General features: G+C 69.6%; 48 protein-coding genes, 2 pseudogenes and 1 riboswitch. Of the genes and pseudogenes, 25 read left to right on the top strand and 25 right to left on the bottom strand.

Annotated elements, in window-relative coordinates:
• Positions 1-186: 186 nt before the first annotated feature.
• From FCI23_RS36045 to FCI23_RS36070, 6 genes are all read right to left on the bottom strand, one after another.
• On the bottom strand, positions 187-1,215 hold the full coding sequence (locus FCI23_RS36045; RefSeq protein WP_136728397.1) for a BMP family lipoprotein: 1,029 nt from the start codon (positions 1,213-1,215) through the stop codon (positions 187-189).
• A 202-nt stretch (positions 1,216-1,417) separates the two neighbouring features.
• Complete coding sequence (locus FCI23_RS36050) at positions 1,418-2,632, bottom strand: amidohydrolase (RefSeq protein WP_246144392.1); 1,215 nt, start codon at positions 2,630-2,632, stop codon at positions 1,418-1,420.
• A gap of 474 nt (positions 2,633-3,106) precedes the next feature.
• Complete coding sequence (locus FCI23_RS36055; RefSeq protein ID WP_136728399.1) at positions 3,107-4,204, bottom strand: hypothetical protein; 1,098 nt, start codon at positions 4,202-4,204, stop codon at positions 3,107-3,109.
• Between the two features lie 3 nt (positions 4,205-4,207).
• Complete coding sequence (locus FCI23_RS36060) at positions 4,208-5,152, bottom strand: N-acetylneuraminate synthase family protein (RefSeq protein ID WP_136728400.1); 945 nt, start codon at positions 5,150-5,152, stop codon at positions 4,208-4,210.
• Positions 5,149-6,393: an acylneuraminate cytidylyltransferase gene (locus FCI23_RS36065; RefSeq protein ID WP_246144393.1), complete on the bottom strand. Its 1,245-nt coding sequence runs from the start codon at positions 6,391-6,393 to the stop codon at positions 5,149-5,151. Before FCI23_RS36065 ends, FCI23_RS36060 begins: the two co-directional genes overlap by 4 nt.
• A gap of 41 nt (positions 6,394-6,434) precedes the next feature.
• Complete coding sequence (locus tag FCI23_RS36070) at positions 6,435-7,769, bottom strand: DUF6716 putative glycosyltransferase (RefSeq protein ID WP_136728401.1); 1,335 nt, start codon at positions 7,767-7,769, stop codon at positions 6,435-6,437.
• Positions 7,770-7,956: 187 nt separating this feature from the next.
• On the opposite strand from FCI23_RS36070, the gene FCI23_RS36075 reads away from it, so the two are divergent.
• From FCI23_RS36075 to FCI23_RS36090, 4 genes and pseudogenes are all read left to right on the top strand, one after another.
• Positions 7,957-8,940, top strand: a complete 984-nt coding sequence (locus FCI23_RS36075) for a glycosyltransferase family 2 protein (RefSeq protein WP_136728402.1) — start codon at positions 7,957-7,959, stop codon at positions 8,938-8,940.
• Positions 8,940-10,298 (top strand): alpha-2,8-polysialyltransferase family protein, encoded by a 1,359-nt coding sequence (locus FCI23_RS36080; RefSeq protein WP_136728403.1) that lies wholly within the window; start codon positions 8,940-8,942, stop codon positions 10,296-10,298. Before FCI23_RS36075 ends, FCI23_RS36080 begins: the two co-directional genes overlap by 1 nt.
• The gene (locus FCI23_RS36085; protein ID WP_136728404.1) at positions 10,295-11,515 is read left to right on the top strand and encodes an acyltransferase family protein; all 1,221 of its coding nucleotides are present in this window, start codon (positions 10,295-10,297) and stop codon (positions 11,513-11,515) included. The genes FCI23_RS36080 and FCI23_RS36085 overlap by 4 nt, the downstream gene beginning before the upstream one ends.
• A gap of 558 nt (positions 11,516-12,073) precedes the next feature.
• A pseudogene (locus FCI23_RS36090) lies at positions 12,074-12,187 on the top strand (NAD-dependent dehydratase); the annotation flags it as partial.
• Positions 12,188-12,223: 36 nt separating this feature from the next.
• Here the strand turns inward: FCI23_RS36090 and FCI23_RS36095 are convergent.
• Positions 12,224-13,231 (bottom strand): class I SAM-dependent methyltransferase, encoded by a 1,008-nt coding sequence (locus FCI23_RS36095; RefSeq protein WP_136728405.1) that lies wholly within the window; start codon positions 13,229-13,231, stop codon positions 12,224-12,226.
• Positions 13,232-13,581: 350 nt separating this feature from the next.
• Between FCI23_RS36095 and FCI23_RS36100 the strand changes: the two are divergent.
• A pseudogene (locus FCI23_RS36100) lies at positions 13,582-13,783 on the top strand (FAD-dependent monooxygenase); the annotation flags it as partial.
• A 118-nt stretch (positions 13,784-13,901) separates the two neighbouring features.
• On the opposite strand, the gene FCI23_RS36105 reads toward FCI23_RS36100, so the two are convergent.
• Positions 13,902-15,482, bottom strand: a complete 1,581-nt coding sequence (locus FCI23_RS36105; RefSeq protein ID WP_136728406.1) for an acyl-CoA mutase large subunit family protein — start codon at positions 15,480-15,482, stop codon at positions 13,902-13,904.
• A 326-nt stretch (positions 15,483-15,808) separates the two neighbouring features.
• Between FCI23_RS36105 and FCI23_RS36110 the strand changes: the two genes are divergently transcribed.
• Entirely contained in the window at positions 15,809-16,633 is an 825-nt protein-coding gene (locus FCI23_RS36110; RefSeq protein WP_169317086.1) for a L,D-transpeptidase family protein, read from the top strand.
• Between the two features lie 164 nt (positions 16,634-16,797).
• On the opposite strand, the gene FCI23_RS36115 is transcribed toward FCI23_RS36110, so the two are convergent.
• The 4 genes from FCI23_RS36115 to FCI23_RS36130 form a co-directional block, all read right to left on the bottom strand.
• Positions 16,798-18,957, bottom strand: a complete 2,160-nt coding sequence (locus FCI23_RS36115) for a HEAT repeat domain-containing protein (protein ID WP_136728407.1) — start codon at positions 18,955-18,957, stop codon at positions 16,798-16,800.
• A 301-nt stretch (positions 18,958-19,258) separates the two neighbouring features.
• Entirely contained in the window at positions 19,259-20,212 is a 954-nt protein-coding gene (locus FCI23_RS36120) for a hypothetical protein (protein ID WP_136728408.1), read from the bottom strand.
• Positions 20,209-20,799 carry an RNA polymerase sigma factor gene (locus FCI23_RS36125; protein WP_246144394.1) on the bottom strand — a complete coding sequence of 197 codons (591 nt, stop codon included), beginning with the start codon at positions 20,797-20,799 and terminating at the stop codon, positions 20,209-20,211. The genes FCI23_RS36120 and FCI23_RS36125 overlap by 4 nt, the downstream gene beginning before the upstream one ends.
• 211 nt (positions 20,800-21,010) lie before the next feature.
• The gene (locus tag FCI23_RS36130) at positions 21,011-22,537 is read right to left on the bottom strand and encodes a family 20 glycosylhydrolase (protein WP_136728409.1); all 1,527 of its coding nucleotides are present in this window, start codon (positions 22,535-22,537) and stop codon (positions 21,011-21,013) included.
• Between the two features lie 161 nt (positions 22,538-22,698).
• On the opposite strand from FCI23_RS36130, the gene FCI23_RS36135 reads away from it, so the two are divergent.
• The 6 genes from FCI23_RS36135 to FCI23_RS36160 all read left to right on the top strand — a co-directional run bounded on the left by FCI23_RS36135 (position 22,699) and on the right by FCI23_RS36160 (position 29,260).
• Complete coding sequence (locus FCI23_RS36135; protein WP_136728410.1) at positions 22,699-23,376, top strand: 2-oxo-4-hydroxy-4-carboxy-5-ureidoimidazoline decarboxylase; 678 nt, start codon at positions 22,699-22,701, stop codon at positions 23,374-23,376.
• A gap of 1,249 nt (positions 23,377-24,625) precedes the next feature.
• Positions 24,626-25,006, top strand: coding sequence for a succinate dehydrogenase, cytochrome b556 subunit (gene sdhC, locus FCI23_RS36140; RefSeq protein WP_136728411.1), 381 nt, complete (start codon positions 24,626-24,628; stop codon positions 25,004-25,006).
• A gap of 3 nt (positions 25,007-25,009) precedes the next feature.
• Entirely contained in the window at positions 25,010-25,501 is a 492-nt protein-coding gene (locus FCI23_RS36145) for a succinate dehydrogenase hydrophobic membrane anchor subunit (protein ID WP_136728412.1), read from the top strand.
• Positions 25,502-25,521: 20 nt separating this feature from the next.
• On the top strand, positions 25,522-27,276 hold the full coding sequence (gene sdhA / locus FCI23_RS36150; protein WP_136728413.1) for a succinate dehydrogenase flavoprotein subunit: 1,755 nt from the start codon (positions 25,522-25,524) through the stop codon (positions 27,274-27,276).
• Entirely contained in the window at positions 27,276-28,049 is a 774-nt protein-coding gene (locus tag FCI23_RS36155; protein ID WP_136728414.1) for a succinate dehydrogenase iron-sulfur subunit, read from the top strand. The genes sdhA and FCI23_RS36155 overlap by 1 nt, the downstream gene beginning before the upstream one ends.
• A 62-nt stretch (positions 28,050-28,111) precedes the next feature.
• Positions 28,112-29,260, top strand: a complete 1,149-nt coding sequence (locus FCI23_RS36160) for a D-alanyl-D-alanine carboxypeptidase family protein (RefSeq protein ID WP_136728415.1) — start codon at positions 28,112-28,114, stop codon at positions 29,258-29,260.
• 314 nt (positions 29,261-29,574) lie between these two features.
• Here FCI23_RS36160 and FCI23_RS36165 read toward each other — a convergent pair whose 3' ends face one another.
• On the bottom strand, positions 29,575-30,012 hold the full coding sequence (locus tag FCI23_RS36165; RefSeq protein ID WP_136728416.1) for a DUF4234 domain-containing protein: 438 nt from the start codon (positions 30,010-30,012) through the stop codon (positions 29,575-29,577).
• Positions 30,013-30,373: 361 nt separating this feature from the next.
• Positions 30,374-31,072: a response regulator transcription factor gene (locus FCI23_RS36170; protein WP_136728417.1), complete on the bottom strand. Its 699-nt coding sequence runs from the start codon at positions 31,070-31,072 to the stop codon at positions 30,374-30,376.
• Positions 31,073-31,173: 101 nt separating this feature from the next.
• Between FCI23_RS36170 and FCI23_RS36175 the strand changes: the two genes are divergently transcribed.
• From FCI23_RS36175 to FCI23_RS36185, 3 genes are read left to right on the top strand one after another with little or no spacing between them, the layout of a single operon-like run.
• Entirely contained in the window at positions 31,174-31,584 is a 411-nt protein-coding gene (locus tag FCI23_RS36175) for a hypothetical protein (RefSeq protein ID WP_136728418.1), read from the top strand.
• A 4-nt stretch (positions 31,585-31,588) separates the two neighbouring features.
• Positions 31,589-32,125, top strand: coding sequence for a thiol-disulfide oxidoreductase DCC family protein (locus tag FCI23_RS36180; protein ID WP_136728419.1), 537 nt, complete (start codon positions 31,589-31,591; stop codon positions 32,123-32,125).
• The gene (locus FCI23_RS36185) at positions 32,103-32,885 is read left to right on the top strand and encodes a TetR/AcrR family transcriptional regulator (RefSeq protein ID WP_136728420.1); all 783 of its coding nucleotides are present in this window, start codon (positions 32,103-32,105) and stop codon (positions 32,883-32,885) included. Before FCI23_RS36180 ends, FCI23_RS36185 begins: the two co-directional genes overlap by 23 nt.
• On the opposite strand, the gene FCI23_RS36190 is transcribed toward FCI23_RS36185, so the two are convergent.
• Positions 32,862-35,093 (bottom strand): MMPL family transporter, encoded by a 2,232-nt coding sequence (locus FCI23_RS36190; protein ID WP_136728421.1) that lies wholly within the window; start codon positions 35,091-35,093, stop codon positions 32,862-32,864. The genes FCI23_RS36185 and FCI23_RS36190 overlap by 24 nt on opposite strands.
• Positions 35,094-35,245: 152 nt before the next feature.
• Here FCI23_RS36190 and FCI23_RS36195 point away from each other — a divergent pair, with 152 nt between their 5' ends.
• Positions 35,246-36,943, top strand: coding sequence for a sensor histidine kinase (locus FCI23_RS36195; RefSeq protein ID WP_136728422.1), 1,698 nt, complete (start codon positions 35,246-35,248; stop codon positions 36,941-36,943).
• Here FCI23_RS36195 and FCI23_RS36200 read toward each other — a convergent pair.
• The 3 genes from FCI23_RS36200 to FCI23_RS36210 form a co-directional block, all read right to left on the bottom strand.
• Entirely contained in the window at positions 36,841-37,200 is a 360-nt protein-coding gene (locus FCI23_RS36200) for a hypothetical protein (RefSeq protein ID WP_136728423.1), read from the bottom strand. The genes FCI23_RS36195 and FCI23_RS36200 overlap by 103 nt on opposite strands.
• Before the next feature lie 20 nt (positions 37,201-37,220).
• Positions 37,221-37,625, bottom strand: coding sequence for an ATP-binding protein (locus FCI23_RS36205; RefSeq protein ID WP_136728424.1), 405 nt, complete (start codon positions 37,623-37,625; stop codon positions 37,221-37,223).
• A 198-nt stretch (positions 37,626-37,823) separates the two neighbouring features.
• The gene (locus FCI23_RS36210; RefSeq protein ID WP_136728425.1) at positions 37,824-38,129 is read right to left on the bottom strand and encodes an SCO4848 family membrane protein; all 306 of its coding nucleotides are present in this window, start codon (positions 38,127-38,129) and stop codon (positions 37,824-37,826) included.
• A gap of 111 nt (positions 38,130-38,240) precedes the next feature.
• Here FCI23_RS36210 and FCI23_RS36215 point away from each other — a divergent pair, with 111 nt between their 5' ends.
• Positions 38,241-39,491, top strand: coding sequence for a D-alanyl-D-alanine carboxypeptidase family protein (locus tag FCI23_RS36215; RefSeq protein ID WP_407646074.1), 1,251 nt, complete (start codon positions 38,241-38,243; stop codon positions 39,489-39,491).
• Between the two features lie 214 nt (positions 39,492-39,705).
• Positions 39,706-40,902: a Gfo/Idh/MocA family protein gene (locus FCI23_RS36220; protein WP_136728426.1), complete on the top strand. Its 1,197-nt coding sequence runs from the start codon at positions 39,706-39,708 to the stop codon at positions 40,900-40,902.
• A gap of 43 nt (positions 40,903-40,945) precedes the next feature.
• Here the strand turns inward: FCI23_RS36220 and FCI23_RS36225 are convergent, their stop codons facing one another.
• The 4 genes from FCI23_RS36225 to FCI23_RS36240 all read right to left on the bottom strand — a co-directional run bounded on the left by FCI23_RS36225 (position 40,946) and on the right by FCI23_RS36240 (position 45,434).
• Positions 40,946-41,806 carry a YihY/virulence factor BrkB family protein gene (locus FCI23_RS36225; protein WP_136728427.1) on the bottom strand — a complete coding sequence of 287 codons (861 nt, stop codon included), beginning with the start codon at positions 41,804-41,806 and terminating at the stop codon, positions 40,946-40,948.
• Between the two features lie 61 nt (positions 41,807-41,867).
• Complete coding sequence (locus FCI23_RS36230) at positions 41,868-42,518, bottom strand: 2'-5' RNA ligase family protein (protein WP_246144398.1); 651 nt, start codon at positions 42,516-42,518, stop codon at positions 41,868-41,870.
• A 144-nt stretch (positions 42,519-42,662) separates the two neighbouring features.
• Complete coding sequence (gene trpS, locus FCI23_RS36235) at positions 42,663-43,676, bottom strand: tryptophan--tRNA ligase (protein WP_136728429.1); 1,014 nt, start codon at positions 43,674-43,676, stop codon at positions 42,663-42,665.
• A 306-nt stretch (positions 43,677-43,982) separates the two neighbouring features.
• Positions 43,983-45,434, bottom strand: coding sequence for a glycine hydroxymethyltransferase (locus FCI23_RS36240; protein WP_136728430.1), 1,452 nt, complete (start codon positions 45,432-45,434; stop codon positions 43,983-43,985).
• 20 nt (positions 45,435-45,454) lie between these two features.
• Positions 45,455-45,540, bottom strand: a riboswitch (ZMP/ZTP riboswitch).
• Positions 45,541-45,662: 122 nt separating this feature from the next.
• Between FCI23_RS36240 and rocD the strand changes: the two genes are divergently transcribed.
• Both rocD and FCI23_RS36250 read left to right on the top strand, forming a co-directional pair.
• Positions 45,663-46,868, top strand: a complete 1,206-nt coding sequence (rocD, locus tag FCI23_RS36245) for an ornithine--oxo-acid transaminase (protein ID WP_136728441.1) — start codon at positions 45,663-45,665, stop codon at positions 46,866-46,868.
• Positions 46,869-46,891: 23 nt separating this feature from the next.
• Positions 46,892-47,737, top strand: coding sequence for a DMT family protein (locus FCI23_RS36250; RefSeq protein WP_246144399.1), 846 nt, complete (start codon positions 46,892-46,894; stop codon positions 47,735-47,737).
• Between the two features lie 608 nt (positions 47,738-48,345).
• Here FCI23_RS36250 and FCI23_RS63245 read toward each other — a convergent pair.
• Positions 48,346-49,155, bottom strand: coding sequence for a nuclear transport factor 2 family protein (locus tag FCI23_RS63245; protein WP_211265593.1), 810 nt, complete (start codon positions 49,153-49,155; stop codon positions 48,346-48,348).
• Positions 49,156-49,256: 101 nt separating this feature from the next.
• Between FCI23_RS63245 and FCI23_RS36265 the strand changes: the two genes are divergently transcribed.
• The 4 genes from FCI23_RS36265 to FCI23_RS36280 all read left to right on the top strand — a co-directional run bounded on the left by FCI23_RS36265 (position 49,257) and on the right by FCI23_RS36280 (position 54,230).
• Positions 49,257-49,874, top strand: coding sequence for a TetR/AcrR family transcriptional regulator (locus FCI23_RS36265; protein WP_246144401.1), 618 nt, complete (start codon positions 49,257-49,259; stop codon positions 49,872-49,874).
• Positions 49,875-51,414: 1,540 nt separating this feature from the next.
• Positions 51,415-52,215 carry a helix-turn-helix domain-containing protein gene (locus FCI23_RS36270; RefSeq protein ID WP_136728431.1) on the top strand — a complete coding sequence of 267 codons (801 nt, stop codon included), beginning with the start codon at positions 51,415-51,417 and terminating at the stop codon, positions 52,213-52,215.
• Positions 52,216-52,465: 250 nt separating this feature from the next.
• Positions 52,466-53,848 carry an MFS transporter gene (locus FCI23_RS36275; protein WP_211265594.1) on the top strand — a complete coding sequence of 461 codons (1,383 nt, stop codon included), beginning with the start codon at positions 52,466-52,468 and terminating at the stop codon, positions 53,846-53,848.
• Between the two features lie 19 nt (positions 53,849-53,867).
• A complete protein-coding gene (locus FCI23_RS36280) occupies positions 53,868-54,230 on the top strand; it encodes a nuclear transport factor 2 family protein (protein WP_136728433.1) in 363 nt (120 codons plus the stop codon).
• Between the two features lie 533 nt (positions 54,231-54,763).
• Here the strand turns inward: FCI23_RS36280 and FCI23_RS36285 are convergent.
• Complete coding sequence (locus tag FCI23_RS36285) at positions 54,764-55,159, bottom strand: cupin domain-containing protein (RefSeq protein ID WP_136728434.1); 396 nt, start codon at positions 55,157-55,159, stop codon at positions 54,764-54,766.
• A gap of 51 nt (positions 55,160-55,210) precedes the next feature.
• On the opposite strand from FCI23_RS36285, the gene FCI23_RS36290 reads away from it, so the two are divergent.
• Complete coding sequence (locus FCI23_RS36290) at positions 55,211-56,203, top strand: GlxA family transcriptional regulator (protein ID WP_136728435.1); 993 nt, start codon at positions 55,211-55,213, stop codon at positions 56,201-56,203.
• A gap of 686 nt (positions 56,204-56,889) precedes the next feature.
• On the opposite strand, the gene FCI23_RS36300 is transcribed toward FCI23_RS36290, so the two are convergent.
• On the bottom strand, positions 56,890-57,075 hold the full coding sequence (locus tag FCI23_RS36300; RefSeq protein WP_136728436.1) for a DUF397 domain-containing protein: 186 nt from the start codon (positions 57,073-57,075) through the stop codon (positions 56,890-56,892).
• Positions 57,076-57,211 lie beyond the last annotated feature (136 nt).

Genomic DNA, 57,211 nt, shown 5'->3' on the forward strand with positions numbered 1-57,211 from the left:
GTTGTCGTCGGTCGACGACGCTCCGCGTCGCCTCCTCCCCCAGCTACCGCTGGGAGGTGCCCCCACCTCCGCCTTGCCAGACTCGGCCCTCGACCCGCTCCTTAACCCGCCCCACCTATTCGCGCGGCCTCTAAGCCGAAGCCTTCCCCGCCGAGCCCCGCGACCTGTGCCGTTATGTCTCCGGTGTCAGAGAGTGCTCTTCACCGTGATGGTGCCATTCGCGATCTTCGTGGTCGCGGCGTCGATCTGCGACTTGATGTCGTCGATGAAGCCGCCCGAGGTGGAGAGGCCCACGCCGTCCTTCTTGAGCGAGTACACCTGGGTGCCGGTCAGCGGCTTCTTGTCCTTGACGCTCTTGATCAGGTCGTAGACGCCGACGTTGACGTGCTTGAGCACCGAGGTCAGGATCGAGGCCTTGTACTTGGCCAGACCCGGGTCCGCGTACTGGTCGGAGTCGACGCCGATCGCCCAGGCGCCCTTCTTGGCACTGATGGCCTCGATCGAGCCGTTGCCGGAGGAGCCGGCCGCGGTGTAGATCACGTCGATGCCGCTGTCGAGCATGCCCTGGGCCTTGCCCTTGGCCGACGCGGGGTCGTTGAAGCCCTTGTCACTGCTCGCGTACAGGTACTGCGAGGTCACCTTCACCTTGGGGTTGGTGTCGGTCACACCCTGCTGGAAGCCCGCCTGGAACTTCTGGATCAGGGGGATGTTCACACCGCCGATGAAGCCGACCTTGTTGGTCTTGGTCTTCAGCGCCGCCGCGACACCGGCCAGGTAGGAGCCCTGCTCCTCGGTGAAGACGATGCTGTCGACGTTCTTGGCCGTGACGACCGAGTCGACTATGCCGAAGGACGTCTTCGGGTACTTCTTCGCGATCGCGGTGACCGCGTTGCCGTAGTTGAAGCCAACGCCGATGACCGGGTTGTAACCCGCCTCCGCGAGCTGGGTGAGCCGCTGCTCGCGGTCGGACTCGGTCTCGTTGTTGTTGGCCGTGAGTTCCTTGGCCTTGACCCCGAGGTCCTTCTCCGCCTTGACCAGACCCGCCGCGGCAGAGTCGTTGAATGAGTGGTCACCACGGCCGCCGACGTCGTACGCGAGACCGACACCTTTGTCACCCTTGGTGTCGCTCGTCGAGCTGCTGCCACACGCGCTGACAGACAGCGAGAGAGCCGCGGAAGCGATGCCCGCGGCGACGATCTTGGTTACCCGGCGCAAGAGGGTACCCCTTCAGTTGAAGCGCCCCGTCCGGCGCTGGCTTAAGCCCGGAGCTTAACGCGCGTAGATGTCAGGTGAAGAGGAGGTGACCACCTGTTATCGGATCGACGCATTTCGACCAGGTAACCCGGCAGGTGACCGGGCGCAGACCGCCCGGTCACCTGCCGCGAGAGCACCCGATCGCTGCACCCGCGCCCATCCGTCAGGCCAGCAACGCGGCCGAGGTGAAGAGCTCCACCCCGACCTTGATGGCCCCTTCGTCGACATCGAAGTCACCCTGGTGGAGGTCCCGGCTGGCCGTGTCGCCGACCGGCCGCACCCCGAGCCGGGCCAAGGCGCCCGGAACCTTCTCCAGATACCAGGAGAAGTCCTCGCCGCCGAGGCTCTGCTCGGTGTCCTCCACCGTGTGCGCACCGTAGCGGGCGGTCATCGCGTCCCGCAGCAGTTCCGTCGAGACCGACTCATTGACCACCGGCGGCACCCCGCGGTGATACGTCAGCTCCCACTTCGCCCGGTACATCCCGGCGACCTGGTCGATCACCTCATGCACCAGATCCGGGGCGTCATGCCAGGCGGAGAGCTCCAGGCAGCGGACCGTGCCCTCCAGCTCCGCGTGCTGCGGGATCACATTCGCCGCCGATCCCGACTGGATCCGGCCCCATACGATCGACAGCCCCGACCTCGGGTCCGTCCTGCGCGCCAGCACCGCCGGCAGCTCCGTGGCCATCTTCGCGACGGCCATCACCAGGTCCGTCGTCAGATGCGGGCGCGCCGTGTGACCCCCCGCCCCGTCCAGCGACAGCTCCAGCCGGTCGGCCGCGGAAGTGATCGGCCCCTGCCGCAGCCCGATCCGGCCCACCTCGACCTTCGGGTCGCAGTGCACCGCCAGAATCCGTCCCACCCCGTCCAGCGCGCCCGCCTTGATCGCGTCCAGCGCACCGCCGGGCATCACCTCTTCCGCCGGCTGGAAGATCAGCCGTACGGGGCACGGCAGCTGCCCCTGCTGCTCCAGCTCCGCCAGTACGAGGCCGGCGCCCAGCACGGTGGTCGTATGCACGTCATGGCCGCACGCGTGCGCCATCCCGGGGACCGTCGAGCGGTAGTCGACACGCTTCATGTCCTGGATCGGCAGCGCGTCCAGATCCGCCCGCAGCGCCAAACGTGGGCGGGAGGGGTCGGTGGCTCCGATGTCACAGATGATCCCGGTGCCGCCCGGCAGCACATGCGGGCACAGCCCCGCCTGCTCCAAACGGGCCTTGACGGCAGCGGTGGTACGGAATTCCTGGCGGCCCGGCTCCGGGTGCATATGCAGGTCCCGGCGGAGCGCCACGAGCTCGGCGCGTAGCCGCTCGGGCAGCAGGCCAGGAGCCTCGGCGGGGTCGGAAGGATCGAAGGGATCGGATGGTGAGTCGGTCACCTCCGTAAGCGTAGACCTCATCTGTGCTCCTGATTCGGGGATCGTGTAAATTCCTGCCCCACCGTCGGCGTAGGAAACTCCCGCCATGGGTATCAAACGGGGTTTGGCCTCAGCAATTCCATACTGGCTCACCCCATCCCGCCCCGCGAGGCGGCTTCACTCGGTCGCCGCACGCCTGCGGCGCTTCCCTCTGACCCTCCCCCAGCTACCGCTGGGAGGTGCCCCCACCTTCCCGAAACCGGAGCGCTGCCCCGGACCCCGGTCCTTCCGGTGCGCGCCGGTGGCCGCGCCCGTCCGGCGTTTGAGGACTGGGGGTCCCTCCCACGCCCGCCAGGGCGTAGAGAACGGGTCTCGGGCGGAGAGGAAAGCGCCGCAGGCGACGTCTGCCACGTCCTGGGGCCCTGGCGGGGTGGGCCGGGACCGGGTCATGCAGGTGTGGGTCGATCGTACGCCCCCGCGGGAACGCGCCGCGGCTCAGCCCGTCACCGAGGCGACCCCGTGCCGATCACGGGCAGTACCGGTTATGCCGGAGAGGAAACCCTGGGCGCGGGGGGAGGCGTTGGCGGTGAGCCAGGCGGGGTCGATGTCGCAGACCGTGATCTTGATGCCGGTGCCTTCGAGGGCGAGGGGCAGGGTGTGGACGACGGTGGAGGGGAAGCTGACGATCGTATGGCCGGTGGGGCCACGACGGGCGACGAGCTCCAAAGGCAGGTCGGGGCGGACGATCTCCAGGCCGGTGGCGGCGGAGAGGAGGCGGAGCTTGTCGGGGCTTTCGCGGCGGTGCGCGAAGTAGCGGAGGGCGCCGTGAGCGTGGGTGAGAGCAGTGACGGCGGTCAGATAGCTGTCGGGGTCCACCACGCCGGTCTCGACGAGGGAGGTGCCGACGATGTCGGTGCCGGCGGAGACGCTGGGCGGGCCGAAACGGGCCCGGGTCCAGGTGAAGCGGTTGGCGCGCAGGGCCATGCCGGGGGGCGGGGTGGCCGGCATCGAGCTGAAGAGCTCGATCTCGCGACCGTGCCCCGGGGTGAGGCCGCGGCGGGCGGCGGAGGCGAAGACGCCGAAGGCGGCGTCGGCGGCCGAGCGGTGCCCGGAGCGGTGCCAGCGGACCAGGCGGTCGCCGCGGGTGAGGAGTTCGGTGAACTCCATGGTCGCTGTGCCGTCGTCGACGACGGTGATCTCCCGGGCCCGCGAGAGCGGCAGCAGCACCTGCACCAGGCGCGAGAAGGGGTCACCGAGGACGATCCGCCGGGCGCGGCGCAGCTCGGGGGTGAGCTTCGCGGCGATCCTGGGGAGCGCGGAGCGCGAGGCCCGGGGCTCGCACCAGCGGACTGTGTGGCCCTCGTCCATGGCGAGTTCGGTCATCCGCCGCAGCTGGCCGCGGCTCATGACGTCCTTCGGGGCCAGTACGACGATGACGAGCGTCCGCGCTGCCGTCCCGCCGGCCTCACCGCGTCCGGGTTCCGGGGTTCCGGGGCGCGGTGAGGGCACGGCAGGGGGATGGATGTGCGCCCACTCCAGCACGTTGAGCAGCTGAACAGGGCTCTCGACAAGTGCCAGAGTGGTATCGCTCATGCGTCAGGCCGTCACGGTCTCGCGGTCTGCGGCGGCGGCCTCTGCCTCGGCGATGACGCCGGGGACGCGGCGGAGCTTCTTCATGGGGCCCAGTTCGCCGTCGTAGACCTTCTTGACGCCGTCACCGAGGGCCTGCTCGATGATGCGGATGTCGCGCACCAGGCGGTCCAGGCCCTGGGGCTCGACGGAGGCGGCCTGGTCGGAGCCCCAGTTGGCGCGGTCGAGGGTGATGTGGCGCTCGACGAAGACGGCGCCGAGGGCGACGGCGGCCAGCGTGGTCTGGAGGCCGATCTCGTGGCCGGAGTAGCCGACGGGCACGTTCGGGAACTCGTTCTGCAGGGTGTTGACCATGCGGAGGTTGAGCTCTTCGTGCTTCGCGGGGTACGTGGACGTGGCGTGGCAGAGGATGATGTTCTCGCTGCCGAGCACCTCCACCGCGTGCCGGATCTGCTTCGGGGTGGACATGCCGGTGGAGAGGATGACGGTCTTGCCGGTGTCACGCAGGGCGCGCAGCAGCTCGTCGTCGGTCAGTGAGGCCGAGGCGACCTTGTGGACCTTGATGTTGTCGAACTTCTCCAGGAAGGCGACGGACGGGACGTCCCACGGGGAGGCGAACCAGTCGATGCCCTTCTTGGTGCAGTACTCGTCGATGGCGCGGTAGCCGTCCTCGCCGAACTCCACCCGGTGGCGGTAGTCGATGTAGGTCATCCGGCCCCAGGGGGTGTCGCGCTCTATGTCCCACTGGTCGCGCGGGGTGCAGATCTCCGGCGTGCGCTTCTGGAACTTGACCGCGTCGCAGCCTGCCTCGACGGCGGCGTCGATGAGGGCGAAGGCATCCTCGAGGCTGCCGTTGTGGTTGATGCCGATCTCGCCGGTGACGTAGACAGGCTGTCCGGTGCCGACGAGGCGGTCGCCGATCGGGCGGATGCGGGCGTTGTTGTTGGTCACTGGGAGAGGTCCCTTCGGGAAAGTGCGGGGCCGAGAATCCACGAGGCGATCTCGCGGATCGCTCCGTGCCCGCCGGGCGTTGCGGTGATGGAGCGGGCCGAGGCCCGCACTACGTCGTGCGCGTTGGCGACGGCTGTGGGCCAGCCGACGAGCTCGAAGCAGGGCAGGTCGTTGACGTCGTTGCCGACGTAGAGGACCCGCTCGGGCGTGATGCCCTGTTCCTCGCACCATTGCTTGAGCGCGAGGTCTTTTCGGTCGATGCCGTGGAGTACGGGGACGCGCAGTTTGCGGGCCCGTGCGGCGACGACCGGGTTGGTCTCCGTGGAGAGGATGAGGACGGGCAGGCCGGCGCTGCGCAGGGCGGCGATGCCGAGCCCGTCGCCGCGGTGGACCGCGACGGTTTCCTTGCCTTCGGAGTCGACCAGCACCGTGTCGTCGGTCTGGGTGCCGTCGAAATCGAGTACGACCGCGTCGATGTCGTCGAGGGTCGGGAGGGCGCCGGCCCGGTCGGCGTCGTAGATCGGGGCGAGGGCGCGGGCGCGGATCATGTCACCGGGCTCGTCGATTTCCAGGACGCGCGCGGGGTCGGTCTTCACCAGCACGGTGCGGCCGAAGAAGCGGTGCCGCCGGTCGCGGAAGCCGTCGGCGCGCATGGCGTAGGCGGTGCCGGTCTCCATGAACTCCTGGGGGCGGTCCTGGCGGCGCGGGCGGCCGGCCTTGTCGTGGTTGACACCGAAGGCGCCGGACGCGCTGCGCGCGGCAAGTGGGCCTGGTGCGTCAGGCGCCGCGTCCGTGTCCTCCCGCCATACGAAGCCGTGGAAGGGCGCGACGGTGTGGGCGGTGTCCGCGCCGCCGGATATGACGGCCTCGGCGACCCCGTCGATCTCCTCGCTGGTGATGAAGGGGCTGGTGCACTGCACAAGCAGGACGATGTCCACGGGCGCGCCGCCGTGTGCGGCCTCGTGGGCGTCCATCGCGTGCAGGACGGCAGCTTCGCTGGTCGCGGTGTCGCCCGCGATGTCGGCGGGGCGCAGTACGACCTCGGCGCCGGCGGAGCGGGCGACCTCGGCGATCGAGGGGTCGTCGGTCGATACGACGACGTGGGTGACGTGCCCCGCCGCCACGCATTCGCGGACGGCGCGGGCGACCAGCGGGATACCCCCGACCGGTGCCAGGTTCTTTCCGGGCACGCCCTTGGAGCCCCCGCGGGCGGGGATGACGGCCAGAACGGTCTCGCTCACGAGTTCGGGTGCTCCTGTCGATTCAACAGTGTCGGCGCCGGTCACAGCTGGCCCCAGCGGCGGATCACGGGCGCGACGCGCTGTACGCCCTGGCGGTAGGCGGTTCGGGCGGCGTTGCGGGCGAGGTCGCGGGTGGCGCGGCGCATGCGGCTCGGCTCTGCGGCGGCGTCCGGGGTGCCGCCGATCGGCTCGCCCTTGGGGTCGAGGCCGTGCCGGGCCAGGACCCCGGGGAGGTAGCCGGAGGCGGTGACGGGTGTGTAGTACGGGGCCAGCGGCGGCAGTCCGCCGTCGGCGGCGCGGCCGGTGAGGGCCGAGACCCTGTCCCGTACGGCCCCGAAGGGGTTCTCGGCGGCGACGCCGTGGGCGCGCAGCCACGCGGGGTCGGCGCGGGGGACCTGGCCGGCGTCGATCTGGTCCCAGGACGCGAGGGCGCCGGAGCCGAGGAAGTGGTGGTTGCCCAGGGTTTCGCGGATGCCGAGGTCGGTGAGGACCGCTGTGGGTATGGAGCGGTGCATCGACTCCAGGGCGGCGGTGGAGGAGACGGTCACCAGAAGGTCGGTGCGGTCCAGGACCTCGCCCATGTTCCCGTAGACCAGCCGCAGATTGGCGGGCGGGTCGAGCTTGGCGGCCAGCTTCTGGTAGGGCTGTTCCTCGATGTGCGTGGTGTGCTCGCCGGGCTTGCTGCGGAGCTTGACCAGGACCTCGCGGTCCGGGTGGAACCGGGCGTGGTCGATGGCGCGGCGCAGCAGATAGGTGCGGTCCTTGCGGTTGTCCGGTACGGAGGGCTGTACGGCGAAGACGACCGTGAACGGGCGGCCGGGATCGGCCTCGTAGCTCCTGCCGTCGTCCAGGAAGGGCAGCGCGGTCTCGGTGATCGCGGCGGTGTCGGCGCCGACACCCGCGTAGACCGCGCGGAAGCGCTCCGCGTCGTGTGCGCTGTTGGCCAGGACGATGTCCGCGCCGTGCCGGAGCAGCAGACCGTCGGCGAGCTTCTCGTACACGACCCCCACGTAGCCGGTGAGTACCACCGGGCGGTGGGCGGTGCCCTGCCACGCGCGTCCCAGGCCGTGCAGCATGGCCTGGACGGTGCCGCCGACGCAGGAGAGGATGACCAGGTCAGCGCTCTCGCGGTGGTTCTCGGCGGGGCCCTTCATCTCGGCCAGGAATTCAGGAACCGTGACCTCCCGCATTGAGGCGGCCGGTATGCCGACCTCCTCGATCTGGCGGGTGGTCGGGGTGGCGCGGCCCCGGAGCAGCCGGGCGTCGAGGCGGGCCTCGGGGGCAATACGAAGAGCCGTCAGAGCACCCCATTTCCAACGGGTGTCCGAATCGGCTAGAACTGTGACCCGGGTGGGGCCGGTGGTACTTACTGGCACGTCCTGGACGTTAGAAATCCATTGCGAGCGGGCGGGCAACATAAAGGAAACGGTGGGTAAACACTGCATCACCGAATCATCAGACAATCTTGATGAACGGCTGGTTCATGGGCTCAACATGTTCCGTTCACTCAGATGTACCTACCGCGTCAACCGGAATGCCTTGTCTGCTCATACGATCCAGTGCGTGGTTAAGCTCTCCGTCATCGTGCCGTTCTACAACGTGCAGGCGTTCGCGCCGGACATGTTGAGAAGTCTTCGTGCGAACGCCCGCCCGGATTTTGAATTCATCCTCGTCGACGACTGTGCGACCGATGAAACACCCAGCATCCTCGAGCGCGCCGTTCCCACCCTCCCGGGTGCCCGCATCGTCACCCATGAACAGAACGGCGGCCTGGCAACAGCCCGCAACACCGGCATCGACGCAGCGGATGGTGAGTACCTCACCTTCCTCGACGGTGACGACTGGCTGGCCCCCGGCTACCTCGCCGAGCTGCTCGGCGCCATCGAGGGGCTCGGCACCGACTTCGTGCGCACCGACCATGTGGTGAGCAACGGCCGGGACCGCAGCATCGCCCGTGTCCCGCACGGACGCCGCGGTGTCGTCCTCAATCCGCGCGAGGCGATCCTGCCCGCCAACCGGTCCACCTCGGTGGACTACCCGTACGCCTGGGCCGGCATCTACCACCGGCGCCTCGTCGACAGCGGGCTGCTGCACTTCCCCCACGGGCTGCGCACCGCCGAGGACCGCCCCTGGATCTGGCGGCTGCACCGCGAGGCGAAGAGCTTTGGCGTCGTCGGCCTGCTCGGCGTCTTCTACCGGCGCGGGATCGCCACCTCACTCACCCAGATCGGCGACGTACGGCAGCTGGACTTCATCAAGTCCTTCGACCAGGTGCTCGCGGAGACCGCCACCGACCCGGACGCGGCCCTTTTCATGCCGAAGGCCGTACGAACCTACTGCGCGGTCATCGCGCACCATCTCAACTCCATCGAACGCTTCGAGCCCGCCGTCGCGCGGCAGCTGAAGACCATGAGCGCCGGCGCGCTGAAGAAGATGCCGCAGGACATACTGACGGAGGCCCTGGACTCGATGGACCTGGAACGCAGCGTGCGGCTCCGCCGGCTCCGAAGGCGTCTGGTCTCCGGCAACGGGACGGTGACCGCGTAATGGCACGCACGCAGATCTTCATGGCGTCCACCCTGTACGGCGCGGCCACCCTCGCCGCCGCACTGGACGCCGGGCTCTTCACCGCGGCCGACCGGCGGCTGCTGCTGGTCAGCAACAACGCGGGCGTGCCGGAGACCACGCCGACGCTGGACACCATGCCCGGCTTCGAGGCGCTGCGCGGCCGGTTCGACCGGGTCCTGTCCTGGAACGAGGCCATCGCGCCGCTGCACCCCGGCGGGTGGTCACCGCGCAACGAGGACATCCCGATGTGGGAGCGGCATCTGCGGCTGCTGTGGGGCCTCGGGGACGACGACCTGGAGCTTGTCGTCGAGTCCATCCAGGTCGCGCCGGCGCTGTCGCTGGTGCAGCTCTTCCCGGCCGCGCCGGTTCAGGTGTACGCGGACGGGCTCATGTCGTACGGCCCGACCCGGGACAAGCTGGAGCCGCTGATCACCACCCGGATCAGCCGGCTGCTCCACCTCGACCTGGTCACGGGGCTGCAGCCGCTCCTGCTGTCGGAGTACGGGGTACGGGGCGAGCTCGTGCCGTCAGAGGCCTTCACCAAGGTGCTGGGCGAGCTGGCGGAGCACGACGACCCCACCGACACCGTCACCGGACTTCCCCAGGGTGCCGCCCTGCTGCTCGGCCAGTATCTCTCCGCGCTCGGGATCCTCACCGCCGAGGAGGAGGAAGCACTGCATGTACGGATGCTGCGCGGCGCGGTGGCCCTCGGGCACCGGCTCGTCATCTTCAAGCCGCACCCGACCGCACCCGCGCACTGGTCACGGCTGCTGGAGCAGGAGGCCGTGAAGCTGGGCGCGGAGCTCACCGTCCTGGACTCGCCGGTCCTCGCCGAGGTGCTCTACGCACGGATCCGCCCCGCGCTGGTGGTCGGTTGCTTCTCCACCGCTCTACTCACCGCGTCTGCCTTCTACGGCATCCCGGTCGCCCGCACCGGCACCGAACTGCTCCTCGAGCGGCTCGCCCCGTACCAGAACAGCAACCGTGTCCCGGTCACCATCGCCGACCGTGTACTGCCGGAGATCGGCCAGAGCGGCGCGGTCACCGGCTGGAAGCCGCCCACCCGCGAGTGGGTCGAGCAGGACCTGACCCCGCTGCTGCGCTCGGTCGGCTACTGCATGCAGCCGCAGGCCTACCCGTACCTGCGGGACGAGGCGGTCGCCTACCTGACGAAGAGCCTGACCACCAGCACCTGGAAGTACTTCAAGCGCCGCCGCCTCACCTCCCTGGCCCTGCCCGGCGCGGTACCGGCCCAGCTCGCCTTCCTGCCCCGCAACCCGACGGTCCGTCGGGTCGCCCGCAGCGCGCGGGCTCTGAAGAAGGCGGCACTGGGATGAGGAATGCCGACGCCGGACCAGACGGCATATCCGGGGACATACGCACGGCCCCCGGCTCTGCCGGGGTCAATACGGACACGAGCGCGCCCCCGGCGAGGACCGCTGTGCCGGCCCAGACCCGGGGCAGCGGTCCGGCGGCCGGCGGGGAGCCCGGCGGCCGGCGCCCCCAGCGGCTGCGTGCGCTCGACGGGCTGCGGCTGGTGGCGGCGCTGATGGTGTGCCTCTACCACTACACGGGACGGAACGGGGTTGTCGCCGGCGCGTGGGGGCAGTCGCCGAAGCAGCTGTTCCCCGCCGCCCTCACGGGCGCCGCCTCGTACGGCTGTCTGGGCGTGCAGATCTTCTTCGTGATCAGCGGATTCGTGATCTGCATGAGTGGCTGGGGCCGCACCCTCAAGGCCTTCACAGTGTCGCGGGTGACGCGGCTGTACCCCGCGTACTGGGCGGCGATTCTGCTGGTCACCGCGGTCTTCGCGCTGCCGTGGGTGGCGTACCGGACGGTGTCGCCCAGCGACCTGCTCACCAATCTCACCATGCTCCAGCAGCCGGTCGGCGCGGAGCGCGTCCTCGGGGTCTGCTGGACGCTCTGGGCGGAGCTGCGTTTCTATCTGCTCTTCGCCCTGGCAGTGGTGTGGCCGGGGGCGACCCGGCAGCGGGTGTTGATGTTCTGCGCGCTGTGGATGGCCGGGGCGGTACTCGCGGACGCCTCGGGGGAACCCTTTCTGAAGCTGGTGCTGGTGCCGGAGTACGCGCCGTTCTTCATCGGCGGGATCGGGCTGTACCTGGTCCACCGGTACGGGCACGACGCACTGGCGTGGGGCGTGGTGGCTGCGGGATGGTTGCTCGGCCAGCGCTACGCGGTGAAGGCGCTGGTGGCACCGGCCCATGTGCACGTGTTCCACCACCGCTCAGCTCTGGCGGTCATCGCGGTGGTGACCCTGGGCTTCGTGGCGGTCGCCGTGGTGACGCTGGTACCCCGGATCGCCGGGATCGGCTGGCGGTGGCTGACCACGGCGGGGGCGCTCACATACCCGTTCTACCTGGTGCACGAACACCTGGGATGGGTCGCGATCCATGGGCTGCGGCACGGACTGGGGCTACGGCCATGGGTGGTGCTGCCGCTGGCGGTGACCGGGATGCTGGTGCTCGCCTGGCTGATGTACCGGTGGGTGGAGCGGCCGTTGGCACCTCGGCTCAAGCGGCTGTTGACTTCGTAAATCCCCGTCCGACCGACTGCTTCATGCCCTCAATCGCTGGGCCGGCACGATGACAAGGCGCGGGAGCCGATGACTGTCGGCTCCCGCCGATGATCCCGAGAAGTACTGCCGGCGACGGGACGACAAACCCACAAGACCCGTACAGGGTGGGAGACGTCGCCGACCACATGCGGGCGCCGGCGGGGGAACACCAGGGCGGCCGGGGCCCTGTCAACTGCCCTCAGGGCGGCCCTGGCCAATCGCTCCGCTATGGCTATGACGCCCGCAAAACCCCAGCAGTTCACACGGCCCCGGCGTAGTTCCTACTTGATCTGCTTCGCCCGGGTTTATTCTGCTGGACGGGGCGAGTTGCCAGAAGCGCGGCGAGGGCGAGGCAGCCCACACCCTGCTCACCCAACTCAAGCTGCCCGGCTGGGTGTTCGCCCTGGACGCCCTGCACACCACAAAGAAGACCGCCCGCCTGATCACGGACCGGCTCGACGCCCACTACGTCCTGATACCGAAGGGGAACCAGCCGCTGGCCCGCGCTGCCGCCCGGGCGCTGCTGGCCGGCTTTGAGCTGGGACGATGCCCGAGCTGCTGGACACCCCCTCCACCGCCGGGCTCACCCTCGAACTGATCTCCGGCGACACCCCGATCGCCGTCGCGGTCAAGAACGTCGCCGGGAACTGACGCCCGGCTGCCCGCTCACCTGCCCGGCTGCCCGCCTCAGGCCTTGCTCCTGGCGCGCCGCAGCACTCGCAGCCCACGCACCACGGCCCGGGTGACGATGGGCGGCAGCAGATCGACCGCCAGCCGACGCAGTGCCGAACGGCGGGGCCGCTGCAGCGTCCTGGCCGGCTCCGGCGCCTGCCTCGGTGCGGCGGCCTGCACGGTCGCGGCCTCCTTCGTCCCTTCCGTCTCCTGCGGCGCGTGCCGCGAGGCCGGCAGCCGCGGCGGCTTGGCCTTGGGCCCGTTGACTATCACCAGGGAATGCCCGGCCACATCCTGCGGGGAGGTCCAGAAGTCTCCCCGTTCCCGGAGCTCGGCCAGCAACTCCTGTTGCATGGGCGCCGGATCCCCCCAGGTCCCGTAGAACTTGTTCGGGCTGACACAGATCGGCCGCAGCCCCTCCCCCACCACCGCCTCCCAGGTGGCACAGGCGACCCCGGGCGTGTGCTCCGAACGGAAGTCGTCCAGCACCACCACCCCGTCCCCCCGCAGTGCGCCCCGTGCGGCGGCGATGTCCCCGCGCACATGCTCGTACAAGTGGGACGCGTCGACGTGTACAAACCGGCAGCTGTCGTCCTCGACCATCCCCGGCACGACAGAGGTCGGGGCCTGGATGACGCGCGGCAACTGCTGCCGGAAGGAAAGATAATTGGCCTCGAACGACCGGCGCGTCAGGGTCGAGTACGAGCCCCGCACCTCGGCGTCATTTCGCCCGTCCGGTGCCTCCGAGTCGAACAAATCACAGACCGTGAACGTCTCGCCCGAGCGCAGGTGCCCGCTCATGAAGATGGCGCTCTTCCCCATGTACGCGCCCATCTCCAGCAGATCGCCGTCCTGCTTCTCGCGCTCCTGACGGGCGAGGAACCAGTCGAAGAGCACTACATCCGTATTGAAGAACCAACCAGGAACGTCGTAGAACGACTGCGGCAGCCGCTGCGTGTCGTCCGTGCCGGTGTTCGTATTGGTGTCGGTGGCCGTATCGGAGTTCGTACGTGTGACTGTCATAAGACCCCTTAGTAGGTAGTCCAGCCGAACCGCCATCGACACCCAGGCGAATGCGACAAGAAATCTGTGTGCACCCTGTGCCGGACACGGGCCACACGAAAGCCTCGCCCAGTGGCACAGATGGACGCCGAACTCGCGAGCCCTCGCGGCACCCGGCCCGCGTGATCCGCGTGATTCTCCTGGCATGACCGGTCGGCTACACCTCGCTGGTGTCCGCGGCCCGCGCACCCGGTACACGCACGGCGGAGCCGGGGAGTGCGGACACGGCGTCCGAGCCCATGCTGCGGATCTGGAAGCGATCGAGCTGGACGGTGCCCCCGTCGTTCTGCCTCTCGACCTATGCCGCGGGCGTGGCACGCCGCACCCACCTATCGGCCGACGATGTCCTCGAAGTGCGGTGGGCCTCGGACTTCCGGCCGCGGGCCGCGCTGGCCGACCGTTTTCGGGACGGCTTGGTCTTCCTCGCCAGCGATGCGGCACAAGTCCACTCCCCGAGGCGGGCAGGGACTGAACACCAACGTTCAGGACGCGACGGATATGTCGGCGTGGCGACCGCCGACCCGGCCGATATCCGGGCCTACTTCGCCCGCTTCCACGGCTGACCCGCTTCTTACCCCCTGGCCCCCACGCCCCCAGGGCGTGATGGAGAGCCAATCCACCCGGAGCAGCGTCAGAACGCGTCCGTGGGGACGTAGGTGCCCCACACCTCGCGGAGCGCGTTGCAGACCTCGCCGACGGTGGCGCGGGCGCGGAGCGCGTCCTTCATGGGGTAGAGCACATTGGCTGTGCCCTGGGCGGCCTCCTGCAGCGCGGCCAGGGCCGTGTCGACCGCCTGCTGGTCGCGGCCGACACGGAGCTTCGCCAGCCGCTCCGCCTGCTGGGCCTCGATGGCGGGGTCGACGCGGAGCGGCTCGTACGGCTCCTCCTCGTCGAGCTTGTAGCGGTTGACGCCGACGACGACGCGCTCGCCGGCGTCGGTCTGCTGCTGGATGCGGTAGGCACTCTGCTCGATCTCGGACTTCTGGAAGCCGTGCTCGATGGCGTTGACGGCGCCGCCGAGGTCCTCGACCTTCCGCATGAGCTCCAGGGCCGCCGCTTCGACGTCGTCGGTGAGCTTCTCCACGACGTAGGAGCCCGCGAAGGGGTCGACGGTGGCGGTGACGTCGGTCTCGTACGCCAGGACCTGCTGGGTGCGCAGGGCGAGCCGGGCCGACTTGTCCGTGGGGAGAGCGATGGCCTCGTCGAAGGAGTTGGTGTGCAGCGACTGGGTGCCGCCGAGGACCGCGGCCAGGCCCTGCACCGCCACGCGGACAAGGTTGACCTCGGGCTGCTGCGCGGTGAGCTGGACGCCCGCGGTCTGGGTGTGGAAGCGCAGCATCTGCGACTTGGGGTTCTTGGCGCCGAACTCCTCACGCATGACACGGGCCCAGATCCTGCGGGCGGCCCGGAACTTGGCGACCTCTTCGAGGATCGTGGTCCGGGAGACGAAGAAGAAGGAGAGCCGGGGCGCGAAGTCGTCGATATCCATGCCGGCGGCGACGGCGGTGCGGACGTACTCGATGCCGTCGGCGAGGGTGAAGGCGATCTCCTGGGCGGGCGAGGCACCGGCCTCGGCCATGTGGTAGCCGGAGATCGAGATCGTGTTCCACTTGGGGATCTCGGCCTTGCAGTACTTGAAGATGTCGGCGATCAGCCGGAGGCTCGGCTTGGGCGGGAAGATGTAGGTGCCGCGGGCGATGTACTCCTTGAGCACATCGTTCTGGATGGTGCCGGTGAGCTGACCGGCCGCGACGCCCTGTTCCTCGCCGACCAGCTGGTACATCAGCAGGAGGAGCGCGGCGGGGGCGTTGATGGTCATCGAGGTGGAGACTTTGTCCAGCGGGATGCCGCCGAAGAGCACCCTCATGTCCTCGATCGAGTCGATGGCGACGCCGACCTTGCCGACCTCGCCGCTGGAGATGGGCGCGTCGGAGTCGTGGCCCATCTGGGTGGGCAGGTCGAAGGCGACGGACAGGCCCATCGTCCCGTTGGCGATCAACTGCTTGTAGCGGGCGTTGGACTCGGTGGCGGTGCCGAAGCCGGCGTACTGCCGCATGGTCCAGGGACGGCCGGTATACATCGACGGGTACACGCCGCGGGTGAAGGGGTACACGCCCGGGTCACCGAGCTTCTCACCGGCATCCCAGCCGGCGAGGGCGTCCGGGCCGTAGACCGGCTCGATGGGCAGTCCGGACTCTGACTCGCGCGCCATGGGTTCACGCCTCCAGCTCAGGCTTGCAACGACCTTGCTACCGACGGGTAATCTCCCGCCCCCGCAACGGACTGTAGCGGCGGGCGTGCGAGCCGTGGAGGTCCGCACTCTGGGACCTTCCTCACAGTGTGCAGCCAGAGCCACCGCGTTCGCGCGTCACCGGGCGGAGAACAGGGGTAAAGACAGGGGTTGCGCCGTGCTGCCCGGGAACACCCGGCCGCCACAGCGGCGCCGCGATGTTCGCGATGCCTCCCGGGCGGGAATCGTATCCAAGGGCGTACCAGGACATACGGGGGGCATTCGTGACGCATATGCATGACAGGCGGATGCGGGTAGCGGTCGCAGCGGCCGTCGCCGCCCTGGCCGCGGGCTCGCTGGCCGGCTGCAAAGCTCAGGGGGCGCAGAACGGCCAGGCCGGCAGGCCCGGCAAATCCATACCGGCGAGCGGCGCCGCCGCCTCCTCCCCGTCGGCCACCAGCGGCCGCCGGCCGGCGGCCGAACCCACGGTCAGGCCGGCGGCCCGTCCGGTGATCGCGAGCGGATCCAGCGGTGACCGGGTGCGCGAGCTACAGGCCCGGCTCCGGCAGCTCGGCCTCTTCGGCCGCAACCCGACCGGCTACTACGGCACCGTCACCGCCGCCGCCGTCCGCACCTTCCAGAGCGGGCACGGCCTGGCCGGCACCGGACAGGTCACCACCACCACCTGGGCCAGGCTGCGCGCGCTGACGCAGCCGCCGTCCCACACCGCCATGTACCCGCCGACGGCCAACCCGGCCGCCGAACTCGACGCGCGCTGCCTCACCGGCCGTGTGCTCTGCGTCAGCAAGACCAGCCGGACCCTGTCCTGGGTCGTCGACGGCAAGGTGCGCTCGGCGATGGATGTGCGTTTCGGGGCCCAGTACACGCCGACGAGGGAGGGCACCTTCCGCGTGAACTTCAAGAGCCGCCACCATGTGTCGACGATCTATCACACGGCCATGCCGTACGCGATGTTCTTCAGCGGCGGCCAGGCCGTGCACTACTCCTCGGACTTCGCAGCCCGCGGCTACGCGGGAGCCTCGCACGGCTGCGTCAACGTACGCGACCTCGGCAAGATCTCCGCGCTCTTCGACCAGGTGCGGACCGGCGACAAGGTCGTCATCCACTGGTGACACCGGACGAGGCCGGGCGGCAGGACCCGGATAGGGCGTGGGCGGGGCGGGGGAAAAATGCACCCCGCCCACGACCTGTTGGGCACCCGGTACGGGGAGACCAGGGCCCGGAGGACCGATGACCAGTCGGTCCACTCTCTACAGCGCCAAGGGGGCCGAAAGTGTCACACTCCCGGTCCGCCCAGCCGGGACAGCGCGTCCCGGCAATATTCCAGCAGCCGCAGGTCGGCGGCGATGTCATGGCCGCCATAGCCGCCCTCGGCGTGGTTGTGCCGCCGCGCCGCCGCGAGTTCACGGGCCAGCAGCGGCCCTAGCCCGGCCGCGGCCGGGCCCATCTGCGCCGCGCAACGGGCGACGTCCCTGCGGCTGTGGGCGTTCTCCCGCCAGGAGGCGCGCAGGACGGGCACCGCCGCCGTGCAGTCGCCGGTCACCCGCCACAGCGCCACGGCGGCGTCCAGCCGCAGCCAGGGATCGGAGACCGTGAGCAGCCCGCGCAGTCTCGGCCTGGCGGACACGGCGGCGGGCCCGAGCTCGGCTATGGCCTGGACGGCCGCGCGGGCGCTGCGGACCGGCCCGGCGATATGACGCTGCAACACCGGCAGGACGGCATCGGCCCCGGTGCCGGGCTCGATCCGCCAAAGGGCCGAGGCGGCGGCGATGGCGGTGCAGTGCGACGGGTCCTCCAGCAGCACGGTCAGGTCGGGCACCGCCTCCAGGGCGGCCGGGCCGATCCGGCCGAGGGCTCGGGCGGCGGTCAGCAGGGTCCACTCCCGGTGCCCGGCGGGGGCGTTGCGCAGGATGCGCAGCACTTCCGGCACCGCGGGAGCGGCGGCGTCGGCATATCCGGCGAGCGCGGCTACGGCGGACAGCAGCGGATCGCACCGGTCGTACAGCCGCTCGTCCAGCGGCGCCTCCCGAAGCCGGCGGCGCAGCAGCGGGACGAGCGAGGTGCCGGGCTCGCCAAGGGCGCCTATGGCATGGGCGATGTCCCGGGGCGGCTCGGGCTGCTCCAGCGCCCAGGCCAGTGCCGGCAGGACGCGCCGGTCGCCGAGCCGGGCGAGGCTCTTCGGCGCCGGGCCCAGGGTGGGCCGCCCGTCGGGCCACTGTCTGACCCACGGCGGTAAGGCCCTGGGCCCCGGTTCGCTGGAGCACGGGGCGTCGTCCAGACATCGCGCCAGCGCGTCGGCGGCGGGGCCGGCGAGCGTGTCGAGGTCTTCCAGCACCGATGCGGCGGCGGCCGTCAGCCGGGGCTCGGGGTCGGAAAGCTGCTGTCCGACGAGCTCCACCAGCTCCTCGTACTGGCCGCGCCAACCGCGCAGCAGCCCCCCGGTCATCCACACCGCGTCGATCCGCCGGTCCCGGTGGGCGGAGCGCAGCTGGTCGGCGAGGATGGCCGCGCGGTCGCCGGTCCGGTCGCCCAGCGCGCTCTGGAGGGTGCGCAGCAGATCGCCGGCCCAGAGCACACCGGCGCCGCTGCCGGCGTGGGCGGGCGACTCGCGTAGATTGCCCAGTTGGCCGGGCTCGCCGATGAGCCCGGACGGGGCGGCCGGTGACGCCTCCGGCTCCGTGGCGGGATCCGGGCCGGGCTGCATCGCCGCCAGCAGCGCACACACCGCCGCCGCGATGTCGGCGGGCAGCGCACCGGGGGCGCAGCGGGCGACCTGGGCGAGCGCGGCCAGCCGCAGCGCCGGGTCCTGGTGGGCCGCGGCAAGCCCGGCGAGCCAGCCGCCGACGGTGCCGGAGAGCTCGGGGATGCGCAGGGCGAGGGTGCTGACGGCCTCCACGACGGCCATCCGGGCCTCGAAGTCCGGCTCGGCGGGGAGCCGTTCGCGGAGCACGGCGAAGGTGCGGGCGGCGTGGTCGGGCCAGGCGGTCAGGACCGGGGGCACTTCACGGCGTACGTCCGGGTCGGGGTCGGTGAGCAACGCCAGGAAGATATCGGCCCCGGCTCGTACGGCGGCGTGCGCCATGGCGTAGTTGGCGCGCCACTCGGCCTCCTCGGCGTCGGGCAGGTCGGTCTTGTCCCCCTCGAAGTCGTCACCCCCGATGTCCATGCCGCCGATGCTCGCCAGCAGTCCCACGATCACGCCCCGGTCCTGGACGGCGCCGTCGGTCACCAGCTCGAACAGGAACGGGATGCAGGCGAGCGTGGAGTCGTAGACATCTCCCTGATGGTGCACGGCTCCGTACATGCCATCGGCTGCGGCCTCCCGCTCGCGCGGGTCGTCGGAGGCCAGTCCGCGCAGCAGATACGGCACCTCGGTGGCGGGTCCGTAGGCGTGGGTCATCGAGGCCCAGTCAATTTCGTGCAGTCCGGTGAACACGATGCGCCCTCCCCAGCGTTTGCCTCATTGGGAGTGTGCACCACAGCAGCGACAACCCGCGCGGGGACTCTGGGCATGTTCGGGCCGAATACGCGCGGCCGGCGGACGCGGCCGGTCCGGGGGATCTGCGCCCGGCCGCGTCCTGGGGCGCGGGCCCGTGCGGTACGGGGAGAACCTGGGCCCGCTGAGCCGATGACCAGTCGGCCTATCTTCTAAAGCGTCAGGCGCCCGGAAACTGTCACTGATATGCCTGGCGGCGAAGCCCGGTCGTTGCGGATCGGCCGAAAACCGACAGCGCCCTTCAGCGGCCCCGCCCGGCGCCGTCGCTGCCGACGCCGCTCATGCCATTGCCGGTCCCGTGGCCGATGCCGCCGGCATCGCCCTTGCCGCTGCCGGCGTTGCTGCCGTCGCCACCCGCCGAGGTGTCCGATCCGCCGCCGCCCGAGGAGCCGCCGCCGGCGTCCCAGCTCTGTTGCTCACTGCCGTTCGTCGGGCTCTGGGACTTGCCTGCGCCCGTACCGGTGTCCGTTCCCGAGTCCGTGCCCGGCTGCGTCCAACTGCCCGCCCGGTCCCAGCCCAGCAGCCCCGCGCAGTAGCCGTACATCGCCTGCCGGCCGCCCGCTGCCCGCTTGAGCTGCTGGTACGACGCGTCGTCCATTTCCTCGCCCCGCGTCTTGGCGGCGGAGTACGCCCGGCACAGCTTCCCGGCGGCCACGGCACCGACCGTGGCCGCCGGCGTGGGGCTCGGCACCCCGCGCGAGGTGCCGCCCGCCGGACGGTCCTGGTCCGGCGTGGCCGAGTATGTGCCGCCCGGCACGGCGGACGCGTGTTGCCCGCTTCCGGCCGCGCTGTGCGTCAGCACCGGCCAGGTGCTCCCGCCGCCGAACGGCGTCGGGAGCGCACCGGCCGCCACCGCCACGCCTCCCAGCGCCGCGGTGGCCACCAACGCCCCGGCCAGCGCCTTGGCGGGGCGGACCGCCCGGCGCGCCCCGCCCGGCCGCCGGCCCCGCAGCCGGGCCAGGCCAGGGATCCGGCTTCCCGCCACGAGCGCATCCTCGTCATGCACCGTCCGGAAGGCGGTGAGCGCCGCCTCCTCCCGTACGGGGTCCACCGCGGAGGGCCTGGCGGCAGCGGCGAGCAGCCGGGCCAGCGGCTCGGCCCGCGCGCCGGCCGCCTCACCGCGCAGCAGCCGCTCAACGACGGCGTCATCGAGCCAGTCGAGCCTGTCCTGTGATCGGGTTCGGTTATCGCTCATCTCATGTCCTCAAGCGTTCGCGACACCGAAAGCGTCACACCTGTCCGGCCACCGTCCGATTCCAGAAGCTCGGCGAGACGCCGGAGTCCCCGGCTGGTCGCCATCCGCGTCGCCCCGGCGCGCTTGCCCAGCACCTTGGCCGCGGTCTTCGAGTCGAGCCCCATCACCACCCGCAGCAGAACGGCTTCCGCCTGGTCCTGCGGCAGCGTCGCGATCGCTGCCAGTGCGCGCCCGGTGCCGACTGCCGCCACCGCCTCCTCCGCGGTGTCCACCCCGGCCGGCATCTCGAGCAACTCCTCCACCCCGGCCCCGGCCACCGGCCGCCGGTTGGCCGCCCTCAGGTGGTCCAACGCGCGATTACGGGCGATCCGGGCCGCCCAGCCCCGTAGCGAGTCCTCTCCCCCGCTGAAGCTCCGCAGATCCCGCGCTATCTGCAACCACGTTTCCGACGCCACGTCCTCCGCGTCCATCGCCCCCACGAACGTCCGCACATAGCTCAGCAGCTGCGGCTGCAGCGCCCGGTAGATCACCCGGAATGCGTGCTCGTCCCCCGTTTTCGCCGCACGCACCGCGGCCGTCACATCCACCGCCGGCCCCCTCCCCCTCGAACAGGTGCCCCATCTTGCCGTATCCGAGACGCCCACTTCCGGCCACGGTGCGAACAGACGCCCGAAAGGTGTGACACTTTCGGCCCCTGAGGCGCTGTAATTGACAAGCGGCCGGGGACGCTCCTGTGGGGGGAGGCGGACCCCGGCCGCCCTGAACGCTGCCCCAGCGACCAAGCGGCCTCACAGGAGCTCAGCCGACCCGCCCGGCGAGCGCCGTGAACTTCCGCCAGGACAGCGCCGGCCGCCCGGGATCCCAGAGCTTCTGGCTGAGCGCGCGCAGCGGCATGCGGATGCCTGCGGCGATCTGCGCCTCGGTCTGCGCGGCGGCGTCGTCGCACCAGATGGCGAACCGGGCGCCGAGGATACGGTCCGGGCCGGAGAGACCGGCGGCCACGGCCGCCGTGCCATAGACGACGGCGGGGGTCCACTTCTCGTAGATCCGCTGCCCGGTGGGATACGGGAAGGACTTGGGGCCGCCCAGGATGTAGTACAGGTACTCGTCGTTGAGGTTGACCAGGCGCCGGCCCTCCTTGAGGTACTCCTCCGGCCTGCGGCCGCGCAGGCGCTTGCCGGACCAGTACTCGATCTCGTCGGCCGTGTCGGGCCGCGCCAGGGCGCTGCCGTGGAAGCCGTCGTTCCAGAACTTGGGGATCTTGCCGTACGAGCGCAGGAGCGCGGCACGGTCGTTCAGCCACCCCGTCTCGGCATCGGCGACCGTGGCGCCGGGCCCGTAACGCCGCCGCGCCAGCGCCGCGAGCCGGGGGTAGGCGGCCTCCGGGGCCGGGACGATCGCCGCGTGGTATTCATCGCCGCCGAGGTGCCAGTACGGCCCGGGGAAAAGCGGAGCGAACTCGCGCAGCAGGTCGTCGGTAATACGGGCGGCCCGCGGGTCGGAGATGTCGATGGCGCCGTGCGCGGGGGCGCCGGACGCGTCGCGGAGCTGGAGCTCGGGATGCGCGGCGAACACGGAGCCCAGATGCCCGGGGGTGTCGATCTCGGGCACGACAGTGACATGCCGCCGCTCCGCGAGGGCGGTGATGGCCCGGAGATCGGCCTTGCTAAGGTGCTGCGCGGACACGATCTCGGGGTGCGAGGAGCTCTCGATCCGGAAGCCCTGGTCGTCGCTGAAGTGCAGATGCAGCTGGTTGAGCTTGAGGTCGCCCAGCTCGCGGATCCGGTCCTCGATCCAGCCGCGGCTGAAGTTCTTGCGGGCGATGTCCACCGTCAGCCCGCGCTGCGCCCGGTCCGGCTCGTCCCGGACCGCCCCGGCCGGGAAGCGGCCGTCCGCCCGCAGGACCTGCAGCAGGGTCCGGGTGCCGTAGAAGACCCCGGCGTCGGTCCGGCCCCGCACCGTGATCCCGCCGCTTCCGGCGGTCAGCTCGTACGCCTCCGGATTGGCGTTCACCCGATCGAGTGAAAGCGATACATCTCCGGCCCTGGCGGGACCGTCTGCGTACGGCACGTGAAGCTCTCCGGCGAGCAGCCGGGCCTCGTCCTCCAGCGTCCCGCCCCGGGTGGCCACCACCCTGGTCGACGTACCGGGTTTCCAGGCCGCGCCGGTCCGCGGCGTGAAGGAGCGCACGGCCGGCACCACCGGGAGCGGGCCCCCCGCCACGGCCGTCGGCCCCGCCAACACGACCGGCTCCGGGGCAGCGGTGAACGCCATGGCGCACAGCACCCCCGCGAGCGACGCGATCTTGGACCGTGGACGGACCATAGGAGGAAGCTAAACCGAAAAGACGGACTTTGCCGTCTACCACATGCGCACATTCGTTCTCGTAAGAGTGAAATCCTGGCATCCGACGGACAGAGCCGAACATGCACCGTTAGCGTTGGCTATTCCTTACCGTCCCACAGGAGATCCACAGGAGACCAGCGCTGTCCAGCGACACTCCGGCCGTCCCGCCGAAGCTACCGCCCCAGACCCGCGGCGCCGCCACCCCGCACCCCGGTCTCGCCCGCCTCAACGCCGCCCCGGACTGCGTCGCTGAATCCATCCTGCTGACATGCTGCGGCAGCCACCGCTGGGCCCGCCGCGTTGCCGCCCACCGCCCCTACCCGGACCTCAGCGCCCTCCTGGCCGCCGCCGACGAGGCCGCGTACGACCTGGCGGCGGCCGACCTCACCGAAGCACTGGCCGCAGAGGCGGGCGTCATCCCCGCCCCGGCCCCCAGCGCGGCCTGCCTTGCGGCGGCGGCGGCCCCCACGGCCCCCACGGCTCACCCGATGCGCACGGGTACGGGCGCCGGGCTGCCCGGCATCGCGACGTCGGCCCCACCGCCCCGGGGCAGCCTGGCCGCCCACACCGCGCTGCGGGCCGCGCACGCGGCGTACGAGGCCCGTTTCGGGCACGTCTTCATCGTCTCCGTCGACGGCCACGACCCGGACGAAACCCTCAGCACCGTGCTCGCCAGCATTCGCGCCCGCCTCAGCAACGACCCCGACGAGGAACGCTCCGTCGCGGCCGAGGAACTGCGCCGCATCGCCCGCGGCCGCCTCGCCGTCCTGGCCGGAACGCCACCGGGTGCCCCCGGCACGGCCCCCGGGCCCGTCTGAACCGCCCGCCTCCGGCGTAGGCCCTTCCGTGCCCGGCCGGACCGGCGCGGCAGGTTGCCCCGGCTGCGAGCGTGCGCGTTCCGCCCCCTCTGCCGGGGGCACCGCTCCGTCCTCAAACGCCGGACGGGCTGGGTTTGCCCTGCTGGGCCAGCACGGCACGTTTACCCCGGCCCGGCGTACCGGTTCCGTCCTCAAGCGCCGGACGGGCTGGATTTGCCCGGCCGGACCGGCACGGCAGGTTTACCCCTGTCCGGCGCGACGGTTCCGTCCTCAAACGCCGGACGGGCTGGGTTGTCGTGCGTGCCGCCACGCCATGTCCGTCGCGGGGTCGGGGCCGCTGTGGGGTGATCTCCTCGGGGCTCGCGCGTGCGGGTCCGCAGCATGCTTGCCCGGGGTGCACGCGCTCGTCCCCTGCGGGGACACCCCGGCGCGTCCCCTCCCAGCCGCATGGGCGCGTGACGGCCTCGCCGTGGCGGAGACCGTAAAACGAACGCACCGCAGCCGGTGGTTTGGACCCCAAGAGAACACGCACCGCAAGGCGCTGTGACGGCCGGAGGAGGCGGTGCAGGGGTGTCCCCGCAGACTGTGTCGCCGTATGCCGGTGGCGATGGCGCATGGTGCAGGGGATGCTGGCGACACAGTCGTAAGGGCACCTCCTGGGGGCACCTCCCGGCCGAAGGCTGGGGGAGGTAGCTGGTGGGGGCACCTCCCGGCCGAAGGTTGGGGGAGCGAGTCACCCCGGAGGCGACACCGACGCCGCCGACAACACAGCGCGCCCCGCACAACGGCGCAGGGCACCAAAACCCAGCCCGTCCGGCGTTTGAGGACGGAGCGGCAACCCCGCCAAAGGGCAACGCGACACAGCCGGGACCCACGGTGCGGGGCACCGCCGGGACCCACGGTGCGGGGCACCAGAACCCGGCTGCGCCGACCCGCCGGGCGCTGCGCCCCGACGGACGGAGTCCGGCGCAGCCGCCCGAAGCCCGCGAAGCTGCGCGAGGGCGGCAGACAAGAGGTGCGCCCGTCCGGCGCGTTTGAGGACGGAGCGGCAACCCCGGCGCCGGGCGCCCACCCCACAGCAACGCGCCGCGAGGCCAAACGTAGGGGATCGATCACACCTGGCCCACCCGGCGGGACGTAGCCGACAGGCCGTCGCTACGATGGCCAGGGCCGGAGGACCGTACCCGGCCGGGCCGCGACCGACACCGAAGCCGGCAGGCCCCCGCCCCGCTCCCGGAGGGTTTTTTCCGTGCCGGCTGGAACGCTGTACCGCGGCCGGGAAGGCATGTGGTCATGGGTGGCTCATCGAGTCACCGGTGTCCTCATTTTCTTCTTCCTGTTCGTCCATGTCCTCGACACCGCCCTGGTGCGTGTCTCCCCCGAGGATTACGACAAGGTCGTCGCGACCTACAAGACCCCCATCGTCAGTCTGCTGGAGTACGGGCTGGTCGCGGCCATCCTGTTCCACGCACTGAACGGTCTGCGTGTCATCGCGGTCGATTTCTGGTCCAAGGGCCCGAAGTACCAGAAGCAGATGCTGTGGACCGTTGTCGGCCTCTGGGTCCTGCTGATGGTCGGAGCGATCTACCCGGTCCTCGGCCACGCCGCCCGCGTCCTGTGGGGGAACTGAGCCATGTCCGCAACCGACTCCATCGAAACCGGCGCCGGCGCCGTGCAGCTGAGCGGCTCCAGCACCGCCTTCAGCCCCGACCACCCGGCCCCGGTGATCGAGCCGCCGCGCACCCGCACCAAGCGCACCCCGCGCGCCTCCCGCACGAACTTCGAAATGTACGGCTGGCTGTTCATGCGGCTGTCCGGCGTCGTGCTCGTCGTTCTGGTCCTGGGCCATCTGCTGATCCAGCTCGTGCTGGACGGCGGCGTGTCCAAGGTCGGCTTCGCCTTCGTCGCCGGCCGCTGGGCGAGCCCGTTCTGGCAGGGCTGGGACCTGACCATGCTCTGGCTGGCGATGCTGCACGGCGGCAACGGCCTCCGCACGGTCATCAACGACTACGCCGAGCGGCCGAACACCCGGTTCTGGCTGAAGACGCTGCTGTTCACCGCGACGGCGTTCACCATCATTCTCGGCACGCTGGTGATCTTCACCTTCGACCCGAATATCCGCTAGAGCCCGGGGCTGACGCGACCATGAAGATCCACAAGTACGACACCGTCATCGTCGGGGCCGGCGGCGCCGGCATGCGCGCGGCCATCGAGTCGACCAAGCGCAGCCGTACCGCCGTCCTGACGAAGCTCTACCCGACCCGCTCCCACACCGGCGCCGCCCAGGGCGGCATGGCCGCCGCCCTCGCGAATGTCGAGGACGACAACTGGGAGTGGCACACCTTCGACACGATCAAGGGCGGCGACTACCTGGTCGACCAGGACGCCGCCGAGATCCTGGCGAGGGAGGCCATCGACGCCGTCCTCGACCTGGAGAAGATGGGCCTGCCGTTCAACCGCACCCCGGACGGCACCATCGACCAGCGCCGCTTCGGCGGGCACACCCGTAACCACGGCGAGGCCGCCGTGCGCCGCGCGTGCTACGCCGCGGACCGCACCGGCCACATGATCCTCCAGACGCTGTACCAGAACTGCGTCAAGGAGGGCGTGGAGTTCTTCAACGAGTTCTACGTCCTGGACCTGCTGCTCGCCGAGGTCGGCGGGGAGAAGAGGACGGCCGGCGTGGTGGCCTATGAGCTGGCCACCGGCGAGATCCATGTCTTCCAGGCGAAGGCCGTGATCTTCGCCTCCGGCGGCACCGGCAAGTTCTTCAAGGTCACCTCGAACGCGCACACCCTGACCGGTGACGGCCAGGCCGCCGCGTTCCGCCGCGGGCTTCCGCTGGAGGACATGGAGTTCTTCCAGTTCCACCCGACCGGCATCTGGCGCATGGGCATCCTCCTCACCGAGGGCGCCCGCGGCGAGGGCGGGATTCTCCGCAACAAGGACGGCGAGCGCTTCATGGAGAAGTACGCGCCCGTCATGAAGGACCTCGCCTCGCGTGACGTCGTCTCCCGCGCGATCTACACCGAGATCCGCGAGGGCCGCGGCTGCGGACCCGAGGGCGACCATGTCTACCTCGACCTGACGCACCTGCCGCCTGAGCAGCTGGACGCCAAGCTGCCGGACATCACGGAGTTCGCCCGGACGTACCTCGGCATCGAGCCGTACACGGACCCGATCCCGATCCAGCCCACCGCGCACTACGCCATGGGCGGCATCCCCACCAATGTCCAGGGCGAGGTGCTCTCCGACAACGAGACCGTCGTCGGGGGCCTGTACGCCGCCGGCGAGGTCGCCTGCGTCTCCGTGCACGGCGCCAACCGGCTCGGCACCAACTCGCTCCTGGACATCAATGTCTTCGGCAAGCGGGCCGGTATCGCCGCCGCCGAGTACTCCGCCACCACGGATTACGTGGATCTGCCCGAGAACCCCGCCTCGCTCGTCATCGAGCAGGTCGAGGGGCTGCGCAACTCCACCGGCGGCGAGCGGGTGGCCGAGCTCCGCAGTGCGCTCCAGGAGTGCATGGACAAGAATGTGATGGTCTTCCGCACCGAACAGACCATCAAGGAAGCGGTCGAGGAGATCGCGCATCTGCGCGAGCGTTTCAAGAACGTCTCCGTCCAGGACAAGGGCAGGCGGTTCAACACCGACCTCCTCGAGGCCATCGAGCTCAGCAACCTGCTCGACCTCGCCGAGGTCATGGCCGTCTCCGCCCTCGCCCGCAAGGAGTCCCGCGGCGGTCACTACCGCGAGGACTACCCCAACCGCGACGACGTCAACTTCATGCGGCACACGATGGCGTACCGCGAGATGGATTCGGTCGGCAACGAGACCATCCGCCTCGACTACAAGCCGGTCGTGCAGACCCGCTACCAGCCGATGGAGCGTAAGTACTGATGAGCACTCCCACGCTCGAGAAGCACTCCTCCGCGCTGGACGCGGCGGAGGACAGCGCCTCTCACCTGATCACCGTCACCCTGCGGATCCGCCGCTTCAACCCCGAGGTCTCCGACGAGGCCGTCTGGGTCGACTACCTGCTCGACATCGACCCCAAGGAGCGTGTCCTGGACGCGCTCCACAAGGTCAAGTGGGAAATGGACGGCACGCTCACCTTCCGGCGCTCCTGTGCGCACGGCGTCTGCGGCTCCGATGCCATGCGCATCAACGGCCGCAACCGCCTCGCCTGCAAGACGCTGATCAAGGATCTCAACCCGGACAAGCCGATCACGGTCGAGCCCATCAAGGGCCTCACGGTCCTCAAGGACCTCATCGTCGACATGGACCCGTTCTTCCAGGCCTACCGCGACGTCATGCCCTTCCTGATCACCAAGGGCAACGAGCCGACCCGTGAGCGCCTTCAGTCCCCCGAGGACCGCGCGCGCTTCGACGACACCACCAAGTGCATCCTCTGCGCCGCGTGCACCTCGGCCTGCCCGGTCTTCTGGAACGACGGGCAGTACTTCGGGCCCGCCGCGATCGTCAACGCGCACCGGTTCATCTTCGACTCGCGCGACGAGGGCGGTGAGCAGCGCCTGGAGATCCTCAACGACAAGGACGGCGTCTGGCGCTGCCGTACCACCTTCAACTGCACCGATGCCTGCCCGCGTGGCATCGAGGTCACGAAGGCCATCCAGGAAGTCAAGCGCGCCCTGATCACCCGCCGCTTCTGACCCGGACCCATGATGGCCCCGGTTCCGCGAGGAGCCGGGGCTTTCTTGTAACCTCTCTCCTCGTGCCCGAGATACCCCCCACGAAATTCAACGGCCGCACGCTGTCCCGGCGTACCCTCGTCGGACTCGCCGCGGCGGCGGCCGTACCGGCGGGTACGGCCGCCGCCGCGGCGAGATCCACCGTAGGCGGGGAGCGGCTGGGCAGATCCGGCACCCAGGTCGGGAGCGGGGCTCCGGCACTGCCGAGTACGAACTCACTGGCCTGGGTCGTGGCGGACGCCGACAGCGGGGACGTCCTGGCCGCCCGCAACGCGCACCAGCAGCTGCCGCCGGCGAGCACCCTGAAGATGCTTTTCGCGGACACGGTGCTGCCGAAGTTCAAGAAGACGCAGAAGCACAAGGTGGTCGCCGCCGACCTGGCGGGCATGGGCGGCGGCAGCAGCCTGGTCGGCGTCGAGGCGGGCATCATGTACACCGTGCACGACCTGTGGCTCGGCGTCTTCCTGCGCTCGGGGAACGACGCGGTGCACGTACTGGCCGCCATGAACGGCGGCATCGACAAGACCATCGAGGAAATGCGGGCCCGGGCCAAACAGCTGCGGGCGGACGACACACACGTGGTGTCGGCGGACGGCTACGACCATCCGGGGCAGGTGTCGTCCGCGTACGACCTGACCCTCTTCGCCCGCGCCGGGCTGCAGAACGCCGACTTCCGCGAGTACTGCTCCACCCGCATCGCCGAGTTCCCGGCGGAGGGCGGAAAGACCTTCCAGCTGCAGAACACCAACCGCCTGCTGGGCAGCTACAGCGGCATCATCGGCGTCAAGAACGGCTACACGACGAACGCCGGCAACACCTTCACCGGCGCCGCCGAGCGTGGCGGCCGTACGCTGCTGGCCACCGTCATGCACCCCCAGTACGGCTACGACGAGGTCTACAAGGAGGCCGCCGCCCTACTCGACTGGGGATTCGAGGCAGCCGGCGAGGTCGACCCTGTCGGGGTCCTGGCGGAGCCGGTGAGCGCAGCCGGCTCCAGACCGACTGCCTCCGCCAACGTCCCGACCACCGAGAACAGGGCCTCCGCGACCCCCTCCGGCCCCTCCGGCCTGGCCGGAACCGCCGCCGCCCTGTCCGCGCTCGTCGCCGGGGGCGTTCTCGCCCTCCGCCGCCGCCCCCAGCCAAAGGCCGTAGGACGGCGGCGCAGAGCCTGACAACTCCGAGGGCTCAGACTTGCGTTGGCGTCAGCAGAGGGGTGCCTCGATGGCACGCAGGGGGCCGTGCGGCAGGTCGGGGACGGGGTGCGGCACGGACCGGTGCCGGAGCAGCGCCAGTACTGCGGTCCCCGCCGGCATGGGTGGTTCCGGGCCCTGGCCCGCGTACCGAGTGCAGCACGTACACGCGCGGCAGGAGCCGTTGCCACGGGCCGCCGTCCCTGCACCGGTGTGAGGTTCCGGCCCTGCCGTCGGCCAGGCCGTTCTGCGTCGATGAAGGCTGCAGCGAGCACGCAAACTCTGCTGTCGGTCCGTCAGTTTCGGGCTATCCAGACCTCGTTGAGGTGGTGCTGGTAGTACAGCGGGGTCATTCCGAGGACGGGGCCCAGCAGGAGGCCTCGGATGCCCGAGACGGAGCCGGCGAACAGGCCGGCGCGGCGTTGGGCCTGGGCGATACGGGATCCGGTGTGAACGATGGAGACGACGGCGGGGACGATCACCAGGGCGCCGAGGGTGACGGAGAGGAGGGCGAGCGCGGGGCGGACCTGAATCCGGGGGTCGAAGTCGCGGAGCTCTCTGTTGACGATGTAGTACCAGCGGAGGCCGTACAGGCCGAAGGTCGCGAGCGTCAGCAGCCAGACCTGGACCGGGCTGCGCATGACGCCGGACGGCGTGGCCAGGCCGGTTGCGAGCCAGCCGCCGCTGCTGCCCTCTCGTACGTCGCCGAACATCCTGCCCCCTCGTGCGCTCACGGCGAGTGACGGCACGCACGGGCCGATGCGGCGTGGTCCCCGCCCCCGCAGGCCGTGTCAGATGCCAGATGGGACGCTAGTGGCTTGATCACCGCATGTCATCCCTTCACCGACCAAAGACTTCGCACAGGTGTCCGGATAATCTACGCGCAGCTGCCCCGGCGTACTGGGGGTACGCCGAGGCAGCGTGTGTGGATCTTATGTCGGCCAGATGTCGGCGGCGTGACCTTCGGCCCTGGCGGCCGGGACAACGCCTGCCGGGGGCACCGGTGACGCGGTCCAGGAGTCCGGCGATACGGCGCAGCCGCCCGGCACCGACACCGGCACCGCGTGCGACGGTCTTCCCGTTCACCGGCCGGGATCACGCCCGCAGGCCGTAGCCGATGCCTCGGCGGGTCTCGATCAGGGGCGGCCCCAGCCGGTCCAGCTTGCGCCGCAGATAGCTGATGTAGGTCTCGACTACGGTCGACTCGACGTCGAAGTCGTAGTTCCAGACGTCCTGGAGCAGCTGCTCCTTGGTGACGATGCGCCCGGCGTGCCGGAGCAGATGACGCAGCAGGTTGTACTCGGTGGGGGTCAGGTCGACGGGGCGGCCGGCGCGGCGGACGGTGAAGGTGCCCTCGTCCATCTCCAGGTCGCCGTGCCGGAGTACGGGGTCGGGGGCGGGTGTTGTGCGCCGGGTGCGGCGGAGGACCGCGTGGACGCGGGCGACGACCTCGTCGACGCCGAAGGGCTTGGTGATGTAGTCGTCGCCGCCCAGGGCCAGGCCGCCGACGACATCGCGCGGCGCATCGCGTGCGGTGACGAAGATGACGGCCAGGTCGTCCCGCTCGGCGCGCATCGCGCGGCAGAGCTCCCAGCCGTTGCCGTCGGGGAGCATCACATCGAGCAGCACGAGGTCGGGGCGGTGCTCGCGGGCGGCGGCCAGGGCGGCGCGGCCGGTGGCGGCGGTGTGCACGGTGAAGCCGTGGAACTTCAGGGTGATCCGCAGGACGTCGGCGATGCTTGGCTCGTCCTCGACGATCAACACGGTGGCGGCCGGGATTTCGGGACTGTCCATGCCCTTAGTACATCGCTTGAACATGTTCAAAAGTAGGTCTATGGTGAGTCTCGCAACGAGAGTTGAACACGTTCAAGCAAGGTTCGAACAAAGGTGGGTCCATGGATCTCACAGTCGTCACCTACGTCGTCTACCTCGTCATCAGCGTCGGACTCACGGTGTGGGTCGCCCGGACGCTGAGCACCAACGGCCGCGTCTTCCTCGCCGATGTCCTGCAGGGCAACGAAAAACTCGCCGATGCCGTCAACCACCTGCTGGTGGTCGGCTTCTACCTCGTCAACCTGGGGTTCGTGGCGCTGTATCTCAAGGCTGCCGACACGGTGAGCGACACCCGGGGGCTCTTCGAGGCGCTCTCGGTGAAGATCGGCGTCGTACTCCTCGTCCTCGGCGTCATGCACCTCGGCAATGTCTACGTCCTCAACAAGATCCGCCGCCGCGGGATCATGGAGCGCGAGCAGCTGCCGCCGGTCGCTCCGCAGGGCTGGACCCGGCCCGCCGCCCCCGGGGTGTGACGCCATGGCAGCCCTGCAGGAGCCCCAGGAGCCCCAGAACCGTCAGAACCCCCACTCAGCCGCACAGCAGCCCGTCCAGCGGCTCACGGTCCTCTACGACCCCGACTGCCGGCTCTGCGCCTTTGTACGGAACTGGCTCGCCGGACAACGCCAGCTCGTCCCGCTGGAACCGGTCCCGGTCGGCTCGGACGAGGCCCGCCTCCGCTTCCCGGACCTCGACCACACCGCGACGCTGCGGGAGATCACGGTCGTCGGCGACGCCGGGCAGGTCTACCGGGGCGAGGCCGCCTGGCTGGTGTGCCTGTGGGCGCTGGCCGAGTACCGGCCGGTGTCCCACCGGCTCAGCACCCGGGCAGGCGCTCCGTTCGCCCGCGCCGCGGTGCTGGCCGCCGCCAAGTACCGCGAGGGGCAGTGGAGTACGTGGGGTGCGCGCCCCGCGGCGCAGCCGGGCGGCCGGGTGGGCTGGGCACCGATCGTCGACGCCCGAAGCATCGCCGCAGGCCCGAGCGCCTGCGACGATGGCTGCGGCACACCCGGTTAGGCTCACGCCCGTGAAAGACCAGGACCCCAGGAAGACCAAGGCTCCCAAGAGCGAGCAGACCAGGACCCTCATCCTGGAGACCGCGCTCCGGCTGTTCGAAGAGCGCGGTTACGACCGGACGACGATGCGGGCCATCGCCAAGGAGGCCGGGGTCTCGGTCGGCAACGCCTACTACTACTTCGACTCCAAGGAACACCTCGTCCAGGGGTTCTACGACCGGATCGCCGCCGAGCACCAGGCGGCGGTCCAGAGCGTCCTGGGCGAGGAGCCGGACTTCGGCAAGCGGCTGCAGCGAGTGCTGAACGCCTGGCTCGACCTGTCCGCGCCCTACCACCGGTTCGCGTCCCAGTTCTTCAAGAACGCCGCCGACCCGGACAGCCCGCTCAGCCCCTTCTCCCCCGAATCGCACAAAGCCCGCGACTCGGCGATCGCCGTCCTCCAGCAGACACTCGCCGGAGCCGGGAACGCAGCCGGGGCCGGCGCCAAGGCCGACCCCGAACTGGCCGAAATGCTCCCCCAGTTGCTGTGGCTCTACCAGATGGGAATCGTGCTCTTCTGGGTCTACGACCGCTCCCCCGGCTACGAACGCACCTACCGGCTGGTCGCCCGCACCGTCCCGCTCATCGCCCGCACGGTCGCGCTCTCCCGCTACCGGATGCTGCGCCCGCTGGTCCGCGGGGTAAAGGAACTCCTGGAGGAGTTCCTCGTCCCCGTCTCCTCAGGCCCCTCAGGCCCCTCAGGTGCGGCCGGCGACCGATGACGGACGCGGATCCACGTCCGGCTGTGCCATCGGCGCGGGCGGCTCCTCGCCCGGGCCCTCCACCGCCATGTGCGGCAGCCGGCGATCGAGCCAGCCCGGCAGCCACCAGTTGGCCCGGCCGATCAGGAACATCAGGGCCGGCACCAGGATCGTGCGGAGGATGAAGGCGTCCAGGGCCACCGAGCCGGCGAGGCCCAGGCCTGCCATGACACCGCTGCGGTCGCCGCTGAGGATGAAGGACGAGAAGACACAGACCATGATCAGCGCGGCACAGTTGATGACACGGCTGGTCTCGGAGAGCCCGACCCTGACCGCCCGCGCGTTGTCCTTCGTGTGTACCCATTCCTCGTGCATCCGGCTGACCAGGAAGACCTGGTAGTCCATCGACAGCCCGAAGAGCAGCGGCAGCATGATCACCGGCAGGAAGGAGAGGATCGGCCCCTCCTTGCCGACGTCCAGCAGGTTGACGCCCCAGCCCCACTGGAAGAAGGCGACCAGCAGACCGAAGGAGGACGCCGCCGCGATCAGGTTCATCGCCGCCGACGTCAGCGGTACCACGATGCTGCGGAAGGCGACCATCAGCAGCAGCGCGCCCAGGCCGACGATCAGCCCGATGAACAGCGGCAACCGGTTGCCGATGACCGTGGCGAAGTCCTTCTGGATCGCCGTCGATCCGCCGACGTACACCTTCAGCGTGGTGCCCCGCTCGGCGCGTGGCACGATCGTGCCACGCAGCCGGTCGATGAGCTGGTCGGTCTGCAGGGCCTGCGGTGAGGTGGTCGGCACCACCTGTACGAGCCCCGTCGTCGAGCCCGCCGCGATGGGCGGCGCGATCGCCTGGGCCACTCCGGGGGTCGTAGCGAGCTGCTTGACGAGGCCGTTCAGCGCGGCACGGTCGGCCGCCCCGCCCGGTACCTCGGCGACCAGCAGCAGCGGGCCGTTGAAGCCGGGGCCGAAGCCCTTGGCCAGCATGTCGTAGGCCTGCCGGGTGGTCTGCGTGGTGGGCTGGTTGCCCTGGTCGTTGACGCCGAGGCGGAGCGAGAACACAGGGATGGCGAGCACCGCCATCACCAGGACCGCGACCGCGGCGAGCGCCTTCGGCCGCCGCTCCAGGACACCGGCCCAGCGGGCCGCCGCACCGGCCTTCGGCGCCTTTGCGCCCGCACCGGCCGCGTCCGCCGCTTCCATGGCATGCCGCTCGCGGCGGCTCAGGGCACGCCGGCCGATGAAGCCGAGCATGGCGGGCAGCAGGGTCGTCGCGGCGATCACGCTCAGCACCACGACCACCGTGGTGGCGATCGCGACGCCGTTCATGAAGCTCAGGTTCAGTGTGAACATCGCCAGCAGCGCGATGCACACCGTGCCGCCCGCGAAGAGCACCGCACGCCCCGAGGTGTCCAGCGCCCGCTCGGCGGCCTCCGCCGGGGAGAGCCCGTCCCGCAGGCCCCTGCGGTGCCGGGTGACGATGAAGAGCGCGTAGTCGATACCGACGCCGAGCCCGATCAGGCTGCCGAGCAGCGGCGCGACGTCCGGCATGTCGACGGCGTGGCTGAGCAGCGACAGGCCCATCAGCCCGGTGCCCACCGCGAAGATGGCGTTGAGCAGCGGCAGCAGCATCGCGAAGAGCGAGCCGAAGGCCACGAAGAGCACCACGGCCGCCGCGACGATTCCCACCGCCTCGGACAGGCCCTGCTTCGGCTGCTCGGTCTGCTCGATGGCCTGGCCCCCGAGCTCAACCCGCAACCCGCTGGTGCGGGCCGCCTCCCCCCGGTCGATGACGGCCTGGATCACCTTCTTGTCGAGTGCGTTCGCCTGTTTGGTGAACGTCACCTCGGCGTAAGCGATCCGGCCGTCGGCGCTGATCCTCGCCGCTCCCCCGGCGGCGTACGGACCCGCCACCGTGCCGACGTCCGGCAGCTTCGCCATGTCGGCGAGCGCCGACTCCATCCGCTGCCGCACCGCGGCGTCGCGGACACTGCTGCCCTTCCCCACCTCCCACACCACGGTGTCGGTATCACCCGACTGCTGCGGGAAGGCCTTCATCATCACGTCCAGTGCCCGGGACGATTCCGTCCCCGGCAGGCTGAAGACGTTGGCGTACGAACTGCCGGCCACGGTACTGCCGGCAGTCGTGCCGAACAGCACCCCCACCCACAGCAGCAGGACCACCCATCGGTGCTGGAAGCACCATCGCGCAAGTGCGGCCACGACTCCCTCTACCCCTCTTCTGTCATTTCCCCAAGGTCGTCGGGTCCAGCCTGTGGGGTACGGGGGCGGTACGGGTGACCGGGGCCCGGACTCTCAAGGAACTCCCAAGTTCGGATGGGTGCATCACACAAGCCCGCTCCGATACTGAGGGGATGAGTCACCGGCCCCGTTCGTTGCGCGCCAAGCTGACCCTCGGCAATGTCGCTCTCCTCGCGATCGGCATCCTCGCCGCTACCGCGGCGAGCCTGATGGGCATGCAGCACTATCTGCTGGCCAGCGTGGACGCGCAGCTGTTGCACTCCCGCGAGGCGCTGCAGCGGTCCGAGCTGACCATGCCGCAGATCGACCGCCTCAACGTGATCGCCCAGGTCGCCGCGCAGGCGCTGCCGACCAGCGAGACCGTGCTCACCCCGATCGGCGGCGACGGCCGGGCGCTCGCCTTCGCCGGTGTCGACCCGAGCGACCGGCAGCGGGCGCTGGCCTCCGCCGTCCGTGATCCGGCCGCCCTCGTCGGGCTCGCCGCGCCCGGCGATGTCACCGTGGGCGGCGCGCCCTACCGGGTCACGGCCACCCGGCTGGGCGACGGCACGCTTCTCGTCATCGGGACCTCCACCGAGTCGCTGCACGCCGGCCTGACCAAGGCCCTGCACCTCGATCTCGCCGTCGGCGTGGGGCTGCTGGCGCTGCTGGCCGCGATCTCGCTCATCGAGGCCCAGCGGCGGCTCCGCCCGCTGAAGGACATGGTGGAGACCGCCTCCGCCATAGCCGACGGCGACCTCTCGCGGCGGGTCAGTGCCCGCTGCAACGAGGTCAGCGAGGTCGAGCAGCTACGGCTCGCCCTCAATGCCATGCTGCACCAGGTCGAGACCGCCTTCGAGACCCGCGAGTACGCGGCCTCGCAACTGCGGCATTTCATCGCGGACGCCTCGCACGAACTGCGCACCCCGCTCTCCGCCATCCGCGGCTATCTCCAGCTGTACGACCGCGGCATGCTCAGCGACCCCGCCGACCGCACCCGGGCACTCGCCAGGATGACCGCCGAGGCCGAACGCATGGCCCACCTCGTCGAGGAGCTTCTCACCCTGGCCCGCCTCGACCAGCGTCCGGTACTCCGGCTCCAGCCGGTGGACCTCGCCGGTCTCGTCCGGGACGCGGCGGAGGACCTGCGCGCTCAACAGCCGGGGCGCCCGGTGAGCGTGCGCCTCGCGCCGCGGGCGGGGGCCGACGGCGCTCCCGACCGGCTCGGGGCGGACTGGGGGCACCTCCCAGCGGTAGCCGGGGGAGGCTCCGGCGGGCCGGGGCCGGTGGCCGTCGTGGGCGACGAGGCGGCGCTCCGGCAGGTGGTCGGCAATCTGCTGGCCAATGTGCGGGCGCACACTCCGGCGGAGGCCGCGGTGTCGATCACGCTGTCCCGCGAAGTGACACCCGCGGTGCGGACGCCGGGCCCCGGCGAGGTCTACGGCGAGTTCTACGGCGGCGCCACGGCCATGGCGCCGGCGCCCCACGCTTGCGCGCAGCGTGCGGTGCTGCGGATCAGGGATGAGGGGCCCGGGATGAGTGCCGAGGACGCGGCGCGGATCTTTGACCGGTTCTTCCGGGCGCCGGCGGAGAGCGGCCCGGTCGGGGCGGTGAGCGGTGCGGGGCTGGGGATGGCGATAGTGCGCGGCATGGTCGAGGCCCACCAGGGGAGCGTGACGGTGGAGACCGCGCCCGGGGAGGGGCTGTGTGTGACCGTACGGCTGCCGGTTCACGACGAGTCGGACCTGTCGTCGTCGAGCAACGGGAGCAGCAGCACCGGGTGGACGGACCAGGTGCGGTGGTCGAAGCCGGTGTCGACGCTGAAGGAGTAGCCGGCGCCGTCGCGGAGCCCGGCGAGGGCGGTGTCCAGTCCGTCCTGGTCGTTGAGCCAGCGCCAGACCGCCATGAAGGGGTGGTGGTCCAGCCCCCCGGCGGCGTTGCGGACGCAGGCGCGCATCCAGTCCATGGCCCGGCCGGCGGTCGGCAGAAGGCAGGTTGGCGGTGGGTGCGCGGGGGTGCCGGGGTCGCCCTGCCCGTCGGCATGGCACCAGTAGGCCTCGGTGAGCCAGGTGCCGGTACGGGTCCTCATGTCGCGTGCGTGCCGCATGTTCAGCCGCCTTCCACGGGAGCGCCGAGCACCGCCCACACGGTCTTTCCGTAGCGGCCCCGGTGCCTCACCCCCCAGGTGTCCGCCAGTGCCTCGACGAGCCTCAGACCTCGGCCGGATTCATCCGCCTCCTTGGGGTCCCTGAGGACCGGTGGGTTCTGCTCCGAGTCCGACACCTCCACCACGCAGGAGCCGTCGGCGAGGGCGGTCACGGCCACCTCGAAATCCCGCGCCGGTACGGGCCCGTGGCGGACAGCGTTGGTCACCAGCTCCGAGACGATCAGCAGGACGGACTCGAGGATGTCGGGGTCCCGTCCCCAGACCGTCAGATGGTCACGTACCCGCAGCCGTGCGACCCCGACGGAGGCCGGGTGATGGGGAAGCCGGAATGCCTTGCGCCTCAACAGCCCGCTCTCCAGCGAGTGTTCCGCTGGTGCACGAAATTTTCCCCCTCATGCTCGCTGTACAAAGGTTCGATACCTCTATACAGCGACACGCGAGCCGTCCGTGTCGACAGCGTTGCTCAGGGTGAGAGCGGTTTCCGGCCATCCCGGCGCAGCGTGGTATTCAGAGGCCGCGCGAATAGGTGGGGCGGCCTCTTACGGCTACGCGTCCGCGTCGACGCGGGCCGACTGCTTCTCCGTGGCGGTGACCGCGGCGTTGGCGGCCTCGGCGCGCAGTGCGCGCAGCCCCCGCAGCCCGAGGACACCGATCGCGGTCCCGAGGAGGAAGGAGACGATGGCGAGCGTCAGGTGGATCCAGAAATACGCGGTCGGGGCGGAGTGGTCGCCGTGGTGAAAGGCGAGTCCGCTGGTGTCCTTCCACAGATTCTTGACGAAGGTGGTCCAGACGATCCAGGACCAGACTCCGAAAGCGACGAGGAACCACGACACCGGACGGCTGAGCTTCATGCCTTCCAGTACAGCACGGACGCTCCCGAGGTGTAGCGTGCCCCTCCTCACGTCTTGTGCCACCCCCTTGCGCCGTGCCTGTTCCCAGGTTGGCCATGTACGTTCTGCTGCGTGCCCACTACGCCAAAGACGCCGCCGGCCGTACGCCGCCCCGCCCTGGCCCTGTTGTCCGCCGTCGCGCTGATGGCCGCCGCCCCGGGGGTGTCGTACGCCAAGGACAAGGCGTCCCCCACACCCACCCCTCCCGCGGCGATGTCGACGGTGGGCGGCGCGCTGCTCGGCAGCTCCGGCACCAAGGTGTCTCTCCAGGCCGGCGCGCCCGCCCTGCCGAAGAAGATCACCTCACGGTCGTGGATCGTCGCTGACGCCGAGTCCGGCGAGGTGCTGGCCGCGAACAACGCGCACTGGAAGCAGCCGCCGGCCAGCACTCTGAAGATGCTCTTCGCCGATACCGTGCTGCCGAAGCTGTCCAGGACAGAGACCCACAAGGTCGTCCCGTCCGACCTGAACGGCATGGGTGAGGGCAGCAGTCTGGTCGGAATAAAGGAGAACCTCACCTACACGGTTCACGACCTCTGGCTCGGTGTCTTCCTCCGCTCGGGCAACGACGCCGTGCACGTGCTCTCCGCGATGAACGGCGGCGTCGACAAAACCGTCGTGGAGATGCAGGCCCGCGCGCAGGATCTCCAGGCCGATGACACGCATGTTGTCTCCCCCGACGGCTACGACATGCCGGGGCAGGTCTCGTCCGCGTACGACCTGACGCTGTTCGCCCGCGCCGGGCTGCAGAACGCGGACTTCCGCGAGTACTGCTCAACGGTCAGCGCCAAGTTCCCCGGCGATTACAAGAAGACCAAGGCCGGGAAGAAGGTCCGCGACACCTTCGCCATCCAGAACACCGACCGTCTGCTCAGCGGCGACGTCAACAGCGGCCTCAGCGCCTACCAGGGCCTCGCGGGCGTCAAGAACGGCTATACCTCCAACGCCGGAAACACCTTCACCGGAGTCGCCCAGCGCGGCGGCCGGACCCTCCTGGTCACCGTCATGCACCCCGCCGCCGGCGGCGACCTGGGCTACAAGGAAGCCGCCAGCCTCCTCGACTGGGGCTTCGCCGCCTCCGGCAAGGTCACCCCCGTCGGCACCCTCGTCCCCCCGAAGAGCGCCCTGGCCTCGGCCTCCCCGAACGCGTCCGCCTCCGGCACCGGAACCGCGCACGGCGGCTCCCCCGCCGGCGCCTCGGCCGCCTCCGCCAGCTCCTCCGCCGGCGGCGCCTGGACCGCCCTCGGCATCGCGGGCGGCTCGGTTGTGGTCGTCGGCGGCGTGGCCTTCCTCGTACGGCGCCGCTGGCCGCTGCCCAAGTAACGGCCGGCGGACTTACCGGTGGCCGGGGCCGGTACGGATGCCCCGGCGCCAGGCGCCGCCCATCGGCACGCGACGCCGCCCCACCTATTCGCGCGGCCTCTAAATGTGACCGTTTTCACACAATACGAGTCGCCGACGGAACGGTATTCTCCTTTTCGCTTAAAGATTTCCGATTACGCCGCCGACATCGCACCACCTCCTGAAAGGGCCAGCCATGCCGTTCTCCCTCGGTCTCGTCGGCGCCGGACAGTTCGCCGGACAGTTCGCCAAACTGTTCCGGGCGCATCCGGGTGTCGGTGACATTTTCGTCACCGATCTTCTTCCGGAGCGGGCCGAGCAGCTCGCCTCGCAGTCCCACCTGTCCGGGACCTTCCCCACATTCGACGCGATGCTGGAATCGCCCGTCGACGCCGTCGCGATATTCACCCAGCGGTGGACCCACGGACCCCTCGTCGTCCAGGCTCTCCGCGCCGGGAAGCATGTCTACTCCGCTGTGCCGATGGCGATCACGCAGGAGGAAATCGCGGCGATCATCGACGCCGTACGCGAGACCGGGCTGACATACATGATGGGCGAGACCAGCCAGTACATACCGGCCACCGTCTACGCCCGGAAGCGGATCGCGGAAGGCGCGTTCGGCCGGCTCTTCTACGCCGAGGGCGACTACGTCCACGACATGGACCTCGGGTTCTACGAGGCGTACCAGTACAGCGGCGGTGAGAACTGGAAGGCCACCGCGAGCTACCCGCCGCTGCTCTACCCGACCCACTCCGTCGGCGGGGTGCTCGGAGCCTGGCAGGTCCACGCGGTGAGCGTTTCGGCCATCGGTGTCACCGATGATCGTGGAGACGGCGTTTTCGACAAGGCGATCAGCCAGTTCAACAACGAATTCTCCAACGCCACCGCGCTGTTCGAGGTCGCCGGCGGTGGCTCGTTCCGCACCAACGAGTTCCGCCGTGTGGGGTATCCCTCCCACATCCGCGAATCACGCTTCCGTTTCTTCGGTACGGAGGGAAGCTTCGAGCAGCTTGCCACTTCCAGTTTCTGGCAGAACAAGCAGGGAGTCCACGACATATCAGAGCACCTTCAGGTCGTGCCCACCCTCTCCGCCGATGATCCGTCCCTCCAGAATGTCGCCCCGGCACTCCGGGACGCCTTCGTCTCCGGCACCGCGCCCGTGCATGACAGGTCACGGCTGCCCAGGGAATTCGACCACATGGCCAATGGTCACGAAGGCAGCCATCACTTCCTCGTCGACGACTTCGTCACCGCCGTCGAGACCCGTTCCCTGCCACCGGTGAACGCCTGGGTCGCCGCCCGCTACACCCTGCCGGGCATCGTCGCGCACGAATCCGCGCTGAGCAACGGGGCCAGACTGCCGATCCCGGACTTCGGTGACGCACCCGCATAGCCGCCGCCGGCCGCGTCCCGCCGGGGCCTGACCGCAGCCACGGTCAGGCCCCGGCCGTATCCGTCGGCGTCGCCGTCCAGGCGGCGCAGTACAGCAGCAGTTTTGCCATCAGGTTGATCCACAGCAGCAGGGCGACGGGAGCGCCGAAGGCGCCGTACACGCTCTTGCCGGCGACGCCCTGCAGATAGCCGCTGATCACCAGCTTCAGCAGCTCGAAGCCGATGGCGCCCATGAGCCCGGCGACGACCACGCTGCGGCGCTCCGGGTACACCCCGGGCAGCCGGGTGAGCAGATACGCGAGCAGCACGAAGTCGACGAGGACTGCGACGCACAGGCCGAAGACCTCGAGCAGGATCCGGCCCGGTCCGCCGGAGGCGAAGCTGAAGCGGTCCGCGACGTGGCCGAGGACGGCGGTGGCGAAGGCGGAGCAGCCGGCGGAGGCCAGACCGATGGCGCCGAGGGCGAGGAGGAGACCACCGTCGGCCAGCACCCGGAGGAAAGGGTTGGCGGGTTCGTCGTCCTTCTCCCAGACGGCGCGCAGGCAGTCACGCAGCGAGCCGATCCAGCCGATGCCGGTGACGAGGAGGAGTGCGCCACCGATGACGCCGACGGTGCCCGCGTTGGTGACCAGGGCACCGATGTCCAACTGGTCGGCGATCCCCGGGACCTGCGCGGAGACCTTCTGCTGGAGATCGTTGACCTGACCGGCGGTGAGCAGGGCGGCGGCGATGGCCGCTCCGACGGTGAGCAGCGGGAAGAGCGCGACAAAGCTGGTGAAGGTGATGGCGGCAGCGAGTCGGGTCCAGTGAACATCAGTCAGATGCTCGTAGGAGCGCCAGGCATGAGTGCGCATCAGGCGGGCGATCCAAGGCCCGATCCAGGGGATACGGGTCAACCAGTCCATAGCCGAGCACTCTAGGGCCTTTGGGCACGGCCGCCCCCGGCGGGTGGATCACCCGGGTGGATCAGCGCGTGCTGGAGGTGGCGGTCCTGCCTTTGCCTTTGCCTTTGCCCTTGGCCGCACTCTTGCCCGCGCCCTTGCTCCCGCCTTCGCCCGCGCTGTGCTGGTGCGGCACCACCGGGGCCAGCCCCAGGGCGAACAGGTAGTCGTACAGCTTGCGCCAAACGCCGTCCGGGCCCTGCTCGTAGAGGGAGAAGCCGTTGGCCGTCCAGGATGCGGTGAAGTCGGCCAGCTCACGCTGGGCGAGGTCCATGGCCTCCTCGGCGATGCAGTGCGCGATGGTGACGTGCGGGTGGTACGGGAACTGGAGCTCGCGCTGGACCGGCCCGGAGCGGACCCGTTCCTGAAGGTCGGCGCAGCTCGCGGCGCCCTCGCGCAACTCCACGTAGACCACCGGGGACAGCGGCCGGAAGGTGGCTGTGCCGTCCAGCCGCATCCGGAAGGAGCAGCCCGCGGCGGCGACCAGTTCGAGGTGCTCGCGGAAGGCCGGCAGGACCGCCTCGTCGACCTCGGTGGGCGGGAGGAGGGTGACATGGGTGGCGATGGAGTGGGCCAGCGGGTCGCCGAAGCCGGCGCGGCGCTGCTGGATCAGGCTGCCGTAGGGCTCCGGGACCGCGATCGATACGCCGATGATGCGGTTGGTGCAGTTCCCCACTCGTTCACCCCTCTCGTCTCCGGGTCTCGTCTCCGGGCTGATAGGTCCACTTGTCAGTGTGACCGGCGCACGGCCCATTGCGCGAGCGTCGTACATCACACTCGCGGCAGAATTTCACCCCGGTTTCCGCTATTTGTCGCTTTGTCAGTGTTTGGCGGGTAGCAGGCCCATCCGCTCATATGTCTTCGCCAGCGTCTCCGCGGCCACCGCGCGGGCCTTCTCTGCGCCCTTCGCCAGGATTGAATCCAGCGTCTCCTGGTCGCCCAGGTACTCCTGGGTGCGCTCGCGGAAGGGAGTGACCCACTCCACGAAGACCTCCGCCAGATCGGTCTTGAGCGCCCCGTAACCCTTGCCCTCGTAGCGATGCTCCAGCTCCGGGACGGCGGTACCGGTGAGGGTGGCGTAGATGGTGAGGAGATTGCTGACGCCGGGCTTCTCCTTCTCGTCGAAGCGGATCACGGTGTCGGTGTCGGTGACCGCACTCTTGATCTTCTTCGCGGAGACCTTCGGCTCGTCGAGCAGATTGACCAGACCCTTGGGGGACGGCGCCGACTTGCTCATCTTCGCCGTCGGGTCCTGGAGGTCGTAGATCTTCGCCGTCTCCTTGACGATGTACGGGGCCGGGATGGTGAAGGTCTCGCCGAAACGGCCGTTGAAGCGCTCGGCGAGGTCGCGGGTCAGCTCGATGTGCTGGCGCTGGTCCTCGCCGACCGGGACGGCGTTCGCCTGGTAGAGCAGGATGTCGGCGACCTGGAGGATCGGGTAGGTGAACAGCCCGACCGTGGCGCGATCCGCACCCTGTTTGGCCGATTTGTCCTTGAACTGAGTCATCCGGCTGGCCTCACCGAAGCCGGTCAGACAGTTCATCACCCAGCCGAGTTGGGCGTGCTCCGGCACATGGCTCTGCACGAACAGCGTGCAGCGGTCCGGGTCGAGCCCGGCGGCGAGCAGCTGCGCGACGGCGAGCCGGGTGTTGTCCCGCAGCTCCGCCGGATCCTGCGGGACGGTGATCGCGTGCAGGTCGACGACCATGTAGAACGCGTCGTGCGACTCCTGGAGCGCCACCCACTGCCGGACCGCACCCAGGTAGTTCCCCAGGTGGAAGGAACCTGCGGTGGGCTGGATACCGGAGAGCACACGCGGACGATCGAAGGCCATGACACTCATTGTCTCAGGTCCCGGGACCCGGTTCGGTCCCGGAACCGTCACCGCGGCGTCCGGATCAAAAACCCGGCCTAGGGCCTGTCCGGCCGATCTCCGCGGCGTCGCGTGCCCTGGCACCAGCGCTCGCGGCGTTGTCGTCAGTCGACGACTCTCCCCCAGACTCCGTCCGGGAGGTGCCCCCACCAAGCTCTCGGCTCCGCTCGAGCAGGGGGGACCCCCATCGCGTCGCCTCCCTCCTCCGCCTTGCGATCACAGGCGCCAGACCCCCTCCTTCTCCCACGGAGATCGGCCGGACAGGCCCTAGCTCAGGTCGATCGTGGGGTACAGGGGGAAGCCCGACAGCAGATCGGTGGCCCGCCGGCTCACCTCGTCCGCGACGGAGTCGCTCAGCACATGCCGCGCCTTGGACGGCTTGCCGTCCTTGGTGGTGCCGGGTTCCGTCTTCGCCAGGACTGTGTCGATGAGCCCGGCGATCTCGTCCATCTCGGCGGTCCCCAGGCCGCGCGTGGTGAGCGCGGGCGTGCCGATCCGGATGCCGGAGGTGTACCAGGCGCCGTTCGGGTCCTGGGGGATGGAGTTCCGGTTGGTGACGATGCCGGAGTCGAGGAGCGCGGCCTCGGCGTGGCGGCCGGTGAGGCCGTACCCGGAGACATCGATGAGCACGAGGTGGTTGTCCGTGCCGCCCGTCACCAAGCGCGCGCCGCGCTTGAGCAGGCCTTCGGCGAGGGCGGAGGCGTTGGCGGTGATGCGCTGCGCGTAGTCGCGGAAGCTGTCCTGCCGGGCCTCGGCCAGGGCCACCGCCTTCGCCGCCATGACGTGCGGCAGGGGGCCGCCCAGCACCATCGGGCAGCCCCGGTCGACGTGTTCGGCGAGCTCGTCGTCGCAGAGCACCAGGCCGCCGCGCGGGCCGCGCAGTGACTTGTGGGTGGTGCTGGTGACGATCTGGGCGTGCGGTACGGGGTCGAAGTCGCCGGTGAGGACCTTGCCGGCGACCAGCCCGGCGAAGTGCGCCATGTCGACCATCAAGGTCGCGCCGACCTCGTCGGCGATCTCGCGCATGATGCGGAAGTTGACCAGGCGCGGGTACGCCGAGTAACCGGCCACGATGATCAGGGGGCGGAAATCGCGGGCTGTCTCGCGCAGGGCGTCGTAGTCGAGGAGACCGGTCGCCGGATCCGTACCGTAGCTCCGCTGATCGAACATCTTGCCGGAAATGTTTGGCCGGAAGCCGTGGGTGAGATGGCCGCCCGCGTCCAGCGACATCCCGAGCATCCGCTGGTCCCCCAGCTCGCGCCGCAGGGCCGCCCAGTCCTGCTCGCTGAGATCGTTGACCTGCCGGACCTGGGCCCGCTGGAGCGCGGGGCTCTCGACCCGCTGGGAGAGCACCGCCCAGAACGCGACCAGGTTGGCGTCGATGCCGGAGTGCGGCTGCAGATAGGCGTGCGAGGCGCCGAAGAGGGCGCGGGCGTGCTCGGCGCCGAGCGCCTCCACGGTGTCCACGTTGCGGCAGCCCGCGTAGAAGCGGCGGCCGATGGTGCCTTCGGCGTACTTGTCGCTGAACCAGTTGCCCATCGCGAGCAGCACCGCCGGGGAGGCGTAGTTCTCGCTGGCGATGAGCTTGAGGGAGTCGCGCTGGTCCGCCAGCTCCTGGCCGATCGCGTCGGCGACCCTCGGCTCGACGCTCCGGATCACTTCCAGGGCGCTGCGGAAAGCCGTGGATTCGGTACTGGGGCTGCTACTGGGACTGGGCATGCCTGCCTCCTGGACTGTTGCGGGACGGCCCAGGCGCACGGCACTGACTGCTGAGCCGCTCCCCGATGGTCGGTCCCATCCCAGCGCGCCAGTCACGGCTCGGGGCGAGTTTAGCAATGCCCGTTCCCGGCGGCGCGCCTGCGAGCGACCATGGGACGGGGGCGCCACCCTGCCCCCGGGTCCCTGGCCACTCCCTCCTGACGTACCACGAACGGAGAACACGTGTCGATCAGTGCACGGCAGCACATAGCCGCCGCCGAGGCGCACAGCGCGCACAATTACCACCCCCTGCCTGTAGTCGTCGCCCACGCCGACGGTGCCTGGATGACGGACATAGAGGGGCGCCGCTACCTCGACATGCTCGCCGGCTATTCGGCACTCAACTTCGGCCATCGCCATCCGCGCCTCATCGCCGCCGCCAAGGCCCAGCTCGACCAGGTCACCCTGACCTCCCGCGCCTTCCACCACGACCGCTTCGCGGACTTCTGCACCGCGCTCGCCGAACTCTGCGGCATGGAAATGGTGCTGCCCATGAACACCGGCGCCGAAGCCGTCGAGACCGCCGTCAAAACAGCCCGGAAGTGGGGATACCGCGTCAAGGGCGTCCCCGACGGCCAGGCGAAGATCGTCGTCGCCGCCGGCAACTTCCACGGCCGTACGACCACGATCATCTCCTTCTCCACCGACCCCGAGGCACGGCTGGACTTCGGGCCCTTCACGCCGGGCTTCGAGATCGTCCCCTACGGCGACCTGGCGGCCCTCGACGCCGCCGTCGACGACCGTACGGTCGCCGTGCTCATCGAGCCCATCCAGGGCGAGGCCGGCGTCCTCGTGCCTCCCCCCGGCTACCTGGCGGGTCTGCGGCGGATCACCGCCGAGCGGGGCGTGCTCTTCATCGCCGACGAGGTCCAGTCCGGCCTCGGGCGCACCGGCCGCACCTTCGCCTGCGAGCACGAAGGTGTCGTGCCGGACATGTATGTGCTGGGCAAGGCGCTCGGCGGCGGTGTCGTGCCGGTCTCGGCGGTCGTCTCCTCGGCGGAGGTGCTCGGGGTCTACCGGCCCGGCGAACATGGCTCCACCTTCGGCGGGAACCCACTGGCCTGCGCCGTCGCCCTCGAAGTCATCGCGATGCTGCGGAGCGGGGAGGTCCAGCAGCGTGCCGCCGAGCTCGGTGACCACCTCCACTCCGAGCTGGGGCTGCTGGCGGGCGCCGGCGGCCCGGTGACCGCGGTGCGCGGGCGGGGGCTGTGGGCCGGCGTCGACATCGCCCCCGGGCACGGGACGGGGCGCGAGGTCTCCGAGCAACTTATGGACCGGCGGGTGCTGGTGAAGGACACACACGGGGCAACGATTCGGCTGGCGCCGCCGCTTGTCATCTCCAAGGAGGACCTCGACTGGGGGCTGGAGCAGCTGCGGGCGGTCCTCAGCGGCTGACGCCGGCGCCGTAAGGTCACGGTATGAAGCTGGGAATGTTGTGCGCGGTCGGCGCGGCGGTGTGTTTCGGGTTCGCGACCGTGCTCCAGGCCGCAGGAGCCCGGGCGGCCGAGCCGGGCACGGGCTCGGGGGTGGACGCGCGGCTGCTGGGGCGGGCGGTGCGGCAGGGGAGGTTCATCGCCGGGCTGGTGGTGGACGCCCTGGGGTTCGGGCTGGAGATCGTGGCGTTGCGGACACTGCCGATCTACGTGGTCGGGGCGGCGCTGGCCGCCAGCCTCGCGGTGACGGCTGTGGCCGCGTCGCGCGTTCTGCGGGTCCGCCTCACCGGGACGGAATGGGGCGCCGTGGCCGCAGTGTGCGGGGGGCTGGCGATGCTGGGGCTCACCTCGGGCGGCGAGGGCCACCACCCGGGCAGCACGGCGGTGCGGGTGGGAGCGCTGGGCACGGCCGTGGCCGTGCTCGCGATCGGCGCGGTGGCCGGCCGCCTGCCGGACCGGACCCGCTCCGCCGCCCTCGGGCTCGGCGCGGGGTTCGGCTTCGGCGTCGTGGAGGTCGCCGTACGACTCGTCCGCGACTTCTCCCCCCGCGCGCTGCTGGCCAACCCGGCGACGTACGCCCTGCTCATCGGCGGCGGCGCGGCCTTCCTGCTGCTCACCTCCGCCCTGCAACGCGGGTCCGTGACCGCCGCCACCGCCGGCATGGTCATCGGCGAGACCGTCGGCCCCGCCGCCGTAGGCATCGCCGCCCTCGGCGACCGCACCCGCGTCGGCCTGACCCCCCTCGCCGTCGCCGGCTTCACCCTCGCCGTCCTCGGCGCCCTGGCCCTGGCCCGCTTCGGCGAGGGCGGCCCGCCGACGGCGGACGGGTAGCCGGCGGGCGCCGGCTACCTCCGGCGAGAACCTCGGCCCATCGGCGTCGTCAGCCGGACGCCCGCACAGGATTCGCCGGACCCGTTCACTTGAGACGGGGACCAGATCGACAGAGACGGGACGCGGCTGGTGGCGGACGGACCCGGATGTCACGGAGCCGGTGTCTCGATGATCTTGTCAGTTCCGATGGGCTCTGACCAGGCGAGTGACAGAACCGCTGAGACCCGGCACGGTGGATTCTCAGGGATCTCGTCAGTTTGTTGGGTCGACACCGCCTCGTCGGGGCTCAGCCTGGCCACCCGCTGACCACGCCAACACGCCCGCTACGCGGCATGAGAGCGCGTTTGCGAGCAGTTGTGTCCTCGAGCGGGCGCACGGTCCCGTGGGTCGCCAGCATCGATCGTTCGGGTCGGATGCAGCAGCGCCAGTCAATGAAACTGTAGACAATGCGGGACCTTCCCGCAGGGTGGCCATAGACCCAACGGTGACGCGCGTGTCGCCTTTCTTAGCAGAGAGGGGACTCCCGACCTCAGAGTGCGTTTCCGGTCAGCTGACCAGCTGGACGCACTCACCCATATCACGTTCGGTTCCGTGCACGGTTTCAGCCTTTACATATCGCGCCCCATGGCGGCTGCGGCCGCCAGGATGTTGACGTAGTCGCGCAGATGGGCGATATGCCCGTTGCGCACGGTCAGCACAACGATGTTGGGAAGCGCGAACTCACCGGTGGATGTGCTGGTCCCAAGGGCTTCCTGCTCGACGATGATCGTGTCTGGATCGTTGGTGTCGTAGATGGCAAGGGTGCGGTAACGCTCGTACTTGAACGTGTTGGTCTTCCACACTGCGGCTGTCCAATTCACGATCTCGTCCCGGCCCTCGAGCCGGGACGGCACGCCTGGGCGTGTGAACGGGAACTCATGGACCGCGTCGACTGCATACACACCGCCCATGTCATGGGCGGACTGGCTGATAGCGGCTTGGCGCCAACGCTCCAGAACCTCACGCGGACCGGCTTCTTGCTCGCCGAGTGCCGCTCGCCTGGCAGTCACCTTGCGGTAGCGGATCTTCCAGCCGTCGGGCTGGCGCGTGACGATGTCGTCGTAGACGACACTGCCGGCTGTTCCGTCGGCCTTGATGCCGATTCCTTTGGATTGGACCCGCGCCGAGCGATCGTCGATCCGTGTGATCACGATGTTGGTGACGTGATGGCCGACCGGGTTGGCATCGCCCAATGCGAGCGCGGCCTCACGCATGGCCGCGGTCCCGTGTAACGAGCCGAGGCCGAAGTCGTCCAGGTCATAGGTGACATCTGGGGTGAACAGCTCACCCGCTTGGTCCAGCTCGCCCGCGTCCGTGAGGTGGCCGTGGAGATTGATCAGGTCGTTGATGTCGATCCGGTCTTGTTCCGTCAGCGCCATTGGAGTGGCCCTCCATGCTCGGCATGAGCCATGCCAGTAAGGTGAGGCATGGTCCGGTTAGGTGGGTACGGTAGCGGACTGTGTCCCCGGTTAGGAAGGGTGTGGTGATTGCGCTGGCAGCCCACGAATCGCGATCGCGTGCCGGGCGTCCGAGGCGTGCAGACGCCCGACGTAACTACGAGCAGTTGCTCGAGCAGGCGCGAATTGCGTTCGCCGAGTTCGGCGTGGACGCCCCCTTGGACGAGATCGCTCGGCGGGCAGGAGTGGCCAGCGGGACGCTGTATCGGCATTTCCCCACTCGGCTGGATCTCATCGAGGCGGTGCTCGCCGAGCAGATAGCCGAGTTGGTCGACCTTGGTCGCGGGCTGCTGACAGTCGAGGACGAGTTCGACGCGTTGTCCACGTGGTTGCGTGCCGCGCTCACGCATGCCTTGACCTATCGGGGTCTGGCGGCCGCGGTGATGAACTCGGCGCTCGACCACGGGAATGGTCTGGTATCGACCTGGCATGCGGAGATGTTCGAGGTAGGGGCCGCGTTGCTGGCGCGGGCGCGGCAATCAGGCGTGGTCGTCGCCGTTGCGGACGAAGGGGATGTGCTGAAGATGGTCGGCGCTATCGCCTGGGCCGCCCAGGACAGCTCCGCTCAAGCCGACCGCCTGCTCGCCCTTCTCATGAACGGACTTCGTTGCGGCGGCCTTCCGCATCAAACTGGCGATTAACGATCATGTCATTCGTGTACAGATGGGATGGTTGGGATTCGTTCCCCTGGTAACCGGACGACCAGGGAGCAACGACATCGCGCCGGGTGTGGGCTGCGCGGCGGCATCGGTGAATAAGTCACGGGTGCGGGCGCCCAGATCGGTGTGACCGGGCCGTCGAAGATCCGGTAGACGTAATCGCGAGCACCTGGCCCACAAGCGTCCCACCACGCCATCACCGAACAAGGTGCTTTGTGGCTCTTGCCGGAAGTGCGTTTGCGCTGGTATTGGGTACGCTCCGGCGAGTCGTATCGGATCCTGGTCAAGGCGGCCGAGCATGTGGGATCCTGGTGGTTTATTACTCAGCGTGGCCCCTCAAATCGTCCAGGGTTGCCATTCTCGAGCCCTTGTCGTTACGGATGAACCGATCAGGGATCGGCGTGTCTATAACCGCTGCCATGACGCTGCGCCAGTTGGCCAGCAGAGTCGCGGCGGTGGGCGCTCCTGGTCCCGGCTGGTAGGCGGTGGGCGGTGGGCGTGCCGGGGGGCGGCCCCGGGGGTGCCGGGGACTTGCGGGGCGGTGGGTCGCTTCGGTACCCGCCTGGGGCTGGCCCGGTCCCGCCATTTCGCCGTGGTCGGCTGCTGCGCCGTTTCGCTCCCTGGCGGTCGCAAAGACAAAGGCGCTAACTGCGGATGGGGAGGAGGGGGCTTGGGTTGTCGGTCGGCCGCCTGGCCGGGGGGTTTGGTGTCAAGGCGGCTTGTGCGGCTTCGGTTCGGTGGGTGTCTGGGGTCTCGTTGCCGGATCCGGGTAGAGATGGCCGGTGGCCATGCCTTTTGCTCGTGGGTGGCCGATCCGCCGTAACCGGCGGCTGCCGGGTGGTTGTGGGCTGGGGCCCGGTTCCGGGGGCGGGGTCCGGTGGGCCTGGTTCCGGCCGGTGGGCGGCTGGCGTGCAGGCGGGGGAAGGATGTTCGGGGGTGCGGGGGCCGGTGGATCTCCGTCGGGCCGGTGGGTTCGGGAGCGCTGGGGTTCGGGGGGGTGCGGAAACGATTCGGCGAGGCGTCGTTCCGGGCTTGGATGCCTCACGGACGTCAGGTGCGGTCAGGGGGCAGTTGCGGTTTACAAGAGCCGCCCCCCGACACCTCCCGTGCGGCATTTACCCCATTTATACCCCACGAGTTTGGTTGAATCCGGATCTTTGTGTAGAAAGTGAAGAGATTTGTCCGAATTGCCCACTTGTGGACTTCACTAACTACACACAAGTCCACCCCGGCAGCCACCAGTGCCACCAGGAACGCCCTGTACGCCGTTTGACGGCGTACTCCAGCGTGATCCGCGCGGCCGCCTTGCTGCCGCGACCGAGCCCGCGTCCCTCCGGTCGACCGACTGCTCTTCGACGAGCTCAAAGCATCGGGTGAACTGGAGCGAGGCTCGCCGGTTGATGGCAGACGGGCGGAGCGGCTCCGAACGTGGTCCCGCGGCGGTCGAGCGTCTAATGTGGCAGGGCAGGGCCGGTGAGTCGGGGCCTGAGCAGTCGCATCAGGTAGGGGGGTAGATGCGCCGATGGCCGTGTCCGAGCGGCGCACGCAGCCGCAAGTGGGCCCGCTGCTGCGGGAGTGGCGTGAACGGCGGCGCCTGAGCCAGGTCGATCTTGCCAACCAGGCGGGGGTTTCGGCCCGGCACGTGAGCTTCCTGGAGACCGGCCGAGCCAAGCCCAGCCGGGCCATGGTGCTGCGGCTGGCGGAACAGCTTGAAGTGCCCATACGCGACCGGAATCCCCTGCTGCTTGCGGCCGGTTACGCCCCTGTGTACGAGGAGAAGCCGCTCGCCGACCCGATGATGGGGCCGGTGCTCGACGCCATCAAACAGGTGCTGCGCGGTCATGAGCCCTATCCGGCGCTGGTCGTCGACGGCGAGTGGAATCTCATCGACAGCAACGCCAGTTTCGCGCTGTTCACCGAGGGGGTCGCGCCCGAGCTTCTGGAGCCCCCGGTGAACGCGCTGCGGCTGGTGCTGCATCCCAAGGGCATGGCCCCCCGCATCATCAACCTCGGCGTGTGGCGGGCCAAGCTGCTGGGGCGGCTGCGCCGTAGGGCTGCCGCCGACCCCCGGCTGCGGCCGCTCTACGAGGAGCTTCTGGAGTACCCCTGTGACCAGGAGGAGCCGGAGCTCGACGTACCGGGAGCGGGAGACATCTGCATTCCATTGCAGCTGCGCCGTGGCGACTACCAGCTGTCCTTTTTCGCCACTCTTGCGACGTTCGGCACTCCTCGGGACATCACGGTGGCCGAGCTGATCATCGAGTCGTTCTTCCCTGCTGACGAGGTCACCGCCGAGGTCGTCCGCGGAATCCGTCTCTCCTGAGGCCGCGAACTTTTCGCAATCCATCGGTGCAGGTCAGAGGCTTCAAGTAGACCAGTCCTACCTCAGAAGTAATTGTGCTTCCTACCTGTCGGCGGAAGATTGGGCCGCATCGAGTCCAGGTCACCAGCGCCTGTCAGATCAGCCTGCCCCGATCCGGAGATCCTCCATGACCACTTCCGCCACATCGGCCACGTCTTCTGGCGGAGCCACCCAACAACCGGCGGCCCGCTCCGGGCCGCACCCTGCCACAGTGCCCATAGTCCTGGTCGGTGTCTTCCTGAGCGGGCTGGACTTCTTCATCGTCAATGTCGCCATCCCCGCGATCCAGGCCGACTTACACGCAAGCGAAGCGCAGATCCAGCTGATCGTCGCGACCTACGCCCTGATGTGCGGCGTGGGGATGATCACCGGCGGCCGGCTCGGTGATCTCTTCGGCCGCCGCAGGCTGTTCGTGATCGCCATGGTCTCCTTCACGCTCACCTCGACGGCCTGCGGACTGGCACTCAATACCGGGTCGCTGCTGGCCTTCCGTATGGCGCAGGGCGCGGCAGCGGCTCTGATGGCACCTCAGGTGCTGGCCATCTTCTCCACGGTGTACACCGGTGCGGCCCGGGCCCGGGCCATCAACTGGTACGGCGCGATCTCCGGCTTCGCCGCGGTGTTCGGCCAGCTGATCGGCGGCCTGCTGATCAAGTTGGACGCGTTCGGCCTCGGCTGGCGCGCCTGCTTCCTGATCAACCTGCCGATCGGGCTTGTCGCGGCCGTGCTGGCCCTGAAGTACGTGCCCGAGTCGAAGGCGCCAGGACGCCCCAAGCTGGACCTGATCGGCATGGCCCTGGTAACGACGGCGCTGATCGCCCTCTGTCTGCCGCTGATCGAAGGCCGACAGCAGGGCTGGCCGGACTGGGCCTGGACCCTGCTGATCGCCTCCGTCCCGCTGTTCGCCGTGTTCGCACTGCGGCAGAACAAGCTCCGCGCAAGCGGTGGTTCGCCCTCCGTGGATCTCACGCTCTTCAAGGAGCGGGCCTTCACCGCCGGCCTGGTCGCCCAGCTGACCTTCTTCGCCAGCATGGCCTCGTACTTCCTTGTACTTGCCCTCTATCTGCAGAAGGGCCGGCTGCTCGACCCCCTCGACTCCGGAGTGGTCTTCGCGGCACTGGGAGTCGGTTACATCATCACGTCGATGACGGCACGCAAAGTCGCCGCCAAGCTCGGCCCGCAGACCATCGCGGTCGGCTGCGTGATCCGTCTCGTTGCCCTGGTCCTGCAGATCTGGGCCGTCAGCAACATCGGCGTCACCGGCAGCGTTGGCTGGCTCGTCCCCGGTTTGTTCCTGGACGGCGCCGGCATGGGGCTGGCGATCGCCCCGCTCGCCTCGACCGTGCTCACGCGGGTTTCGCCGCACAACGCGGGATCCGCCTCAAGTGTGCTCACCACCGGCCTGCAGGTCGGTAACGGCCTCGGCGTGGCCCTGATCGGCCTCGTCTTCTACAACGTGCTCGGCAGCAACCCCGGGACCGGCGACTACTCGGACGCCTTCCGGGCCTGCCTCTACTACGTCCTCGCCATCACCGTACTGCTGGGGCTCGTGGTGCAGGCACTCCCCAAGAACCCTGCCGGCGCCACCAAGTAACGAGAGAAAGAGACAAGCCATGATTGACCTGAACGAGTTCGCGACCCGCTACATCGCGCTCTGGAATGAGCCCGACGCCGGAGCGCGCCGCAGGGCGATCGCCGAACTCTTCGCACCGGAAGCCGCTCACTACACGCCGGCGCAGGAAGTCCACGGCCACGCCGAGCTGGAAGAGCGCGTCACTACCGCATACGAGAAGTGGGTGAAGCCGGGAGCGTTCGCCTTCCGGGCCGTTCCCAACGCGAACGGGCACCACAACGCGGTGCGCTTCAATTGGGAGATGTACTCGGTCGCCACGGATGAGACGGATTCGGTCGGATTCGACTTCATCGTGCTCGATGAGCGGGGCCTGATCGAGACGGATCACCAGTTCGTCGACTGATCCAGTCCGAACCGCTCACCGGTCGGGACAAGGGCCGTACGCCACAAGGCGTGTGGCCGCTCTCCTCCGCACCCCGCTTGCCGTCACACAGCATGCCCGGCTGGCCCGAGAGTCCCGCAGGATGCCCCACCAGATCCCGGACGGGCTGTCCAGGCAAACCGTTGCCGCCTCTACCTCGTCCCACAACCGGCGCGGACCGGACTGATGCACGGTAAACCTTGCCTTCTCCTCCTGGAAGAGGACGGCCCCGCGCGTCGGAGGCATGAGCGCATCGGGCCACGCGCAGACCGGCGACGAACCCGAAGGGGTGGAAGCGGAAGCCGTCGTGGGCTGTCAGCGTCGTGGTGACGGTTTCGGGGTCACCGGGAAATCAGCCGCAGAGGTACTCGGTGTGCGGGGGACGCGCGAGGCAATGCGCACGGAGCTTCATGCATTCCACCGGCCCTGTGAAGTGCCCCGAGGCGGTGCCACGCTCGTCGACCGCCAGCCGGACCACGGCGTTCCAGTTGGCGTAGGCCCCGAAGTCTGGCAGCTCAGGTATTGAGTGCGTGCCCGATCGTTGCGTCCACGTGGTCCGGGATCTCGTCGTGGCGATCGCCCACGGTCGATGTCCCGGCGCGCTCGAACATCAAGATGGCGGCACCGGACGGAGCGTACGGCTTGTGCTCCGTGCCTCGGGGGACGGTGAAGACCGCGCCCTGTGGGAGCAGGACCGTGCGCTCCCCGGAGGCCTCGCGCAAGGAGATGTGCAGCTCTCCGTCGAGCACGAGGAAGAACTCGTCGGTGTCGTCGTGGACGTGCCAGATGTGTTCGCCCTCTACCTTGGCGACGCGGACGTCGTAGTCGTTGACGCGCGTGACGATGCGGGGGCTCCACAGGGCGTCGAAGGAGGCCAGGGCCTTGCTGAGGGGGATCGGTTCGTTACTCATGGACTCATCCTCGCCGTTTCGTATGACCAGCGTGAGTGCTAGGAATTGCACATGACGAAAGAATCCTCGCACGCTGTGCGCTCGGCGGGCGTACACCGGGTCGTCGTGATCGTGGACGAGAACTCGAACCCCTTCGAGCTCGGCTGCGCGACCGAGATCTTCGGTCTGCGTAGGCCCGAGATCGGTCGTGATCTCTACGACTTCAGGCTCTGTTCCCCCGAGCCCCACACCCTGATGCGGGACGGATTCTTCACACTCACGGGAGTCGGCGATCTGGGGGCGGCCGACGCGGCGGACACCTTGATCGTCCCCAACCGTCCCGACGTCGAGGTGCCCCGCCGCCCGGCCGTGCTCGATGCCGTCCGACGGGCGCACGCGCGCGGTGCGCGCCTGGTCGGCTTCTGCAGCGGCGCCTTCACACTTGCTGAGGCCGGAGTCCTCGACGGGCGCCGGGCCACCGCGCACTGGCAGTGGGCGGATTCCTTCCGGGCCCGCTTCCCTTCTGTCTGGCTCGAATCAGACGTGCTGTTCGTGGATGACGGTGACATTCTCACCGCAGCGGGGAGCTCGGCCGCGCTCGACCTTGGACTGCATGTGGTCCGCCGTGACTACGGTGCGGAGGTCGCCAACTCTGTGAGCCGGCGTCTGGTCTTCGCGGCGCACCGGGACGGTGGACAGCGGCAGTTCGTGGAGCGCCCCATGCCCGACCCGCCGGACGAGTCCCTGGCGCCTGTCCTGGCCTGGGCCCAGGAACGGTTGGACTCACCGCTCACGGTGTCTGACCTTGCGGCGCGTGCGGCGGTCAGTCCGGCGACGCTGCATCGTCGCTTCCAGGCGCAACTGGGCACGACACCGTTGACGTGGCTCACGGGGGAACGACTTGCCCTGGCATGCCGGTTGATCGAACGGGGTGAGTCCCGCTTCGAGATGGTTGCCCGGCGCAGCGGGCTTGGCACCGCTGCCAATTTGCGCACGCTAATGCGTCGCGAGACCGGCATCACTCCGTCGGCTTACAAACGCCGGTTCGGGCCTGAGGTGAGTTGACGGCGGCGCATCCTCTTCCGGCGAACCACGGGAATGTGACTGCGCAGAGGCTCTCGGCTACCACGACAAGGCCACCAGCCGTCTCCTCAACGAGACCGGCGGAGCTTGGAGCCGATACGCCGCTGCAGATCACGGAAGATCGCTGCCGGGCTGAAGTCGCAGGAAACCAAACCAGTCGGCTCCGCGAACTATGACATCGCGTCAGGCAGGCGGATCGAACTCGCCCTTCTTCGCGCCGTCGAGCCAGCAGTTCCATGTATGCGTGGATACGACGAAGGGCCGGTTATCCGGGTCCTCGTTGTCGCGGACAGCGACTCGGCCGTCGTCGAGGGGGGAACGCGACCTCCAAGCAGCCGTTCGCGGTCTCCGACGCACTGGCCTTGCGCCACACAGCGTTGCTCAGGTCCGGGTGGGTGGGCATGGGGTTAAGTCTCCTTCAGGACAGCTTGCAGGAACTGCCCGGACTCTTCGACATCGAGTGCCGTCATACAGAGTCGGCTGAATGTTTGGCCAAAACGGCGCGTACCGTGCGATTTCTTCACGTAAAGGTTTCCGGCTGGGCTGTCCAAGTAGACCGTTTCCGGGTCATTGGGGTCCGGGAAGTCGATCAGCGTGAAGCCGCCGTTGATGGCACCATGCGCGGCAGCGGCTCCAGCAAGTTGAGCGAGGAAACCCGCTTGTGCAGCTCAGCCGTCGAACTGGCCATTCCTGATCGCTGCGATCAGAGCGGCCAGCTCGGCCGGGGCTGTGGTGATGATTACCTCGGGGTCATCGCTTTCCCGTATGTGAATACCGGTGGTTGATGCGGCAAGCTCGATGCAGTTCGCCTGGTCTCCGCTGAACGTTGACTTCTGCCAGTCAAGATGGGGCATGACGGCCCTCCCTAGTGTCTCGTGATCCTGTTTGTGTCACTTCGCGTTGTTGTCGACGAGTTTCTTGATGTTGGTCTGGACGAGTCGGACCTTGGCGAGGATCTCGTCGGCGGTCGCGGTCCAGGTGAAGGGTTTG

It is taken from the genome of Actinacidiphila oryziradicis, from assembly GCF_005047355.1.
Taxonomy (GTDB): Bacteria; Actinomycetota; Actinomycetes; order Streptomycetales; family Streptomycetaceae; genus Actinacidiphila; species Actinacidiphila oryziradicis.

Bases quoted from the DNA above. Each gene is read 5' to 3' on its own strand.
- FCI23_RS36055 (WP_136728399.1), bottom strand. From the start codon at position 4,204: ATGAGCGATACCACTCTGGCACTTGTCGAGAGCCCTGTTCAGCTGCTC.
- FCI23_RS36080 (WP_136728403.1), top strand. From the start codon at position 8,940: ATGGCACGCACGCAGATCTTCATGGCGTCCACCCTGTACGGCGCGGCC.
- FCI23_RS36085 (WP_136728404.1), top strand. From the start codon at position 10,295: ATGAGGAATGCCGACGCCGGACCAGACGGCATATCCGGGGACATACGC.
- FCI23_RS36095 (WP_136728405.1), bottom strand. From the start codon at position 13,231: ATGACAGTCACACGTACGAACTCCGATACGGCCACCGACACCAATACG.
- FCI23_RS36105 (WP_136728406.1), bottom strand. From the start codon at position 15,482: ATGGCGCGCGAGTCAGAGTCCGGACTGCCCATCGAGCCGGTCTACGGC.
- FCI23_RS36110 (WP_169317086.1), top strand. From the start codon at position 15,809: ATGCGGGTAGCGGTCGCAGCGGCCGTCGCCGCCCTGGCCGCGGGCTCG.
- FCI23_RS36120 (WP_136728408.1), bottom strand. From the start codon at position 20,212: ATGAGCGATAACCGAACCCGATCACAGGACAGGCTCGACTGGCTCGAT.
- FCI23_RS36130 (WP_136728409.1), bottom strand. From the start codon at position 22,537: ATGGTCCGTCCACGGTCCAAGATCGCGTCGCTCGCGGGGGTGCTGTGC.
- FCI23_RS36145 (WP_136728412.1), top strand. From the start codon at position 25,010: ATGTCCGCAACCGACTCCATCGAAACCGGCGCCGGCGCCGTGCAGCTG.
- sdhA (WP_136728413.1), top strand. From the start codon at position 25,522: ATGAAGATCCACAAGTACGACACCGTCATCGTCGGGGCCGGCGGCGCC.
- FCI23_RS36155 (WP_136728414.1), top strand. From the start codon at position 27,276: ATGAGCACTCCCACGCTCGAGAAGCACTCCTCCGCGCTGGACGCGGCG.
- FCI23_RS36170 (WP_136728417.1), bottom strand. From the start codon at position 31,072: ATGGACAGTCCCGAAATCCCGGCCGCCACCGTGTTGATCGTCGAGGAC.
- FCI23_RS36175 (WP_136728418.1), top strand. From the start codon at position 31,174: ATGGATCTCACAGTCGTCACCTACGTCGTCTACCTCGTCATCAGCGTC.
- FCI23_RS36180 (WP_136728419.1), top strand. From the start codon at position 31,589: ATGGCAGCCCTGCAGGAGCCCCAGGAGCCCCAGAACCGTCAGAACCCC.
- FCI23_RS36185 (WP_136728420.1), top strand. From the start codon at position 32,103: ATGGCTGCGGCACACCCGGTTAGGCTCACGCCCGTGAAAGACCAGGAC.
- FCI23_RS36195 (WP_136728422.1), top strand. From the start codon at position 35,246: ATGAGTCACCGGCCCCGTTCGTTGCGCGCCAAGCTGACCCTCGGCAAT.
- FCI23_RS36200 (WP_136728423.1), bottom strand. From the start codon at position 37,200: ATGAGGACCCGTACCGGCACCTGGCTCACCGAGGCCTACTGGTGCCAT.
- FCI23_RS36210 (WP_136728425.1), bottom strand. From the start codon at position 38,129: ATGAAGCTCAGCCGTCCGGTGTCGTGGTTCCTCGTCGCTTTCGGAGTC.
- FCI23_RS36220 (WP_136728426.1), top strand. From the start codon at position 39,706: ATGCCGTTCTCCCTCGGTCTCGTCGGCGCCGGACAGTTCGCCGGACAG.
- FCI23_RS36225 (WP_136728427.1), bottom strand. From the start codon at position 41,806: ATGGACTGGTTGACCCGTATCCCCTGGATCGGGCCTTGGATCGCCCGC.
- trpS (WP_136728429.1), bottom strand. From the start codon at position 43,676: ATGGCCTTCGATCGTCCGCGTGTGCTCTCCGGTATCCAGCCCACCGCA.
- FCI23_RS36240 (WP_136728430.1), bottom strand. From the start codon at position 45,434: ATGCCCAGTCCCAGTAGCAGCCCCAGTACCGAATCCACGGCTTTCCGC.
- FCI23_RS36250 (WP_246144399.1), top strand. From the start codon at position 46,892: ATGAAGCTGGGAATGTTGTGCGCGGTCGGCGCGGCGGTGTGTTTCGGG.
- FCI23_RS63245 (WP_211265593.1), bottom strand. From the start codon at position 49,155: ATGGCGCTGACGGAACAAGACCGGATCGACATCAACGACCTGATCAAT.
- FCI23_RS36270 (WP_136728431.1), top strand. From the start codon at position 51,415: ATGGCCGTGTCCGAGCGGCGCACGCAGCCGCAAGTGGGCCCGCTGCTG.
- FCI23_RS36280 (WP_136728433.1), top strand. From the start codon at position 53,868: ATGATTGACCTGAACGAGTTCGCGACCCGCTACATCGCGCTCTGGAAT.
- FCI23_RS36285 (WP_136728434.1), bottom strand. From the start codon at position 55,159: ATGAGTAACGAACCGATCCCCCTCAGCAAGGCCCTGGCCTCCTTCGAC.
- FCI23_RS36290 (WP_136728435.1), top strand. From the start codon at position 55,211: ATGACGAAAGAATCCTCGCACGCTGTGCGCTCGGCGGGCGTACACCGG.
- FCI23_RS36300 (WP_136728436.1), bottom strand. From the start codon at position 57,075: ATGCCCCATCTTGACTGGCAGAAGTCAACGTTCAGCGGAGACCAGGCG.